A 57,074-nucleotide genomic window follows, 5' to 3' on the forward strand; every position below is an offset into this window, starting at 1 on the left:
TAGGCAATGACGCTGGAGGCCTGGTCACTCTGCACGCTTCTGAAACTCAGGCGGCCCAGAGCGTCGTACTGATACTGTTGCCCGCCGCCGTTCTGCGCGCCGCGCAGGGTCAGGTGATCGAGCTGGCCGAGGTTCGTATAGCCGCGCTCTATAATCAGCGGCTGAGTCTGGTTGTTGCTGTCCAGGGTCAGGCGGCGCTGTGTCTCCCGGTGCAGGGCGTCGGGCGTGAGGTCGATTTCCAGGTTCAGCTCAGGCGCGCTTACCCCGTGCAGGTGGCCGCTGCCGTAGCTGTGCCAGTTGAGCGCGGGCAGCTCGCCGAACTGGAACTGGCTCGCGCAGGGCTGCTGGCTTTGGGATGCTGACACAGAGTTTTGAACACCCTCCTCAAAAGCCTTCAAGCGCAAGATCCTGGAATGGTTGCCACATCGCGCACACCTGATTTACCTTTCTGCTTATTCGCCAGAGCTTAATTTAATTGAGATTCTTTGGCGGCAGATTAAATACTACTGGCTGCCCATGAGAGCCTATCTTTCGTTCGAGCGTCTATGCGATGAGGTTCAATGATTGCTTAAAGCCTACGGCACAGAACGCACGATTAATTATGCATAATAACTTATTTATCGGCTTTTCTTAAAGATATAAGCACTGGTTTTGCTGTTGATTTTGAATAGGTGATATGAACTCGATAATCAGCAACTCTATCCCACCGTTCCGCAGCAACAGAACCATCGCTACGTTTTCTGTCCCAAGATGAATTCCCTAGCATCGTTTTAATGTCTTCCTGGCTTGTGGAAAAAGACAAACTAGTTGGTAGTTCCCCTTTGAACTGGGAGTAACTATCTTTACCTTCACCATATAGAAACACTCCGCTTAAATAGAGTAGTCCTTTGCCTATCGGCTGATTGGTTCTACCTAAAAATACAGCCTCATCTGTGAACACTAAAGAATAACCTTTACTGGGTCGTTCAATATAGGCTCTATATTCGCTATCAGGCAAAATTAGCTCGCTAGATAAATCAATGCCCTCTTGTTGTAGAATCCTAGCCAGTTGTCGACTTGATGCCGGCTCTCCAAGACATTTGAGTAAACTTTCAATTTCCATGTTAATATTTTCTCTAGTAAAAGTTAGTCAGCGTCTATTTGGTTTAGTAAAAATTGGTTATATTCTGCATTTGTTCTTCGCTTAACTACAGTAGCAGCTTCATCAAGAGCCTGAACATGCTCTGGGGCCAATCGCCGAGCATTTTCTACCATCGCATCTGCTTCCCTTGAGCCCTATCGGGTCCTGGCTGATGTACCTTCCCTGTTGCGGGTCGTAATAGCGATGGCGGTTGTAGTAAAGCCCGCTCTCTTCGTCGTGCCATTGGCCCTGGAACCGGATTGACTGGGTGACGTTGCGCACGGCGCGTTGATTTTTGACGGCTGCCCAGTCATCAGGTTCGGCGAACCAGCGGAGTTGGCCATTGGGGGTGATCAACTGCATCGGTGTGCCCAGGGCATCGGTGATATAGGCGCTGACTAATTGGCCTTCCTGGGTGCCGTCGATGCGCAGCATGGGCACAAAACTCCCCGGCTCGTAGACGATGGTCGAGTGCTGGTTGTCACTTTCTTCGCGCACGATGCGGTCGCCGTCCCAGCCGTAGTGGGTGGTGGCGGTGGTGCCGTTGGTGTGGCGTACGGTCTTGCTGATTCGGCGGCCCAGGCCGTCGTAGCGGTAGGCGGCCTCCGTGGTATGGCCGTAGGCACTGGTGTGGGTGAGGCTCACCAGGCGGTTGGCACCGCCGTAGCCCATGGTCAGGCGTTAACCGTCCGGTTGTTGCCGCTCGATCATGTTGCCCGCGCCGTCATAGCGGTAGCGGGTGCCGTTGAGTTGGCCGAGGCGGTTATCGGAGAGGGCCTGCTGGCCGTCCACGCGGTTACCGGCGGCGTCTACCGCGTAGCGGTGGGCCTGGTCGCCGTGCTGGCTGCCGGTGAGGCGACCGGCGGCATCGTAGCTGTAGGCAATTACGTGCGAGTGATCGCCTTGCAGGGCGCGGAAGCTCATACGGCCCAGGGCGTCATATTGGTACTGCTGGCCGCCGTTGGCTTGCGCGCCGCGCAGGGTGATGTGGGCTAACTGGCCGAGATTGGTATAGCCGCGCTCTAGAATCAGCGGTTGGGTCTGGTCGCCACCGCCGAGGCTGACGCGGCGCTGAGTTTCGCGGTGCAGAGCATCGGGCTCCAGGGCGATGTCCAGGTTCAGGTCCGGCGCGCTCAAGCCGTGCAGGTGGCCGCTGCCGTAGGTATGCCAGTTCAGGGCGGGCAAGTCGCTAAACTGGCTTTGCTGCGGCGCGCCGTTGGCGGTGAGGGTGTGGTGTTGCTGCCACTGCCAGCCGCTGCCACCTTCAAGACCCGCGTGGCGCTGTTGTTCGCCGGTCAGCCGTTGAGCGTGGTCGTACTGGAACGTCACTTCCCCATGGGCGTTGGTCACGCTCGCCAACTGGCCGTTAGTGCTTCAGCGGTACTGCTCGCTGCTTGTCGGGGCATGCTCGGTGGCGAGCAGGTGGCGTGCGGCAAGGCGTCCGCCGGCGTCGTAATCGTAGCGGGTCGCCAGCGGCTGGCCATCGGGGCCTTGCCGGTTGACTTCGATGCGCTCAACCAACTGGCCGGCCGCGTCGTAGCGGTACTGCTGCTCACGGCCGTCCGGGCCGGTCTCGCTGGCCAAGCGGTCCATTTCATCATACGAAAAGCGGTAGACGGCGCCGTTGCCCAAGGTGAGTTCGCTCAGGCGGCCGATGGCGTCATAGGCGGTATATTGGTGGCTGCCGTCGGCCTCGATGCGTTGTACCGGGCGGCCGTGGCCGTCGAAGAAGAACTGTTGACGGAAGCCCTGCGGGCCTTCTACTTCGACCAGACGGCCCTGGGGGTCATAGTGCTGGTGCCAGTAGAGCCCGTCGGGCTGCTGGGTGGCGGTTCGCCGCCCCAGTTCATCGTGCTGGGTGCGGGTGGTCTCGCCCAGGGCGTTGGTGGCACTGGCCAGAAAGCCGTGACGGTCGTAGGCGTACTCGGTGCGCTGCTCGGAGCAGTCGATTTGGGCGGTGGCCTGACCCAGGGCGTTCCACTCGCGCTGGTGGGTGGCGCCCACCGGGTCGGTGACCGTGGTAGCGCGGTCGGGCAGGCGCTCGTCGGCGTAGGCGAACGTGGTGGTGCCTTCCGGGGCGGTGACCTCGACGGGCTGGCCGCGCTCGATCAGCATTTCGCGGCCCAACGGGTCGAATGTGGCGATCCGGCGCCCGGCACGATCATGGCTGAATAGGATACGTGAGCCGTCGGCGCGGGTGTGGGCGATCCAGCGCCTGCAGGGCCTGAAACTTGACGCTGTCACGATTGCCATTCATTTTCCAGGACGCCTAGAACACCACCTCAGCCTATGAGGCTGGCTGACACAGAGTTTTGAACACCCTCAGCCCAGCTCGATGGCTGGGCTTTTTACTATTCAGCGAATGGGTCAATCAAATTGGAATTTGCACTCTGATAATAAAACCTCATTATCATCACTAAGTACGAGTTTTTCTTGGGAGATTTTTGCCACTAACAATCCCAGTGCAGCCGCTCCTTGCTCAACTTGCTGACGCCATCCCTCAATATCTCCCTTGTAAGAAATAGCAAAGTAGCACTCACCTGAAGGCAAGGTTACTTTACACCCCTCGTTCACCGCACCACCACTTGTTGCTAATGGCGGGTTAATCTCTCGTATGACCTTTTTAAATAACGCAGCTATATCAGCGTGATTACTGCAACTGACATATCTATACTCCCTTCCCTCTGTAACAGTTGCGCCAGGTATTTTTCGTTCATTATCAATAGAGCCGAGCCCTAAGATATCTTCCATTTTATTGGACATGTACAAACCTCACTATCTTGTTGCTGGGGTAATAACAAATTCAAAGTTGTTGATGCCCGAATCAGTAAATACTTTTGAATAGTATGTAGCGAGGTCGGCACTATTCGTGTGATAGACAACATTGTCAAAGGCAGCATTATATTTCGTTGCTTGATTGAGCATTTTTTGCTGCTCAGCTAACGCCCAAGGCTTTGAGCCATTCTGACTGGCAGGATTTCTTAGAGACTTAGCCCAATCATCAACGAATTTAGCTTCAATCGCAGTATTTTTGCCGCCAATAGTGACAACATTATCTGCAACACCAGAGACCCACTCACCATCTACAAGAGCTTCATATTGACGCTGGCTAAAGGGAACATCTCCGTACAACCCTCTAACCCCAACTTCATAACTCTGCCCAAGATCAATAGCTCGCGAACCACTAACAGGCACAGCATCTGTTGTTGAGAAGGTCAGACGTGCGTTGTTTGGAACAACACTGCTTCCCTCACTAAACACCGCCCCGCCAATCATATCCGTTCCGGCAGGCTGATAGCCACCCCCGATCGTGTTGTCACCCGGCAACGGCGAAGCAATGGGTAGTCCACTGGCCCAGCCACTCTGATCAAAGATAGGTAATTCACTGGGACAGCTAATCTGTTCGCCAATAGGCTGTTCACTGCGGCAGCCACCTGGCTGAAGGCTTGGTCGCTCAGTGGTCCAGCCATGCTGGTCAACGATAGGCGTGTCATAACGCCCCGGGCGGTCGGTAGGCGTATCAGGGCGGCCCTCGCGGTCAATAGGGTTGTTATCGTCTTCCAGGCGATCAGTAGGCGAAAATACGGTTCCCGTGTACCAGGGGCCTGCTTTCGTTCCGTCGCCCATTCGTGCGGGCCACATGCCTGAAATAAATGCCCCCACCGGGTTTAGGTAGGGTATTCGTCCGCCAAGAGCAGGGGCACGGCCCGCTACCGCTGAGCCCCCAGCCGCACTTGTTGCTGCAGCCGCGCCTGCCAAACCCAACGGATCCACCATCCCCGTCGGGTTAGTCACGTAGCCGTACAGGTTCGTGCCTCCCTTGAGCCCTATCGGGTCCTGGCTGATGTACCTTCCCTGTTGCGGGTCGTAATAGCGATGGCGGTTGTAGTAAAGCCCGCTCTCTTCGTCGTGCCATTGGCCCTGGAACCGGATTGACTGGGTGACGTTGCGCACGGCGCGTTGATTTTTGACGGCTGCCCAGTCATCAGGTTCGGCGAACCAGCGGAGTTGGCCGTTGGGGGTGATCAACTGCATCGGTGTGCCCAGGGCATCGGTGATATAGGCGCTGACTAATTGGCCTTCCTGGGTGCCGTCGATGCGCAGCATGGGCACGAAGCTACCCGGCTCGTAAACGATGGTCGAGCGCTGGCTCTCGCTTTCTTCGCGCACGATGCGGTCGCCGTCCCAGCCGTAGTGGGTGGTGGCGGTGGTGCCGTTTTCGTGGCGCACGGTCTTATTGATCCGGCGGCCCAGGCCGTCGTAGCAATAGGTGGCATCGACCGTACGGCCCCGCTCGCTTGCGCGGGTGAGCTGGACCAGCCGGTTGGCACCATCGTAACCGAGCGTCAGGCGGTCGCCGTTGGCAGCCTGCTTTTCGATCATGTTACCCGCGCCGTCGAAGCGGTGGCGGGCGCCGTCCAGGTGGTCGAGGCGGTTGTCGGTCAGCGCCTGTTGGCCGTCCAGGCGGTTACCGGCGGCATCGAGGGCGTAGCGGTGGGCCTGGTCGCCGTGCTGGCTGCCGGTCAGGCGGCCGGCGGCATCAAAACTGTAGGCAATCACGCTGGAGGCCTGATCACTCTGCACGCTTCTGAAACTCATGCGGCCCAGAGCGTCGTACTGATACTGCTGCCCCCCGCCGTTCTGCGCACCGCGCAGGGTCAGGTGATCGAGCTGGCCGAGGTTCGTATAGCCGCGCTCCAGAATCAGGGGCTGCACCTGGTCGCCCGCTGCCAGGGTCAGGCGGCGCCGGGTCTCCCGGTGCAGAGCGTCCGGCTCCAGGTCGATCTCCAGGTTCAGCCCCGGGGCGCTCAGCCCGTGCAGGTGGCCGCTGCCGTAGGTGTGCCAGTTGAGCGCGGGTAGCTCGCCGAACTGGCTCGCTTGCGGGGCGCCGTTGGCGGTGAGGGTATGCTGCTGCTGCCACTGCCAGCCGCTACCGCCTTCGATACCGGCGTGGCGCTGCTGCTCGCCGACCAGCCGTTGGGCGTCATCATATTGAAACGCGACGTCGCCGTGCTCGTTGGTGACGCTCATGAGCTGGCCGTTGGCGCCCCAGCGGTACTGCTCCTGGCTTGCCGGGGCGTGCTCGGTGGCGGGTAAATGGCGCGCCGCAAGGCGTCCGGCGGCGTCGTACTCATAGCGCGTGGCCAGCGGCTGGCCGTCCGGGCCGGGGCGGCTGGCTTCGATGCGCTCGACCAGTTGGCCCGCCTCATCGTAGCGATACTGCTGTTCGCGGCCGTCCGGGCCGGTCTCGCTGGCCAGGCGGTCCATGTCGTCATAAGCGAAGCGATAGACCGCGCCGTTGCCCAGGGTCAGCTCACTCAGGCGGCCCACGTCGTCGAAGGCGGTGAACTGCTGGCTGCCGTCGGCCTCGGTGCGCTGCGCCGGGCGGCCGTGTTCGTCGAAGAAGAACTGCTGGCGGAAACCCTGGGGGCCTTCCACTTCGACCAGCCGCCCTTGCGGATCAAAATGCTGGTGCCAGTAAAGGCCGTTGGGCAGTTGAGTGGCGGTGCGCCGCCCCAGCTCGTCGTGCTGGGTGCGCGTGGTCTCGCCCAGGGCGTTGGTGGCACTGGCCAGATACCCGCGGCGGTCGTACTCAAACTCGGTGCGCTGCTCGGAGCAGTCGATCTCGGCGGTGACCAGGCCCTGGGCGTTCCACTCGCGCTGATGGGTAGCGCCCACCGGGTCGGCGACCGTGGTAGCGCGGTCGGGCAGGCGCTCGTCGTCGTAAGCAAACGCCGTGGTGCCTGTCGGCCCCGCCACTTCCACCGGCTGACCACGTTCGTTACGGGTGATCTGCCAGTGCTGGCTCTCCGGCCCTTCGATGCTCACCGTGTCACCCAACGCATCGCGTTCGATGCGCCAGCGCTGGCCGTCCGGCGTTACCTGGCCGATGACCTGACCACTTTCGTTACGCTCGATCTTTGTTTCCCGGCCCAGCGGGTCGGCCGTGGCAATTTTTTGCCCGGCGCGGTCATAGCGAAATTCGATACGCGAGCCGTCGGGGCGGGTGTGCGCCGTCCAGCGCTTGCCAGGGCCGCTACCCACGAAGTGGTAACGCTCTTCGCGGCCCAGGTGGTCGGTGACCTGGGTGTGATCGACATGATACTCAAAACGCCGCGCCAGGCCGCCGGCTTCCTGCTGGCCTACTACGCGGCCGTCCGGCGCGTGGCGGTCCCAGGTATAGTGGGCCTCCATACCGCCGGGTACCCGGTGGGCGGTCAGCATGTGATCCTGCCACTCGAACTCACGCACCACCTCGCCGTGGCGCTGGCGCGCATTGTGGGCTTTTGAACTGGGTAGCGCGCCATAGATTTCAAACCGCATGGCGTTGCTCGTGCTTACTGCGAACCATTAGCTCATGGCAGTATCATTAAAGCAGATATCGCTATCACGCAGCCTTTCACACGTACTCAGGCCCCTTCTGGATACCAGGTAATATTGATTACTTTCGCCTGCAGCTCAACAATGGCGTTGCGGTCGCCCGCCCGAAAACGTAATCGCCAAGGGTCGCCGCGCTCGATTATTTCCAGCGTGTGGAGATAAGGAATCAGTTTTTCCTGCGCTACAGCAGGGTCGACCAGAGGCCAGCGCCCTCCTTCCTGGATATGTACGAACGTATCGCCTTCAACCTCAAACACCATGGTGCCCGGTCCCCAGAAGGGAGTAATATCCGACTGTATCGACCAGTCGCCATCGCTGCACACGATGCGGATTGCCTGCTCGTTAACGTCCACCCGCTCCAGCTCGATGTCGGGAAATAGCTGCATTGGCATCCACGTCAGATCGAAAACTTCACCGTTCGTTGGCTCACTCATTGCTCCCCCCCTTGAAGGCTGAAGCGTGCCAGCCAGGCTTGGTATTCAGCTTCATTAAAATAGGGCTCATTTCTATTGCGAGGCAGAAGCGGGGAGTGAATGCCTGGATGATCCTTGATACGGATAGGCTCAATGATCCCGGCTACGCGGCGATAATCCACTAACGCGTCATTAACTTCTGGGTTTTCGTTATCACCCAACTGCGGCATGGAACCTGCGCGCAAAATGGCACCTCCACTGTATTCGAGCACTGACAAATCATCCATTTGCGCTTTGAGATGCTCAACACCGCCGAGTCGAGCAAGCCAGTCATTTGACAGAATCGTTAACCAATCAACCCCTTTTGGACCTCGATGTAGATTGAGTGAGTGGGTGGTGAACTTATTGATTTGAAGGCCTGGAAAGCGCTGCCCAAATTTATATTCCAGTATTTTGGCCTCATCTTCTCGTTCATAACCATACGACTGCCCTAACCAAAACCCAGAGTATCCGTGTTCAGGCTTGAGCTTCTCACACCACCGCTGTACTAGCTCAGGCAGTTTTTGATCACGCTCCATAAAGAAATCGATAGGAAAATAACAGTATAGCCTGCTTATTCGTTCATCTTGCCCTTTTCCAAGCACAACGATACCGCAAGCATCTGCATCACTACGCCGCTGACCGCCGTGATAAACAAATTCCCACTCTCCGGGGCCATAGCTAGGCAACCAGTCAAATGGGGTTATATAACTATCGAATCCCTTAAGCTTCTTCCAACGACCAGTCGTAGGATTCGTGGTCCACGTCAGTCGATCACCAACCAAGTCGCGGTAGTCAGCGAGGATATCCAACACAGCCTGGCGCTTTTCTTCCTGCTGAGAGCCAGTAAAAAAAAACGCCACCCCCAAACATATTTTAAACAGTACGCCGTTATCGGTTTCGACGGTCAGCAGGTTATCAAAATCTTGCGATGCATCCACTACCACTCTCCTTAACAGCTAAAATATTATTGCAATTTATGAGCACGTTTTTAACACTATCAATCATACTCTCAGTTATGTACCGCCAATGGCAGTGACTACTCCCACGGCAGCTCTGAAAGCGAATCCGCCCACCCTTGTGGCGATAAGCCCCCAATTTATCCCTCTTTCATCCAATCGATCTTCGTAAGTTACCGTGGCAGGTTGAATCTCGGGAGCATATTCAGTCTGTCGCGGGCCGTCACAGCCACAACGCCCAGGAGTAAGTAGCCTTAATTTATGATCTGCGCCTGCAATTTGCTCATAAGCCTCTTCTTGCCCCGCTCCCCAATCATCAGGCGGAAACTTTACCTCCACGACTCCCAGCAGATTATCCTGAGTAGGCTTGTCATTGGGATCTCGCAGTACGACCGCATCGGGTATGCGCATATCGCCCCGGGTATAGCCCTCTGCTCGGTTTTTGGCCGATTCCGTCAGCAATATGCCTCGCGCTCTATCGCGTTTGATTTTTATGATACGGTTAATCGCGTGGCCAAAGCCGGGAATCGGATCCGTGGTTTCCTGGCCGTCCTCATCTTTGACCAGCAGCGGTGAAGGGGGCGTATCCCTCATATAGTAGGGCACCTGAACCCGTATTCCCGTATCACAGCTTTCGTTATATTGCTGCAGCCCTCTATCTACGCAGCTCTGTTTCAAGTTGATGCCGTTTCGCCCTTGATTGGGGACGACTTCGCAGGTGCATACAAAGCTACACATGATGGCCAAGCGGCTTTCGATATCATCGCCTAATGGGCATGGCTGGGCGTTGGTTTCGCTCATCCGCTGGTTACCTCCTTGTGGGATTGAATCATCTGGGCTCCATCGGGCAACCATTTGACGTCGTGATGGGCTCGATCAGACAGTTGCCCGTATGCATAGGATTGCCACTGGGCCAATACGCTGGCAATGCCGTGAATAGCCACTTCCCGCTGGAAATCTTCACGTTGTTCCAGATGTGAACAACTGGTCATGACTAACAGACAAAAGCGCTCGGCCATATCGATGCTGGGCAATATACCGCCGTTAAGCGCTGTCAAGCGGTCCATGGCTTCGCCGATACGTGCGTCCAGCGTCGACGCTTCCAGGTGCATCAACCAGGACCAAGCCGCGAGCAATAATCGCTGACGCGTATCGGCAATCAACTCCTTGCGAAGTAGCGGGCGAAGTCGATACAGGTGCGGTTGGGTAATACGCCACCAGGGCGCTTTCGGTAGACTGGGAGTCGGCCCCTCAACCGCTTTATCGATGCCGCGGCACCAGCTCTTTCCGTGCGTCCAACAATGTACAGTGGTACAGGGGCCAAACCACTGTCGGCGCTCTTCTTCACTGAATGCCTCGAGAAAATAGGGCAGTACTTCAGGATCATAAAAACGCCATAGCACCTCATCGCCGTGGTCGTTATAGATCGTTAACCAGTGCCGAAAATGCCTTACCAACGCATGGCTGCTTTCCTTGCTTTCCAGAAGTATTCCCCAACGCAGATGGGGGCGCCGAGTGCTGACCCACTGCAGGAAAGGATCCGCTGCCGAGGTCGGCGCGACAATAGGCGACACCTCGGTCAAGTGACCAAAAGGGGTATCGACGTAGAGTAGTTCCGCCTCGCTGCTGTAGGCCGAGCGCCGATACCACTGCTCGCGTAGCTCGGGCTGAGCAGTATCCAGAATGAGATGCGTGCAGGTTGGCAAGGCGCTATCCATCGATCGCTCCTTGAGAATGCTTCAACGTATCGGCACAAATATCGCATAGTGCCTTGCCACTGCTCGCGGCCCTTTTCAAAGCGATTACTTGGCCCTGCGTTTCTGCGAAGACCGTGGGCTGGTGCTGAACCGGAGAGATTCTGGAATGCTCTTCACTTTCGGCCTCGCCGGGAAGCCGAGCGCTTAGAGCCGCCTGCCCGGTTCCATTACCGGGGCTGCCCCCTGAATTGATCCTCACTTGTGGTCCGACGATGGTCACACCGCTGGGGTCGATCTTGATAAAGCTGCCGCCGGCTTTGAGGGTGATCTCGGCACCAGCTTCGATCACCACCTTCATGCCCGCCTTGTGATGTACTTCCTGGCCTGCCTCGAGGAGTTGAGCCTGGCCGACCTTTTCGTGGCGGGTGCCATCCACAGTAAGGTGGTCGTCACCGTCTACCTTCCCGTAGCGGTTGCCGCGCACCGTGTGGTGATCGTCGTTATCGATCTCGCTGATGCGGTCGTTGTGCACCTTGAGGTGACTGTCGTTGCGAATCTCCTCGGTCCGGTCGTTGAGCGTCAAAAGCTCCAGGTCTTTTTGGGCGTGGACCCAGATCTGCTCCTCCCCCGCTTCGTCCTCGAAGCGCAGCTCGTTGAAGCCTTCGGCCTTGTGGCTTTGCGTGCGCAGCACCGTGCGGGTCTTGTTCGCCGGTAAATCGTAGGGCGGCTGGTTGACCGCGTGGTACGTACGCCCGGTGACCAGCGGCTGGTCCGGGTCGCCTTCCAGGAAGGAAACGATCACTTCGTGGCCGATGCGTGGCAGGGCAATGCTGCCGTAGCCGCCACCGGCCCAGCCCTGGGAGACGCGCACCCAGCAGCTGGCGGTGTCATCAGGTTCGGCGTAGCGGTCCCAGGGGAACTGCACCTTGACCCGGCCGTGCTCGTCGCAGTGAATCTCTTCGCCTTCCGGGCCGACCACGAAAGCCACCTGGGGGCCATCGACTCTAGGCTTGGGGTTGGGCGTGGCGCGCCAGGCGGCGTCGCCGGGCATCAGCGTGACCTGGTTGACGTAGCGGGTCATGCCGCCGGTGTCGCTGGCGCTGATGCTGTCCTCTTCCAGCGCCTGGGGCTGCTCGCCGGCGTGGTGCACCGCGACCACCTGCCAGTCCCGGTTGAGGCTCTCGGTGTCGTGATCAACAAGCGTGAAGCGCGCGCCGGGGGCGAACTCGGGCAGATCGCTTTGGGCGCTGGCCGTGGTGGCGTTGCGGCGCAGGTGCTCCAGGCGGATGCGGGTGAAGGGCTTGCCGGAGGCGTCTTCCTTGTAGCGGCCGGGGTAATCAAAGTGTTCGTAGTCGGTCTGCTGGCCGTGCTCGGCGACGTCATCGCCCATGTGATCGTGAAGCTGGGCGTAGGCCGGGTTCTTGAAGCTGTAGTCCTTGAGCTGGGCGCTGGCGGCAGCGACCCGGGCGGTGTGGCTCAGCTTGCGCACGTGGCGGGTAGGCGGCGTGCCGCCGGCGCGGCTGTGATAGGTGCGCTCGCCCAGATTCGTCAGCACCTGGGGGTCGTCGGAGAATACCAGCCGATGAGCACCGCCCTCGCTGTCCTCGAACTCATGAAAATAGAACAGCCCTTCCTCGGCGGCGAGGCGCTCGATGAAGGTGAGATCCGTCTCGCGGTACTGCACGCAGTATTCCCGCTCGAGGGGTTCGCGGCTGACGGCGAAGGCCACGTCGGTAATACCGCGCTCGTCCAGCAGGGTGTTGATGATGGTGAGCGGGTCGACCTTCTGGAAGATGCGCGAGTTCTGGCGCAGCGAGGTGCGCCAGAGCGCCGGGCGCAGTGTCAGCGAGTAGAAGGTGCGCCGGTGGCCGCGATCCCCCCGGCCGAACTCGCTGATGATGCCGTGGACCCGGCGCAGCGGCTCGCCGTCCTGCCAGACGGTCAGCGTGGCTTCGCGGTCAAGAAGCTCGGAAGCGTCCAGGTCGCCTTCGCGGCTGGCGACGTTCAGCGTCAGCTCGAAGGGCTCGGAGAGCGCCTCGCGGTGGGTGAAGTCGATGACCGCGACGTCATCCACGCCGGGCAGCATTAAAGTGAACTGTAGGCCGGTGGCTGGCATGTTAACTTCCCTCTCCTGGACCTGAACCGATCACCACGCCGCCGCAATCAACGTCGTGGCTGGTGAGTGCAACGGGCGTGCCGTCGACGAAAATAGTGCCGGAACCCTGAGCGATACTGCGCGGGTGGGGCGAGTGGCTGGGCTTTTGGTGCGCCTCCAAGGGGTCGCCTTTACGGGCCACCGGCTTGCCGTCCATGATGACCGTGGGGCTACCCGAGATGACCGGCGAGGGCACATAGCCGTTGTGCTCGGTGCCGATATCCCCTACCAGTACGAATTTTTGGCCCATTGCTCGACTCCTTCTCTGCGTCAGCGTGTGCGTGCGCTTATTCATGTTGCTCGTGGGTGGCGCTTGCGTATCCTGGCTATTCAGCCCGCTCGTACGTCCCGCTCATTCATCCCACTTAGCGGGCGCCTCGAAACTGGCGATTTCCTGGGCATCCACGTGCTGGCGGCTAAAGCCTGCGGTTTCCAGGCTATTGACCGCCGAGTGGCAGTTGAGCGGCAGCCGCGTTTGTAGCGGCACGCCGCTCAAGCTTCGCCGTAGCGCGCGCAGTAGCCTCGTACCGTGGCCGCTGCCCTTCCACTCTTTGCTGATATAAAAGAACTTGAGCTGCCAGGCCGACTCGTCGTCGGGCCGACAGGCCAACACCATGCCCAGCGGCGGCCCATCGCCGTGGCGTAGCGCCAAAAGCTGCCCCTGCCAGTGCGCCACCTGCCCGTCATCACGCTGTAGCCATACCTGGCGGTGCACGGTGAACTCCAACGCGCGGCGCAGCGTATCGAGGGCGCTTTTGTCGCGCAGCAGCCAGGGCGAATAGCCCCGGCCATCGGCCTGGTACACCGCTTCGATGAAGTTGTCGATGTCCTCTTCCCGGGCAGCCTCCAGGGGCCGGGCGCGCCGACCCTTGGCGCGCTTATGGCGCGAGGCCGGCTTGTCCGCCCCGCTAAAGAGCTTTTTAAGTTGCGTCAGCATGGCCACCTCGCTCGGCGTAAAGGGCGGAGGGAAGCTGGAACCCTGCGGCCAGCGGCCGGGTGAACGGGTTGGGTGCGCCGCCGGCAAACAGCCGGTAGCGCATGGTGCCGCCATCCACGTTGAAACGAAGCTCTAGCTCGCGCTCGCTCACGCTGGTGACCTCGGCCTGTTCCAGCAGCCTGAACCAGGCCCAGGCGCCATCCTGACTGACGCTTCGCGGCGAACGGTTCACTTCGCTTGGCACCATGGTGAGGCGGCTTTCGGTGCCGCCGCGCAGGGCGTTGGGCCAGATCATCGATACCCGCTGGCTAACGCTGTGGGCGTACTCGATTAGCTGACCATCGACACTGATGACGCTGCGGCGCTTGTTGGCGCTCAAGCTGACCGGCTCCAGGGCGAACTCGACATCGAGCGCGCCGTCGCGGCTGAAGTAGGCGCGGCGAATCTGCTCGGCCTGGTCCACCGCCGTGTAGAGGCTTTCGCGCAGCAGCGAGTTGCCCTGGGCGTCGGTCAGGTACTCCGGCGCGCCTTCGATAAAGGGCTGCAGGCTGTCCTGATAGAACGTATCCAGGATACCGCCGGGGGCGAAGAAGTCCTCGAAGTCGTTGAGCGCGACCTCCTGGGTGGCGTTGGGCGCGATGGGATAGCGTCCGGCCAGGCGTTCCTGGTACGGCGCGACCACTTCGTCGAGCCACAGGCTTTCCAGGTGGCGCGTGGCGCTGACCATCAAAAGCTCCCAGCTTTGGTCCGCCAGGCGGTGGAGCATGCTGGCGACCGGCTCCGGGGTGTTGTCGGCGATGCGCTTGAGGTTTTCGATCGGGTCGTTACCGCGCAGCGAGAGCCGGTCGCGGGCGCTCAGGAAGGCGGCGCGGCCGCTGTCGCTCGACTCTTCGATCTCCATCAGGTAATCGCGCAGCGACGTCACCGCGGTCTTGATCTCGTTCAGCGACGAGGGGTTGCCGTTGTCGGCCTGGCTTAACCGGTTAAGATCGGTGAAGGGCTGCTCGATGGCCAGCGCCAACTGGTAGCGCTGAGACTGGCGCAGCGCCTCGCGGGCCTGGTCGTCGTCCTCGGGAAGCTCCGGGTAGAGGCTGGTATTGCGCTCTACCGCGTCCAACAGGCGGTCCAGCGGGCGCTGGGCGCCGACCAGCGCATCCGCCACCACGATCGCCTGGCGGATATCCGGCAGCGGTACCAGCTGCGTATTGGCCAGCGCGTCGCGCCAGCTCACCTGGTAGTCGCTCACGTAGTACTCGCGCAGCGCGGTTTGAAGCTGCTCTTTATCCGCCTCGCTAAAGTTGATGTCGTCGCGCTGGCCGAGCACCCAGATGTCGATCAGGGCCAGCTCCACTGCGCGGTCGAGCTCCTGCAGGAAGTAGCTTTCGAAACCGTCACGGGTGACCAGGTAAGGCAGCGTCACGTGCTCCGGGTCGTCGTTGCGCGCCATGAACACGGTGTTGAAGAGCGTGCCCACGCTGCGACGCAGATCCAGCGCCTGGCCCTGGCGGCTACCGGCGGCCTTGAGCGCGGCGTAGACCCGCTCGTCGATCGGCTGACGGGAGAGATCCTGCTGAGCGGAGGCGATGCTGCCTTGAAGCGGCGCCATGGCCTGCTCGGCGTTCGGGCTGCCCGCCTCGACACGCCCCTGAAGGTCGCTGTGCTGCATGGCGTAATCCAGATGCATCATCAGGCGCTGCTGCACCTCGCCCTGCTGGGGGAAGTAGCTCTGCCAGCGATTCGCCATGTAGCGCTCAACGCGCTCGGTCTGGCGCCCGCTTTGATCCGACATCATGCGCAGTACGCGAAGCAAGGCGAGTTTTTCGTTACTACCCTCTTCGGCGCGGTTCATGTCGTCCATGATGCCGATCATCAGTGCGGGCAGGAATTGATGCTCCAGCATGGCCAGATACGCCCGCTCGACCTGGGCGCCAATTACGTGGCCCTGGTAAAGCCCCATGTCCGCCAGGTACGGCGTATGGGTACGGTACTCGCCGAAGGTTTCCATGGCGTAGCGCAGCCGGTCCAGCGGGTCCAGAAGCTCGCGACCGCTGGGGTCGTCGCTTTGGAAGGCCTCCGGCTGGGTGGCCAAAAAGGTTTCCGCGCGCTCTTCCACCGCGGAAAGTGAGACGCTGTTTTTCTGGTAGAAGTGGGACCAGCCGCCGACCAGCCCCAGCCCCAGAATGGCGCAGGCGGCCAGGCTTGCGTTGCGCATGCGCTGGCGCCGCTGGGCGACGCGCGCGTTGTCGGAGGCAAGGCCCGCCTCGGGGTAGATCACCTTCTCGAACAGCTCTTCGGTGAAGTAGAGCGCGCTGCGTGCTGCCCGGTGAGCGGGTTGCACGCTGTCGTCCATGCCGTAGCGCCGCGCCGCGGCGTCAACGAAGGGGTCCTCGGGCACGCCCTGCTGGTAGACTGAGGTAAAGTAGGTGCCGCGCACCATCGCCGCGGTCGAGAAGCGGTCGCTGGAGAGCGCCTCGGTCAAAAAGCCCAGCAGCACGTCGCGAAGCCCAGCCAGTTGGCGCACGAAGCGGAACACCGATTCGCGCTCCTCGCGGTCGCGGCACTCCGAGAGCATGGCGGGCATCATGTGGTTGAGCCGCGTGAGCATGGTGTCGAAATCGGCCTCGAACTCCGCCTCCCACTGCCCGGGGGTATCGATGGAGTCCGGGGTGAAGGTGAAGCCCAGCGGCGCCTTGCGCGCGGCGCGAGAGTAATGGCGGAAGAAGTCGTCGAAGCCGTGGAGCAGGTCCATCTTGCTAAAGGTGACATACACGGGAAGCCGGGCGCCGTGGCGCTCCATCAGCTCGCGCAGGCGGCTGCGCAAAAGCGTGGCGTAGGCTTTACGCACCGCCACCTGGGCGTGGCTCAGCCGCGCCAGGTCGAGCACCAGCACGATGCCATCCAGCGGGCGCCGGGCGCGGTTACGCTCCAGCCACTCCACGAAGTGATCCCAAAGCCTGCGCTGGAGCTCCTGGGGTTCGCCGCCTTCCATGGCGCCCTGGGTCAAGAGTTCGCCGTCCGGGTCGATCAACACCGCCTTGTCGCCGATCCACCAGTCAAAGCCGAGCTGGCCTTGTTTGCTGCTCTGCCCGGTGGCCTTCATCACGTGGGTCAGGGCGAAGTTCTGGCCGGAGCGGTTGATCAAACTGGTCTTGCCCGCGTTTTCCACGCCCATGACCAGATACCAGGGCAGCCGGTAGCGACCGTTGCCGCCACCCAGGCTCTCGATGATCTCGTCGAGCACGCCGTTGAGCGACTCTTCCTGGCGCTCGACCTGGGACATGATCGGGTCGTGCTGGCGCGCCTGTTCCTGCTCGCGCTCGGTGTCCATGTCGCGCAGCCGCCGGGCCAGGCGAACGCCCCACACCACGGCCACGACCGTGACGATGATGAGCGTGGCCGCCAGGCGGTTGATGAAGGGGGCAAGCGGCGTCACCCCGCGCACTTCCCAGCTCGGCCCGAACCACCAGATCGCCACCAGCAGCAACGCCACCAGCACGGCCCACAAGAGCATGGAAAGCCGCGAGAGTCCTTTGACTTTATTGACGTGGGCGTTGGCCCGGTTTTTCGCCGTTTGCGCCCGGGAGAAGCCCGGCACGTAGCGGCTCAGCTTTGATTTCAAGGTTGACCACATTAGCCTTTATCCCTCGTCCCTATTGATGATGACCATCGGTTTACCCTGGTGGTACGGTTGGCGTTCACCCCGAGGGGGTCTCCGGCAGCGCGGCTTTCAAACGTGCGATCAGCGAAGGCTCCCACTGCTCCAGCGCCAGCTCGCTGACCGTTTGGTGGAGCGTGACGTAGTGCTGCTGCGCCAGGCTCGAAAGCCCCGCCTCTTCCAAAAGCTCCGCGCTTGCCAGCCGCCAGTAGGCGCTCTCTCTGGGCGAGCGCGCCGCGCCCAGGCCCTGGTCCAGCACTTTCAGCGCCGCGCCGGTGTCGTTTTGCGCCAGCGCTTCGCGCGCCTCTTCGAGCCCCTGGTGCCAGGCCTCGCCCCCGCTTTCCGGGGCCGCGCCCCCCTGTTGGGCGCTTTGCAGCCAGCGCGTGGTTTCCTCGTCGACAAACGCGGCGCCGTTATTGAAGGTGAGCGCCTCGATCCCCGGCAGGCGCTGTACGAAGCGCTGGGTTTCATCGCGAATCGCCTCGGCGCAGCGCGGGTGGCCCAGCTGTTTGGCAAGCCCGGCACTCAGCCGGTGGCCTTCCAACCAATAAGGGCTCACCGCGAGGCTTTTTTCGATGCGCTGCCAAAGGCTTGAATCGCCGCCCTTGGCCAGCGCCTCGCGGTACTCGGCGGTACGGTCCGCCGAGACCGGCGCCAGTTCGGTCTTGCCGTTCTCCCGGGCGCCCGGCAGCGCCTGGATCGTGCTCCAGATCGCGTAGCGGCGAAGGCGATAGACCAGCGGCTCGCCCAGCGACTGCTCGGCCATGAACTCCGCCATGTTGAGCAGGGCCTGGCGGTTGCCGCGCTCGTTGCCGGATTCCAGACGAAGCTCCGGCGCCTTCGCCGCCGGAGCCGCGGTCTCGGGCTGCGCCTGGGCCTGGCCCTGAGATCGAGCGGCGGATGTCGAACCCCCTTCGCCACCTGGCGAGGCGGGCGTATCGCTGGCCGCCGTGTTCGTTTCCTGGCTCGGGCGCAGGGCGTTCAGTTGGCGAGTCAGCTCGTCCAGCGCCTGGTGGGGCAGGGATTTCTGCGCCACCTGCTGGGCAAGTTCGGCAAGCGATGTTTCACAGGCCTCGAACTCGTCCTGGGCGTTGTGGAAATCCAGCGTCGCCAGCAGTTTTATACTGCGCTGGATGAACTGCTGAAAAAGCCGGGGGCGCAGTTTGTCGCCGCGCTTGCCGGCGAAGGGGTAGGCGCTTTCCCACCAGGGCGCTTTGATGCTGCGGGCCAGCAGGCGAAGCGAGAGCGCAAAGCGCACGCCGCTGCCGCCATGCTGCATGCAGTGCATCAAGTGCCCCAGTACTTTCAAGTCCTTGCCCTGTTCGCTCAGCATGCGAATCGCCAACGTCTCGGCGTTTTCCCAGTCGATGCTGGCGTGCTGGAGCGAGCCGATCTTCATCATCTCCTCGTCCAGGGTCAGGTAGTGGTTGCTGTCCTCGACCGGCACGCCCACCGGCGCGCCCTCGGCGTTCTCGGGAAGCGGCGCCAGCAAGGGCTCGAGCTGTGATTCTGCGGTAATTTGCATGAACCTCCCCTTACCAGCCGCACGCGTCGCGCAGCGGGTCGATGACCTCGCGCAGACCAGAGACATCGAAGCGCAGCCCATCGAGTTCGGCCAGGTCGCTTTGCAGCGTGACGGCGCCGGTACCCAACAACTGGCGAAGCGTCTCGATGGCGGGCAGCCCGCGCCCGCCGCTGACCACGCGGCCGCCGTCGCGCACGCGCCACTGCTGAGGGATGGAGCCATTGTCGCCGACCAGCCGTACATCCACCCGCGCCTGGCTAAGCGGTGCGGGCAGGTGCAGCTGGAAACGCGTGATCCACTTTTCACAGGCCAGTACCATCACCGGCCGCGGCGGCGTGGTGCCCAGCGCCGGCACGCTGATCAAGATAGTGTCCGCGGTGGTGTTGGCGATCAGCCCCATGTCGTCGTCACCGCGGCCCGCTTCCTGGCGTTCGACCGCGTACCAGAGCGCGGGCAGCTCGCCCTGCTCCTGGGTGGTCGTCGCCTCCAAAAACAGCGCGTCGTAGCAGTTGAGCCGCTCGAGGCGCGACGCCTCCTCAGTGCACGCCTGGGCGCTATCCAGTAGCGCCTCGGGCGCCTGGGCCTTCGCGCCGGCGCTTGCCAATAAGCCCAGCAGCAGCAAGGCGCTGCCCGGCCATCGGCGTTTTAACAGCATCACGTTCATTTGGTATCCAGCTCCAGTAGCTGACATTTGTGCGCCAGGGTTCGCTTGGGTAGCCCCAGACTTTCCGCCGCCTGCGCCCGGTTGCCGCCGAAGCGTTGCAGCCGCTTGCGAATGATCGTCGACTCGATTTCACGCAGCGCCTGGCGCAGATCGTCGATTTCGCTTTCCAGCACGGCGTCGCCGGAAGGGGCCTGGGTGGCCTCTTGGGTTGGCAGCGCGGGCGTATCGTCCGGCGCTTGCTCGCCGGGCAGCATGGCGGCGTCGATATCCGCCCCCTGGGTGGTCATGGCGCAGGCGTAGTCGATCACGTTTTTAAGCTCGCGCACGTTGCCCGGGTAGGCGCGGCGGTGTAAAAGCCGCAGCGCCGCCGGGGTGATGCCCATCTCTTCGCGCGCCTCGCGGCTGCAGAAGTCGCGAATGAACGAGCGGGCCAGGGTTTCGATATCGTCGCGGCGGCTGGCCAGCGGCACCAGGGTGATCGGAAACTGCCCCAGTCGGTAGTAAAGGTCCGCGCGAAAGCGCTGCTCCTTGATCTGCTCGCGCAGCGGCTGATGCGTGGCCGCCACCAGGCGCAAATCGGCGCAGCGCTCGTCGGTCGAACCCAGCGGCCGGTAGCGCCCGCTCTCCAGCACGCGTAAAAGCTTGGCCTGTAGCGCCAGCGGCATGTCGCCGATCTCATCGAGAAACAGCGTGCCACCGTGGGCCTTGGCGATCAGCCCTTCGCGGGGTTGGTCGGCGCCGGAGAACGCGCCCTTGACGTGGCCAAAGAGCTCGGACTCCAGCAGCGTTTCGGGGATCGCCGCGCAGTTGATCGCCATGAAGGATTCGCGGGCCCGGCCGGAAAGCTCGTGAATGGCCTGGGCAACGCGGTCCTTGCCGGTGCCGGTTTCACCTTGTAGCAGCACTGCCAGGTTGGTTTCCGCGGCGCGCACCACTTGGCTTCTCAGCGCCTGCATGGCGGCGGACTGACCGAGAATCTGCTCGCCGAGGCGATTGGCAAGGCTTTGCCGGCGGGCGCCGTCGTTGAGCTTGGCCAGCGAATCCTGCAGTACTCGGGAGCGTTGGCGCTCGCCGTGCTCCCGCGCCAGGCGTGCCCACAAACGACATAAAAGCGCCTCGAACGCGGCCATACCGGCTTCATCAAAAAGCGCGTCCAGCGCCTCGGGCTCGCCGGCCAGGAGCAGCACGCCCAGCCATTCGCGCCGGCCATCCAACGCCCGGAGCGGGCGAAGGCGTAGCTGGCGGCGGGTGGCAAGTGACGCGATCTGGCCCTGAAAGCCCGGGTGGTCCAAGCGCAGGCGGGCGTCGCTGACGCTCAGGCTGAGCGCGCTGTCGTTACGCACGACGTGGGCGTAGGGGTGGCTGAAATCTCCGCAGTCGAACTGCGTGTCGAGGCCGTCGCGGCCCAGCCAGCGCCCGCTGCCGTCGATATACAGACACTCCGCCGCGTCCACGCCCGGGCAGTCGCGCAAAAGCCTGGCCGCTTGCTTACGCAGCGCGGAAAGCGACGCGCTCTCCACCAGTGTCAACGCCAGCGGCATGGCCGCAAGCGCTGCACTGGGCAGGCCGGTTAACGAGCGAGCGGGAAGCGTCATGGCGTCAGGCGACCTCGGCGGTAAAGCGGTCGTGTTCACTATCGACCCCCAGCACCACGCTCGACACCGCTTCGCGGCGTGCCATGCGCTCCAAAAGCGCCCGGGAGAGCGGCGGCAGCAGTTCGCCGTCGATCACCGACTCGAGCATGCGCGCGCCGTTTTCGCTGCGCGTGGCGCGAATGCAGATCGCCTCCAGTAGCGCGTCGTCCAGCACCACCTCGGCCTGGCGGTGGCGGGCCCGAATGCGCCCGGCCAAGGTGTCGAGCTTGGCGCGCACGATCTCGCGCAGCGTCTCGCCCTCCAATGGCAGGTAGGGCACCACCTCCATGCGTGCAAGCAGTGCCGGTTTGAAAAACGCCGCCAGCACCGGATAAAGCGCCTGGTCGAGGGCGGCCGGGTCGCGGCGGTGCTCGTTGATCGCTTCATAGCCCAGGTTGGACGTGAGGAAGAACAGCACGTTCTTGCAGTCGATCAACCGCCCTTCGCCGTCGGCCAGCTCGCCCTTATCGAACGCCTGGTAGAACAGGTTCAGCACGTCCGGGTGGGCTTTTTCGACTTCGTCGAGCAGTACCACCGAGTAAGGCCGTTTGCGGATCGCCTCGGTCAACAGACCGCCTTCGCCGAAGCCGACGTAGCCCGGCGGCGAGCCGATCAGCCGCGAGACCGTGTGCTTTTCCTGGTACTCGGACATGTTGATGGTGGTGAGAAATTCGCGACCGCCGTAGAGCTGCTCGGCGATCTGCACCACGGTTTCGGTTTTGCCCACGCCGCTGGGCCCGGCGAGCAAAAACGCGCCCAGCGGCCGCCCCGGGCGGCGAAGGTCCGCCCGGGCGGTCAGCAGATGACGATGGATACGCTCGATCGCGCTGTCCTGGCCCTTGATCAGCTCGCCCAGATGCTCGGGGAGCTCGGTCAGGCGGGTGAGCTCGTCACTGGTCATGCGCTCGACGGGCACGCCGGTCCAGTCGCCGATGACCTGGGCGATCTGCGCCTCTTCGACACTGGGATTGACCAGCGCAAAGGTTTGCTGGAGCTCTCTGAGCGTTGCCTCGCGCTCGGCAAGCTCGGCGTGTAGCGCCGAGGCTTCACCGTTTTCGTCGGCGTCGAGCAGCTGGCGGTGGAGCGACACGATAGCGTCCACGCATTCGCGCTGGGCCTGCCAGGCCGCTTCCAGGGTGGCAAGCTCCTCTTCGAGCCCGGCCAACTGCTCGGCCAACGCCTCGCTCTGGGCGCTGTCCGGGGTGCGGCCCAAAAGCGTCTCCCGAGCTAGCTGGTCGCGCTCGCGAAGCGCCGCGGTATGCGCGCTTTTCAGGTGGCTTAGCTGGCGCGGCGGTGTGTCCAGCGCCTGGGCCAGCCGCGTGCAGGCGGTATCCAGCACGTCGATCGCTTTGTCCGGCAGTTGGCGCCCGGCCAGGTAGCGTGCCGAGAGCGCGGCGGCGGCGCGCAGGCCGCTGTCGCCGATCAGCACGTTATGGGCGCGCTCGTAGACATCGCGCAGGCCACGCAGTATCACCAGCGCCTGCTCGACGCTGGGCTCGCTCAGCGCCACGGGCTGGAAACGCCGCGACAGCGCCGGGTCTTTCTCGAAATACTTCTTGTACTCGCGCCAGGTGGTGGCGGCGATAGTGCGCAGCTCCCCGCGGGCCAGCGCCGGTTTGAGCAGGTTGGCCGCATCGCCGCCGCCCTCCTGATTGCCGGCGCCGATCAGCGTGTGGGCTTCGTCGATGAACAAAAGCGTGGGGCGCGCGGCATTTTTGACTTCGTCGATCACCGCCTTGAGGCGTTTTTCGAACTCGCCCTTGACCGCCGCGCCGGCCTGCAGCGCCCCCAGGTCGAGGGTCAAGAGTTCGACCCCGCTGAGCGCGGAAGGCACCTGCCCGGCCACGATACGCGCGGCCAGGCCTTCGACCACCGCGCTTTTGCCCACCCCGGCGTCGCCGATCACGATGGGGTTGTTCTTACGCCGCCGCCCCAGAATATCGAGCATTTGGTCGATTTCCGGGTCGCGGCCAAGCACCGGGTCGAGCTCGCCGTTGCGCGCCTGCTCGGTGAGCGAGGTGGCAAAGCGCGCCAGCGCGCTATCGTCGCCGGCGGGCGCCGCTTTCGAAGGCTCTTGAGAGGCGTCCTTGGGGGCTTCGGCGGAATCCGCGGTGAGCGTATCAAGCCCCCGGCGCAGGCTCTCCCGGTTGATCTCTGCCAGCAGCCGCCTCGAGCCCTGGCCCAGATAGCGCTCCGGGGTATGTAAAAGCGCGGTGAAGATCGCGCCGCTTCGCAGCGTGCGGTGCTGGTACTCGGTGGCGGCCAGAAGCCAGGCGTCCTGCAAAAGCTCGATCAAAAGCGGCGAGAAGCTGGGCGTGGCGACCTCGGTGCTGCGCGGCGGCCGTGTCTCTTCGCCGAGCAACGCGCGCAGCGCGTCGCTGTCTACCTCGAGGCGCTCGCAGAGCACGCGCACATCACAAAGTGGCTGGTCGAGCAGCGCCTGGAGAAGATGGCCGACGCTCACTTCCGGGGCCTGCTGCTGGGCGCACAGCACCGCGGCCTGCTCGAGTCCCTGGCGGGCGATGGTATTGAGGCGGTCGATGAGCGCGGGTAGCTCTACCCTGAGCATGGTGTTCTCCTAGCGGTACAGTTGGTTGAGAAGCGTGGTGATCTGCTCGGCCTGCTGGTCAAGCGACCAGGCAAAGCCCAGATACACCGCCACCATGGCCGCGCCGAACAGCGCGAAAATACCCCAGATGGGAAAGTTGGCGCCGCGGTGGCGCTGATGGCCCTGCACCACGTTGTCCAGCGGCTGGGTCAGGGTGTCCTCGACGGCAGGCTCTAACGCCGACAGCTGGTCGCCCAGCGCGCGCACGATCTGTTCGTACTCGTCGCGCCCGTGGGACATGACCCGGTAGCGCCCCTCGAACCCCAAACAGAGGCAGAGATAGATAAAGGCGAGCATGTCCCGGTAGCGCTTGGGCTCCTGTTGAAGCCGCGCCAAAATGGAGAAGACCTTCTCGCCGCCCCAGGTTTCGTTGTGAAAGCGGGTCAAAAGCGAGTGCTCCGCCCACTTGCTTTGGCGCCCCCAGGGCATACCCATCACCGCCTCGTCGATGAACGAGCAGAGCACATAGCGGTAGGCTAAAAGCGTGGCGCGGTCGTAGCCCTGCTCGGTGAGCTCGATCTCGATGGCGGCAATCTCGTCAACGACCTGGCGGTAGAGGCGCTCGACATCGGACACGTTGTCGAGCTGGCGCACCCGGACCACCATGCCCAAAAGGCTGCCCGCGGCGTCGACCAGCGGGTTGAGGTTATGGCCGCGCAGCTTGAACCAGTAGTCTTCGTCGGCGTCGAGCTGACCGGCGTGGCTATGGATGAGATGCTCCAGGCCACGCTCGTTGATCAGGTCCTCGTGGCGGCCTTTGGACGCCTCCCGTCGACCCCCGGGGTGCTGCTCTTCAGTGACAAGCTGTTGCATGGCTTAACTCCTGATCGCCCAGAACTGCATTTCCAGACCGGGGAAATCGCCGGCCACGTGGAACGCAAAACCGCTGGCACCTTCGAGCATGCCCCAGGCCTCGCTTTGGCGGTCCAGCTGGAAGTAGGTGTAGCCTGCGTGGTAGGGAAGCTCCCGCGGGGCCACCGGCAGCGGCTCCAGCGGAATGCCGGGCAGCTGCAGGCTGATGAGATCGCGAATGCGCTCGACGCTGGCCACCTTGGTCTGCTGCAAGAAGAGCTTGCGCAGCCGCTCGCCGGGCATGTCCGCGCGCACCGCGAGAATGAACTCGGCGGTTTCGATCAGGCTGGTATCGGAAAGCGGCGCCACCAGCAGGCCAAAACGGCGCGCCTGGAGCTGGATGGCCACCGCGCGCGGCTCCAGCACCGTCGAGAGCGCCTGGCGCAGCATCTTCATCAGCGGGCGGAAGGCGCGATCCGGGTGGTCGTGGTCGTAGGCCGGGCACTCCGGCGGCAGGCGCGACTCGTCGGTAAACGTCACCAGCTCGCAGGACACTTCGTGCATGGTGTCGTAGAGGCGCTCCGGGTGAAGCTGGCCAAGCCTGGCCAGGTGTTGAAAGCGCGGCTGGGCGCGGTTCAAAAGCTGCAGCAGCATGAAGTCCGACACGTCCGCCACCCCGGCCTGATGCGGCGTAGAGAGGCGCTGGGCGATATTGCGCGCCCGCTCGCGCATCAAGCCCGCCATCTCACCGACGAAGCGCTGCAGGCTGGGCGCGGCCTGAACGTTCATCAAGGTGGGCAGGAAATGCTCGTCCAGCACCAGGCTTCCGTCCGGGCGGCGCTCGACGATGCGCGCCACCGCCAAACAGGCGTAGCCGCTGCGGTCGTCGCGCTCCAGCAGCAGCCGCGGCGACACCCGGGCCACGTCCAGGTCCGCCGTGGCGCCCTCCTGGGAGTGCAGGTCGCGCACGCTGCGCGTGGTCATGCGATAGCGTGCCGGCAGGTCGTCTTCGGGCCAGCGCACCTCGCCCACGCCGTCGGTGGCCAGCGGAATCCCTAAATAGACGACCTGGTTGGTGATGCTCGAGTCACTGATCTCCAGGGGCGCGGGTTCGGTATCGTCGCTTGGCAAATGAAACGCCACGCCGTCGGGCATGACGCCGGCAGCCCGGCTGATGGCGACCCGGCCAAAGCTCAAGAACTCGTTGTTCAGCTCCAGGCTGAGAAAGCCATACAGGTAGTGGCTAACGCCTTGCAGGCGCGTATCCAAAAGCCCTTCCAGGCTTCGCTGCTGCTGCTGGAAATGCTGGGGCTTGATAAACAGCCCTTCGCTCCATACCACACGATTTCGGCTGGCCATTAGTCCTCCTTCCTTAGTTCTACTTCGCTCTCCCGAAGGTGAACCAGCAGGTGGTAGTGTTCGGCGCGGCTTCTCACCTTCACGACCTTTTTCCACTCGGCCTCGTTGGGCGTGGCGTAAAAGGCGATGAGGCCGATGTAGCGCGTCTCTTCGTCGATCTCGAACGGCTCATAGAACTTCCACTGCCCGGGGAGCAGGGTGAAGTCATCGTGGGTGAGGTAATTGGTACCCAGCGCCTCCTCCATGTCCTCGCTTAGCTGGATAATGTCGGCGGCCATGAGCATCGAGTCGTCTTTCAACTGGAGCACCTGAAAGCGCAGCGGCGTGCCTTCGCCTTCCACGTTGGGGTTCACGTTGGCCTCGGCGATCATGCTCAGATCGACAAGCGTCGGGCGGTCTTCCGGGTAACCCACGGGCGTCGACGGGTCGCGCATGATCTCCCAGGTCTTGCCAGCGGCCTCCCGCGTAGAGGCGCAGCCGGCAAACAGCAGGCAAAGCGCCAGCACGCCGATCAGCCGCGCAAGGTTCACGGTGGCCGCCGGGGCGGGAAAGTGGGGGGCTGCGCTCATGGCTGCTCCCGCTGCTGCTGACGGACGGACTGGTCGTAGGCCTGCTCGAATACTTCCCAGAAAAGCTTTTGAAAGCCCTGCTGGCGCCCGGAATTGAGCTCGCGGTAGTAGTGCTGGTACATCTCCCAGGCCCAGCCGTCTTCGTCTTCGATCCGGTTACCCGCGCCGCGGTAGGCGTGAAAGCGCTTCAACAGCGCCTCGGGCGAGAACGCATCGAGAATGGCGCCAAGGGCCTGGCCGATCGCCTCTTCCACGGCGTGCTGGTGCTGGCCCTGATGGCGCAGGCTTTCGGCGACCGCTTCGGGGGCGGAGAGGTGCACGTAGCTACGCTGGGCCGAGAACATGGTTTCGGCGGTCTCTTCGAACGAGAGCCCCAGGCGCAGCGGGTTGTCTTCGATCGGCTGCAGGCGGCGGTCGCGCAGCGGGTACTTGCTGTCGTTTTGTGACTGCTGCAGGGTACGCAGGCCATCGATGGTGGCGCGCAGGGTTTGGCCGGCCTCTTCCAAAAACGCCTGCTGTTCGCCGCTATCGCGAAAAGGCAGGTCGAAGCCCAGCCCTCGAAGCAGCGGGTCGGCGCCTACGTGGCTCAGCGACTGGGGCGTCGGTTTTTGCCAGCGATCCTCCAACTGCTCGCCTACAGAGCGCTCCAGGTCGTCCAGTTGCCGCTCATCCATGTCACTGCTCCTCTGCTTGTTCGTGCCGGTCAAGGGTTTGATATCGGGAAGGCGTACCGCTTCTTCGCGGGGCTCGCGCTGCCCGTTGCTGTTGTGCTGGCTATAGTGCTGGCGCTGGGCGAAGGGCATCGCCTCCAGCGGTTCGATGTCCCGGGCGCTGGGTTCGCCTTCGTCCAGCGCCGCCATGGGGTCGTGCTTGAGCGAGCCGGGAATCACGCCGCCCAGCGCCTCGATCGGGTCTTCGCGCTGATCAAAGCGCTCGGGCTGGGCGGGTTGTTCGCTTCGCCGGGGCCCCGTGCCGCCGTCTCGGGTGACGTCTTCCTGCTCTTCGTCGACCAGGGTGGTCAGCGAGTGCACGCCGGGCTGCCAGGCGTGGCGATTCCCCATGTGGATCTTGAGCCGGTAAACACCCACGGTCAGCTCGTCGCCGTCGCGCAGGGCCACCTTACGATTACGCCCTACCGGCAGTGTGGCGCGGTTGATGAAGGTCTGGCCGCTGGCATCCACCAGGCAGAACTTGCCGTCGATTTTGGTAATCTCGGCGTGGCGGGGCTGGATCTCGCGCGCCTGGTCCTGCAGCAGCCAGTCGTCCTGGCCGCCGCTGCCAAGCGTCCCTCCATCGCTATGAAAGACATGGCTGCTGGAGGAGCGGCCTTCGAGCTGTTCACTGTTCAAAACCACCAGCGTTATGGCGTCAAACGGGTCGGCTTGCATGATTTAACTCGTCATTTGAATGCGTACGCGGCGGCGCGTGCTTTCTTCGCCGCCCTCGGGGTCAACGAACGTGGTCCAGCCCAGCTGGCACGAGCCAGCATCACCAAGGCGCATGGGCTTTACCGCGCTCTCCAACAGTTCGAGCTCCAGGTCGTAGGCCAGCGGCTCGCGCAGCACGAAACTTACCAGGGTTTTCAGCGGGTCGTGCTCCTGGCCGTCGGGCAAAAAGTCGCGAAATCGCTCGAGACTCAAGCCGCGCAGGCAGAGCGCAAACTTACCCTGCACGTCGGCCACACGCTCGCCGGCCACGACATCCTCACCCAGTGTCATGCCGCTCATTCCGGTACGGCTTCGCTGATCCAGCGGGATCTCGACCCAGCGCTTGACCCACTGTTCGATCTCGACCTGCTCCAGATCGAAGCAGTGGCTGACGATGCCGCACACCACCTCCGGCGAGCGCGAGCGCCCGGCCAAAAGCCCGGCGTAGGCGAGCATCTTGCTCCAGTTGATCGGCGTTTCGCCGCGCAGGTTGGCGTCGGCCAACCCCACCAGCGCAAACACCGAGGCCGAGAAGCCATCTTCGGCGTTATCCTGGTAGCGCACGTAGTGGCGGTACTTGCGCCAGTTACGGTGCATCAACGTCAATAGACGATGATTGAAGAAATCCAAAAACGCCCCGGCGTTGCCCTCCTGGTGGGCCGACTCGTGGGCCAGCGCCTCCAGGTAGTAGCTCGGCAGCGGCGACTGCGAACCCTGCAGGCCCAGAAAGCTCACTTCCATGGCGTACTGGCCGTGCTCATCAAGGCCCAGCGCGAGTACGTCGCTGCCCGGGAAGCCGAGCGACGCCGAGCTCTTGTAGCGCACCCGCGAAAACACGGGCACGCTACCGCCAGGCCGCTGCTCCAGGTCGTCGCCGTGACGGTGGTGCAGAAGCTCTACCAATTGAAAAAAATCAAAGCGCCGCGCCCGGTTCAAAAGCGGCGCCAGCGCTACATCAGGGGCTGCTGCCCCGCTTGTGAGCTCCATACGTAACGCTCTTGGTTATGCCGGTTGATGACCTGCAACTCGTGAAAGGAGTTGATGCTGGCGTAAAGCGATAAAAAGCGCGCGAGGACACTGCCGAACAGGTACAGGCTGCCTTCATCGCCAAACGCGTCCTGGTCCAGGGTCATCACCGAGCGCAAACCGCGCACGGGCATGCCCCGGCGCAGCCGGTCCACCGGCTGCGTATCGATCTCGATAATGCCGTCCAGGCGTTTTTGCGCGACGCGCTCGGCCTGGCGGTCCACCAAAGCGCGAAAATCGTAGGCCTTGAGGACCGAGCAGAGCGCGTCGCGGCTGAGTAGCGACAGGTAGTTGAGCGACAAGTTGGAAATCAATGTCCAAAGCAGCCCGTCGTCGATCGCCGGGCGCAACACCGGGGTCGGCCGGGTCACGTTGCGAAAGCTTGCGAAGGTGGGGCTATTCTGGGTTTCCACGCAGATATCGCCCACGGTCAGCTGCTCGGGCAGCTCGCGGTTGCTGCAGGTCAGGCCCAGCGATATCGTCTCGCGCCGCCCAAGGCAGAGCGCTTCGTCGCCGCGTACCAGCGAGATATCGTGATCGAACCCGTCGCCGCGCATGCTGGTGCGCACCCGCGTCCGGAAATAGAGCGAGTCGCGCCCACGGTCGCGCTCGATCTGGTGCTGGAAGCTCTCGAAGGGGACATAGCGGCGCTGACCGTTTTGGGCACCGCTTCCCGCCCCTTCCAACCGCCCAACCACGTCGTCCACGCTGAACACCTCGAAGTGCGACGGCGCCTTACTGCTTGGGCGAATACGGTACTCGCTGCGCTCGCCGGTCAAATCGACCGGCTCGGCATCGTGCTCGAACAGGTTGATGGCCGGGGCGCAGTAGAGCGCCAGGTGTTCATCCTGAAGGCGCGCATCGGTGGGCAGCGGGCGCGAGAATACGAAGCGTAGCGTCACCTTCTCGGCGGTTTTCGCAGGTAGCGCGCCGCCCAGGCCATGCACATCGAAAAAGTGAAATGCCTCGGGAAAGCACAGGTACTCCTGCAAAATGCGATAGCCCTGGTGCACGTTGCGCGGGTAGGGCAAAAGCGCCTGGTCGGGCTCGAAGCCCACCGGGCGCAGGGCACTTGCCGGAAGCGTCTGGCGCTGGCCGTCGATCTCGAGCTCCAACCGGCCCAGGTAGTGGCTCATCCACAGATAGAGCGTGCGCGCGGTGTAGCCGTCGCCGCCCAGATAAAGACGCAGCGCCTCTACGCCGAGCTCGTTCATGGGCTGGTCGCTGTGCACGTCCATGGCAAGCTCGACGATCGAGGATTCGCGGGTATGGCGAGCGGTGACGCCCGCGTGGGCCAGCGGGTAGAGCGCAACATCGTGGCAGGTACGAAACAGGCAGGCGGTGCCTTCGACCGGTGTGCTCGAAAGCTCGGTACCGCGGGCCACGCTTTGCTGCTGACTGAGCACGTGCCAGACCGGAGTGAACTGTACCACCGCCATGCTCGGCACCGGACGCAGGTAGTTGGGCCATAGCATGCTGATCAGCGAGTGCGTCAGCTCCGGGAATTCGTCTTCCACCTTTTCGCGCATTCGCCCGGTCAAAAAGGCAAACCCTTCCAGCAGCCGCTCGACGTCCGGGTCGGTGCTTCGCTCGGACAGAAACCGGCTAAGGCCCGGGTTCGCCTCGGCAAACTCACGGCCCTGACGCTTGAGGAAGTTAAGTTCGTCGCGGTAGTAGCGGTTGAGCATGAATGACTTCCCGCGCGATCAGTTCATACACTGATAGCGCTTGTTGTTGAGCAGCAGATCGATCGTGGCCTGGGCGCTATCGTGGCCAAGCGCGACGGTGGCGTGCACTTGAAAACGCAGCTGCAAGGGGTCGCCGCCGTTAGGCAGCGACTCCACTTCCACCCGCTTTACCCGGGGCTCGAAGCGTTCGATGCATTGGCGGATCGCCTGCTTGATATTGAGCTCCAAATCCAACACGCCGATGGTGGCGTCGTTGAAATCCAAAAGCCCCAATTCCGGTGCACAGGCGCTGTTGCCGGGGTGGCTGTTGAGAAGCTCTACCAGGTGGCGTTTGATCGACTCCACCACCTCACCGAGCCGGGTCTCTTCCGAGCGCTGATCCGGCTGGTGAGGGGCCGCCAAGCGCTCGAACAATCGGCTGCCTAAACGCCCATTGCTTTGCGTGGCCATAGCGCGTTACTTCCCTTATTCCTTGTCGAGACGCCCGACCAGGGAGAGTTCGAAGTTCGCGCCCATGTACTTGAAGTGCGGACGTACCGACATCGATACCTGGTACCAGCCCGGCTCGCCTTCGACATCCGAGACCTGGATCGAGGCGGCGCGCAGCGGGCGGCGGCTACGTACATCGGAAGGCGGATTTTCCTGGTCGGCTACGTACTGGCGAATCCAGGCGTTGAGCTCGCGCTCCAGGTCCTGGCGCTCTTTCCAGGAACCGATCTGCTCGCGCTGAAGCACCTTCACGTAGTGCGCCAGGCGGTTGATGATGAACATATAAGGCAGTTGGGTGCCCAGTTTGAAGTTGGTCTCCGCGGCCTTGCCTTCGGTAGTGTTCGGGAACACCTTGGGCTTTTGCACCGAGTTGGCCGAGAAGAACGCGGCGTTGTCGCTGCCCTTGCGCATGGTCAGCGAGATGAAGCCCTCTTCGGCCATCTCGAACTCGCGCCGGTCGGTGATCAACACCTCGGTCGGAATTTTTGCCTGAAGCTGGCCGAAGGCCTCGTAGGTATGCACCGGCAGGTTTTCCACCGCGCCGCCGCTTTGCGGGCCGATGATGTTCGGGCACCAACGGTACTTGGCGAAGCTGTCGGTCAAACGCTCGGCGAGCAGGTAAGCGGTGTTACCCCAAAGGTAGTGCTCGTGGTTCTCGCTGACCGTTTCGCGGTAGTTGAAGGTCTTGACCGGGTTTTCGATCGGATCATAGGGCGTGCGCAGCAAAAAGCGCGGCGCGGTCAGGCCCAGATAGCGCGCATCTTCGGACTCGCGCAGACTGCGCCAGCGGGCGTATTTCGGCCCTTCGAAGATCGCTTTGAGATCCTTGATGTTGGGCAGCTCTTCGAAGCTGTCGACGCCGAAGAACGAAGGCGCCACCGACGACATGAAGGGCGCGTGCGCCATCGCGCCGACCGCCGAGGTGTACTGCAAAAGCTTCATGTCCGGCGTGGAAGGCGAGAAGTCGTAGTGGCCGATGATCCCGGCAACGGGCTCACCGCCGAACTGGCCATACCCGGCGTTATAGACGTGATGATAAAGACCGCTCTGGCTGACTTCCGGGGCGAATTCGAAATCTTCCAGAAGCTCCTGCTTGGTGGCGTGCAGCACATCGAGCTTGATGTTTTCGCGAAAGTCGGTGCGGTCGACCAGAAGCTTCAAACCTCGCCACGCGGACTCGAGCTGCTGAAACTCCTGGTTATGCAGCACTTCGTCCACTTGATGGCTGATCTTGCGATCGAGCTCGACGATCATGTTGTCCACGATCGACTTGTTCACCTTGGGCGCTGCGTTGTCATCCGCCAACAGCTGGGAAATAAAGGCGGCAACCCCTTGCTTGGCCACATCGTAGCCTTCATCGGCCGGGGCCATGCGGGTTTGCGCCATGACCTGGTCCAGCAGCGACGCCTCTTCTGTCTCTGTCTGAACCGTTTGGGACTGATCTTTAACCGTCTTGCTCATCGTTTCGTCTCGCACTATTGGGGTTAGCAAATTGATACACGGGCCGGGGTTACTCGTTAGGGCGCTCGGTATCCATTAACTCCAATTCATTGAGAAGCTGCTGGCGCGCTTCGTCGTTTTCCAGCAGTTTTTGCAAACGATCCCGGAAAGCGGGTACGTTGCCCAGCGGGCCTTTCAGCGCTACCAGCGCTTCGCGCAGCTCGACCAGCTTGCGAAGCTCCGGCACCTGTTTGGCGAGCGAGTCCGGCGAGAAGTCTTCAAGAGACTTAAAGGAAAGATTAACGGCCATATCGCCGGCGTCCTCGCCCTCTTCGAGGCGATTGGCCACCGAGGTTTGCAGGGACAAATCGGCTTCGCGCATGACCGACTGAAAGTTGTTCTTGTCCACCGATACGGATTGGCGCTCTTCGATGGGCGTCTCTTCTTCGCCGCCCTTGAAGTCGCCTACTACCAGCAGTTTGAGCGGAAGCTCGGTATCCGCCTGCTGGTCGCCGGTGGCCGGAACGTATTTGATATTGATGCGCTCTTTCGGCGCGACGGTGCCTTGTTTAGCCATTGGATGCGTCCTGAAAGCGAGAAAATCGAACGTTTACGTTAATAATTCTCAATTAACGCAAGTTAACGAATTCGCTTGAACGGTGCCAATGCGCCATTTTTAAACACTCAGGAAGTGGCGTCGTAAAGGAAACTTTTTCACTCTGAATTTGCGCGACAATTGGCACAATTTTGTAGAATTTAGCCGACCATCTAATATAAATTAATTTATAAAAAATCAATGTAAGATATCTCTTACACAACAAGACGATAATGTCTTACAAATAAAATCCTGATTTTCTCAACCTAAAATCTCAATCCGGGTGGCCTTGGTGCCAAGTGATGGTTAGGCTGGCCACTTTTTCACCCCCGAAGCCTCACTTCAATGAGCCTTTTCGCCGCTGTGGAGCGCTTCTTTGCCTGGCTTTGACTAATTAAACGTTATAATCAACTCGGCCTGCTGAATTTCAAGCAACTTGTTGCCCCGCAGGCAAGTGCTTGCCTGCTTTCGGGCAAGTCTCGGCCCAGGCACACTTTCATAAAATTTTAATATTTTTATAAGAGCTTGATTAGAAGGGCGATTTTTTAGATGGCATACGGCTTGCCTTAGTAAATAGTGTTCACCGGGTATTCGTACCCTTATCGCAACGCTTGATCGAGGAGCTATTTATGCCAACTCCATGTTATATCAGCATCGAAGGCCAGACTCAGGGCAACATCACAGCCGGCGCCTTCACACCGGACTCCGTCGGCAACATCTATGTCGAAGGTCACGAAGATGAAATGCTGGTCCAGGAATTCAAGCACGTCGTCACGGTGCCCACCGACCCGCAGTCCGGTCAGCCCTCCGGCCAGCGCGCCCACAAGCCGTTCGTATTCACCGTCGCGCTGAACAAAGCCGTGCCGCTGATGTACAACGCCTTGGCCTCCGGCGAAATGCTGCCCACCGTAGAGCTTAAGTGGTACCGCACCTCGGTCGAAGGTAAGCAGGAGCACTTCTTCACCACCTCGCTGACCGATGCCACCATCGTCGATATCAACCTGCGTATGCCCCACGCCCAGGACATCCAGAAGTCCGAGTTCACTCAGCTGATGGACGTGTCACTGGCATATCGTAAAATCGATTGGGAACACACCGTTGCCGGCACCTCGGGTTCCGACGACTGGCGTGCGCCGATCGAAGGCTAAGCATTGCCTCAATGCTTGCCGCATAAAAAAACCCCTTCCTTGTGAAGGGGTTTTTTTATGGGCGCGCAATTTGTCTCTCCCTACTACTCCCAACGCCTCTGCCCCGCTCCTTCGTCCCCTTCCACGCGCACAAAAACCGGCTCGCTGTGCGCGATCAGTGACGCGCGGGCGTCGTCGTGTGCGTAGACCACGCCTAGCGCCATCACCCAGTGCTCGTCGTTGCGAATAACGGGAAGATAAACACAGCTGCGGGCGCGGCAGCGGTGAACGGCGCCAGGCTTTTGGGAGAAAACGGGGAAGCGTAGGCGCTGGTCGGGGGCGAGAGTTGGGGCGTTCTCCCAGTCAAGCGTATCGAACGTGGAGAGTGCTTCGACGGCGGCGGTTTCTGCGCGCATTTGCGCCTTTAGCGCGGCGCGGTAGTTGGCCGCCTGGCGCTGGTCGATGAGCGCCGACTGCACCCCGACGATGCCGAGCATCAAAGCGCTTGCCAGCACCACCATGACCACGGCCAGCGCCGCCCCTTGCTGGCGGGCCGGCCGTTCGGGGGAGACCTCAGGGTGCCAAATCATCGCGGGCTAACACACGTTGGCGCGGGGTAATGTGAAAGGCGATGTCTTGGCCCTTGGGCCCCAGCGGCAGCGCAATGCGAAGCGCGCCGTCGCCCACCGGTTCGCCCAAGGGCTCGTCCCGCGGGCAGGCGCTTTCGCCGAGCCTTTCGAACGACACCAGCGGCTGGGCCTCGGTGGTGTCCTGTACCGTGCAGCGGCACTCGCTGGACGTTGCGCGGCAGGTCAGGTGAAATAGCGCCTCTGCCTGGCCGTTAACGCCACCCTCGCGCCTTAGCCGGCTGGCGAGTGTCGTTGCGGTATACACCAGCGTCTCCTGTTGGCGGCCCAGTCGGTCGACCTGCTCGAAGGTATGAAAGCTTGAGAGGAGCAGTTGCCCGGCACCGATCACCAAAAGACTGCCCAGGGTCAGGGCGACCAAAAGCTCGCTAAGTGTGAAGCCCCGCTGTCTGCCCATCGTGCCCTCCTATAGCTCGCCCGGCAGCAAAAACCGGTACTTCGCGTTAGCCAAAGACGCGTGCGTGACGGTGATGACGAACCCACAGCCTTGGCGCTGAATATCGCCGGACGCCTGTTCAAGCACTGCCCCGCTATCCGTAAACCAGTGGCGCTGCCAGGCGCGCTCGACGCCTTCGAGTTTGCGACCGGCGCAGCGCGGGCTGGCCTGATACGCCGCCCAAAGCCGCTCCTGGGCATCCAACACGGCAACGCTTGCCAGCGTACGCTGGTAGCCCTCGCTTGCGCTTTGCAGCGCCTTTAGCTGTAGCGCCCCCATGCCGATCAAGCCGATCGATAGAATCAGCAGCGCGACCAGCGCCTCCACCAGGGAGAAGCCGCGCTGGTCAACCATTACCAGCACTCCTCGGGGCGGCGCTCGCCGAGCGCATTCAGGGTAAGCGGGTTATCGCAGCCGTCATCGCGTGAGGTGTTGGCCGAGATTAAAAAGCCGCCTTGCTCCTCGTTGGGTTCGAACGTCAGCGCATAGTGGCCATCCGGCGAGGACTCGGTAATGGAGCAGCCGTTTTCATAGCTGTAGTTACGTGAGTAGCAGCGCTCGAGCTCGGCGGCGGCGTTGAGTAAACCCGCCTTACCGTCGGTACGTACCGCGTTTTCGACGTAGCGCTGGTAGCCCGGGTAGGCGATGCCCGCCAGCAGGCCAATGATGGCCGCGACGATGAGCATTTCGATGAGAGTGAAGCCGCGCTGGTGCGTCGATGCACCCGCGCGGTGATCCAGGAAGTTAGCCACTCGGTACGCCTCGTTTTAATTAGCCCATACCCTGAGTATGGCGAAACTGCGTACCGATTGCATTAGCTGCTTGCGATGACCTGGTCGCGAAGCTCTTTAGGCATGGAAAAAGTAATGTTCTCTTCGCGCCCGGCAAGTTCGCTTGGGTCGGTCGCGCCCAGGGATTTGAGCCGGTCGATGACCCCTTTGACCAGCACTTCCGGGGCGCTGGCGCCGGCGGTCACGCCGATGCGTGAAACGTTATCGAGCCAGTGGCTTTCGATCTGCTCGGCGTTATCGATGAGATACGCCGGCGTGCCGATGCGCTCGGAGAGCTCGCGCAGGCGGTTGGAGTTGGAGCTATTGGGGCTTCCGACCACGAGGATCAGATCGTTTTCGGCGGCCAGGTCCCGCACCGCATCCTGGCGGTTTTGGGTGGCGTAGCAGATGTCGTTTTTGCGCGGGCCCTGAATCTCGGGGAATTTATCCCGCAGGGCGTCGATCACCTTGGCCGTATCGTCCATCGAGAGCGTGGTTTGCGTCACGAAGGAGAGCGTCGCCGGGTCGCTCACTTCGAGATTGGCTACGTCTTCTTCATCCTCGACCAGATAGATACGCCCGCCAAAGGAGGTGTCGTAGCGGCCCATGGTGCCCTCGACTTCCGGATGGCCTTCGTGGCCGATCAGGATGCACTCCTGGCCGCGCTTGGCGTAGCGCAGCACTTCCATATGCACCTTGGTCACCAGCGGGCAGGTCGCGTCGAACACCTTGAGCCCGCGCTGGTCGGCGTCTTCCTGCACGGCCTGGGAAACCCCGTGGGCGGAAAAGATCACGATGACGTCGTCCGGCACCTCGTCGAGCTCTTCGACGAACACCGCGCCGCGCTCACGAAGCGAATCCACGACGAATTTATTGTGGACCACTTCGTGGCGCACGTAGACCGGCGGGCCGAAAACGTCCAGGGCGCGGTTGACGATATCGATGGCGCGGTCCACTCCGGCACAAAAGCCGCGGGGGTTGGCCAGTTGAATCGTGACCGGCTGCGTCGGTTCTGAAAGCTCGGTTTGGGGTGCGTTCATAATAGCGCCTTGATGCGTGAGCGCATCGCTAGTGAATAAAAGCCCGGGTGCTCGAAAGGTGACGCCAAGGGCATGCCCTTACGGACAGCGCCGCGCCCGGCTTGTTCTATTGACGGGCGTTTCCCGCTTTTCGATTAAAGCGTTAAACCGTGTCAGTTGTATAACAAGCCCGGCGCAAGCGCACTTTAGTGCGTGGTCATCGGCTTGACGTCGAGCACCTCGACCTCGAAGGTCAGTGTACGCCCGGCGAGGGGGTGATTGAAGTCCACCTCGATCCGGTCGCCGTCAATGGTCTTGACCACGCCGGGAAGCTCGGTGCCCGCCTTGTCGGCAAAGGACATCACCATGCCGATTTCCGGCTCTTCGTCGCCGAAGTCCGCGCGCTTGAGCGTTTGAATGTTTTGCTCGTTGTGCTGGCCGAAGGCGTGCTCCGGGGTGATATCGAACGTACCCTGCTGGCCCGGCGCCAATCCCTTGATGGGATACTCGAAACCCGGCGGCAGGTTGCCGTCGCCAAAGGTGAAACTCGCCGGCGCTTTCTCTTTGGTCGAGTCCACCACCGTACCGTCTTCGAGTTTCAGGGTGAAATGCAGGGTAATGTCCATACCCTCGTCGATGACATAGTCCATACGCTTCTCGCTATTGGCTGCTTTCGTGTAACGCGGCTTTCTTGCGTCGCCGATCGCCCATGATTGATTCCCAGATTAGCAGGGCGGCGCCGATCACGATGCCCATATCCGCCACGTTGAACGCCGGGTAGTACCAGCCCGCCACGTGAAAGGACAAAAAGTCCACCACGTAACCGTGGATCAGGCGATCATACAGATTGCCCAGCGCCCCGCCGATGATCAAGGGAAGCGCTACGGCCAAAAGCCTCTCGTCCCGGCGGATGCGCGAAAGCCAGATCGTCAGCCCCACACTCGCACCCACGGCGATAAGGGCAAAGAACCAGCGCTGCCAGCCAGGGTGGTTGGCCAAAAAACTGAAGGCCGCCCCAAAGTTATGCATCAAACGCAAATCGAAAAAGGGCAGCACGCGTAACGGCTGATTATAGTCGAGCAGATGACTCATCGCGTACTTGCTCGCCAGGTCCAGCGCGATGACCGCCACCGCCAGCCACAGCCAGCGTAGCGGGCGGTGCATGGGCGGTGGGCTTGCAAGCGGCGCCTTCGGCGCGGCCTCAGGCATAGCGGCGGACCTCGCCCGGGCCATCCGGCAGGTTCAGAATCGAGCGCTCGCAAAGGGTCGGGTGCTCTGGATGGCTGCCTACGTCCGGGCGGCGCTCCCAGCTACGCTCGCACTTCTCATACGGGCTCGGTATCACAGCGACTTTCAGCCCATCGAGCTCGCTGTGGGCGCTGGCGTCGGCTTCCTCCAGCGGTTTGAGCGTGGCCTCGGAGGTGATCAGCACGAAGCGCAGCTCGTCGCCCAGGCTTTCCAGCAGCGTACGGAATTCGTCGCTGACATAAAGCGTCGCTTCGCTATCCAGCGACCCCTTGATGGTGCCTTCGCCCCGCGCCTCTTCCAGACGCTTGTTGACCGCGTGCTTGACCTCCATGACCTGCTCCCAGAACGCCCGGCCCATCGGCGCGTCGTCGTTAAGCGCCGCCAGTCCTTCGTAATAGGTCTCGAGCAGCACGCTATCGCCGCGCTCGCCGGGGATGTGCTCGAAAATTTCTTCGGCGGTGAAGGAGAGAATCGGCGCGACCCAGCGGGCGAGCGCTTCGATTACGTGATAAAGCGCGCTCTGGCAGCTACGCCGGGCCAGCGAATCCGCCTGGGTGGTGTACTGGCGGTCCTTGATGATATCCAAGTAGAAGCCGCCCAAGTCCCGGGCGCAGAAGTCGTGCACCTGCTGGTAAACGTCGCGGAAACGGTACTCATCAAACGCCGTCTGGATACGCCCCTGAAGCTGCGCGGTGCGATCCACGATCCAACGATCCAACGCAATCATGTCGTCAAAGGCGACCATGTCGCGGTTTGGCTCGAAGCCGGTCAGGTTGCCCAGCAAAAAGCGTGCGGTATTACGTATACGCCGGTAGACATCGGCGGTGCGCTTCAATATCTCATCAGACACCGCCATTTCGCCGGAGTAGTCCGTCGAGGCGGTCCACAGGCGCAGAATGTCGGCGCCGAGCTTGTCCATCACCGTTTGCGGGGCAACCACGTTGCCGATCGACTTGGACATCTTGCGCCCTTGGGCGTCCACGGTGAAGCCGTGGGTCAGAAGCTGGCGGTACGGCGGGTGGCCGTCGATCGCCGAGCCGGTCAAGAGCGACGAGTGGAACCAACCGCGGTGCTGATCCGAGCCTTCCAGGTACAGATCCGCCCGCGGGCCGGACTCGTGGCCGTGGGGGTGCGAGCCCCGGAGCACGTGGCGGTGAGTGGTGCCGGAGTCGAACCACACATCCAGGGTGTCGGAGATCTTGTCATAGTCGCCGGCCTCACTACCCAGAAGCTCGGCGGCCTCGAGGCTGAACCAGGCGTCGATGCCGCCCTCTTCCACGCGCTTGGCGGCTTCTTCCATCAGCTCGACGGTGCGCGGGTGCAGCTCGCCGGTCTGCTTGTGCAGGAAAAACGGAATCGGCACGCCCCAGTTACGCTGGCGCGAGATGCACCAGTCCGGGCGGTTGGCGATCATGCTGTGCAGTCGCGCCTGGCCCCAGCTGGGAGTGAAGGCGGTAGCATCGATCCCCTCGAGGGCTTTCTGGCGAAGGGTCTTGCCGTCACGGCCTTCGATATCCATGCCCACGAACCACTGGGCCGTGGCGCGGTAGATCACCGGCGTCTTGTGGCGCCAGCAGTGCATGTAGCTGTGGGTGATCGGCTTGTGCGCCATCAGCGCGCCGGCCTCATCGAGTGCGGCGACGATGTTCGGGTTCGCTTTCCAGATCATCTGCCCGCCGAACATCTCGAGGGCATCGACGTAGACGCCGTTGCTCTGCACCGGGTTAAGCATATCGTCAAAACTCATGCCGTAATCGCGGCAGGTGTTGAAGTCATCCACGCCGTAAGACGGCGCGGAGTGAACGATACCGGTGCTGCCGACTTCACTCTCGACGTAGTCCGCCAGATACACCGGCGACAGGCGATCATAAAGCGGATGGCGGAAGTTGATCAGCTCAAGCGACGCCCCTTTCGCGGTGGCGATGACTTCGCCTTGCAGGCCGAAACGCTCCAGACAGCTCTCGACCAGCTCTTCGGCGAGCAGCAAAAGCCGCTCGCCGGTGTCGACCAGCGCGTAGGTGAACTCGGGGTGGACGTTCAGCGCTTGGTTGGCCGGGATGGTCCAGGGCGTGGTGGTCCAGATGACCACGGCGGCGGGCTTTGAAAGCGAATCCAAACCGAAGGCCGTGGCCAGCTTGTCGGCGTCTTCGACCGGGAAGGCGACGTCGATGGCGTCGGACTTCTTGTCCTGGTACTCCACTTCGGCCTCGGCCAAGGCGGAGGCGCAGTCGAAGCACCAGTTGACCGGCTTCAGCCCCTTGAAGACGTACCCCGCGTCGACCATGTCGGCCAGCGCCCGGATCTCGCCGGCCTCATTGACGAAATCCATCGAGCGGTAAGGATGGTGCCAGTCGCCGATCACGCCCAGGCGCACGAAATCGGTGAGCTGGGTTTCGATCTGGGCACCGGCGTACTCGCGGCAGAGTTCGCGAGCTTTTTCCGGCGACAGGTGTTTGCCGTGGGTGGTTTCCACCTTGTGCTCGATCGGCAGGCCATGGCAGTCCCAGCCCGGCACGTAAGGGGCGTCGAACCCGGCCAGGTTCTTGGACTTGACGATGATGTCCTTGAGGATCTTATTGACGGCGTGACCGATATGGATGCTGCCGTTGGCGTAGGGAGGGCCATCGTGCAGCACGAAAATCGGCGCGCCGGCGCGGGCATCGCGCAGGCGCTGGTAAAGGTCCATATCCTGCCATTTGGAAACCCGACCCGGCTCCTGCTTGGGCAGCATGCCGCGCATGGGGAAGTCGGTTTCAGGCAGATTGAGCGTTTGCTTGTAGTCCATAGGTCCGGTCAGCCGTCGTTAGCATCGGCGTCGTCCGCCGAAGAGAAATCAGAAGAAGCGGCTTCTCGCCCAAGCGGGGCCGAAGCCAGCCAAACATCCAGCGCGTCGCCTTCAAAGGCCGCTCTGGATGCGTGTGATGTGAAATCCGGTAAGACGGAATCCGTTGAAGCAAACTCCGTCGGGGTGTCCGTCGTCGAGGCAGTCTCTGTAAGGCCTGCCTGGGACGGGGCAAAATAGTACCGGCCCCGCTCCTGGTCGCGCTGAATCTGCGCTTTGAGTGCTGCGAAGTCGTCGAACTTTACCTCCCCGCGTAGCCGCACGCAGGGGTACACCGAAAGCCGCTGGCCATAAAGGTCGCCGCTAAAATCATAAAGGTGCACCTCGAGGGTCGGCCGCTTGGCGCCCACCGTTGGACGAAAGCCGACGTTGGCCACCCCCGGGTAGCAGGTGCCGTCCTCGAGCTCGGCCACCACCGCGAACACGCCGCGAAGCGTCAGCGGCTGGGGCAGAAGCGGCAAATTCGCCGTCGGCGCGCCGATGGTGCGCCCCAGCTGCTGGTCGCGCACCACCCGCCCGGACACCGAGTAGGGCCGGCCCAGCAAACGCCGCGCGGCGGCGAAATTACCGCTGGCAAGCATGGTGCGCACCCGCGAACTCGACACACGCTCGTCTTCCAGCGTGAAGGTGCGCGTGTGCTCCACGGCGAAGCCTTCTTCGTCACCCACGACTTTTAAAAGCTCGAAGTCACCGCGCCGGTCGCAGCCAAAGCGAAAGTCGTCGCCCACCACCAGGTGTTTGACGCCCAGGCCCTCGATCAACACCTGGTCGATGAACTCGCGCCCGGTCAGGCTTCTAAGGGTGTCGTTGAACGCCAGACAAAGCACGCGCTCGGCGCCGTGCTGCCCAAGTAAGCGCACCTTTTCACGCAGCCTTGTCAAGCGCGGCGGGGCCTGCTCGCCGGCAAAATACTCCCGGGGCTGAGGCTCGAAGACCACGACCGTCAGCGGTACGCCTAGGCGCGCCGCGTGCTCGCGGCACTGCTGCATGATCGCCTGATGGCCGCGGTGCACGCCGTCGAAGTTACCGATGGTGGCAACGCAGCCGCGCTCATCCGCGGTTAAATTGTGCAGACCTCGTATAACGTGCATGGCCCCTCTAGCGTTAAGCGTGGGTAAAGGCTGGATCAATACAAGAAAGCCTTTGATTATAACGAACGCGCCGGGAAGCTGCAGTCAAGATTACGCGCGCGGGCCCAAGGCGAAATCAGCTCGTCAGTTTGAAGTGGCGAAGCCTAAGCCCCCAGGCGCCCAGCCAGGCAAAGTAGAGCCCGCCACCCAGAGCGATCAGCCCGAACACCCAGCCGATTCGCTGCCAAAGGCCAACGTCCAGCCACTCTTGCCAAGGCGGTGTCACCAGATAAAGTGCCGTACCCATCAGAGCGCTTCCGCCAATGAGCTGCACCGCGTAGCGCCCCCAGCCGGGCTGGAACACCAGCACTTTCTCACGGTAGAGCAAATAGCCCAAAAGCCCGGCGTTCAAAAACGCCGAGAGCGCCGTGGCCAGCGCCAGCCCCGCGTGAGCCAGCGGCCAGATCAGCATAAGATTGAAGACCATATTGGCGAGCATGGCGAAAATGCCCACCTTGACCGGCGTTTTGGTGTCCTGACGAGCAAAAAAGCCCGGCGCCAGCACCTTGATCAGCATGAAGGCCACCAGCCCTACGGCGTAAGCGCGCAGGCTCATCGAGGCCATCTGGATGTCGTTGTCGGTCATCGCGCCGTAGTGAAACAGGGTAATCAAAAAAGGCTCGGCGAGCACCACCAGCGCAAGGGCTGCTGGCACCCCCAAAAGCAACACGACGCGAATCGCCCAGTCGAGCATTTTGGCGAAGTGTTCGCTGGACTGCTCGGCGTGGCGCTTGGAGAGCGCAGGCAAAATCACCGTGCCAATCGCCACGCCGAATACCCCCAGCGGAAGCTCCACCAAACGGTCCGAATAGTAGAGCCAGGAGACGCTGCCCGCGGCCAAAAGCGAGGCCAGCACCGTATCCAGCAGCAGGTTGATCTGCGACACCGACACGCCAAAAAGCGCCGGGCCCATCAGTTTCAGAATACGTTTGACGCCCTCGTGGGCGAAGTTTGGCCAGGGCGTGGGCAAAAGCCCGAGCCGGTAGAGAAACGGCACCTGAAACGCGAGCTGGGCGGCGCCTGCGATCAGTACCCCCCAGGCCAGCGCCATGGCGGGCTCTTCCATCAACGGCATCAGAAAAAGCGCCGCGCCAATCAGCGACAAATTCAACAGCACCGGCGTAAAGGCGGGCACGGCGAACCGGTTCCAGGTATTGAGCACGCTTCCGGAAAACGCGGTCAGCGAAATCAGTAGCAGATACGGAAAGGTAAGGCGCAGCATGTCCGCGGTGAGCGCGAGCTTTTCCGGGTCATCGCGGCCAAAACCCGGCGCGAAGAGCCAGACGAGCCAGGGCGCGCTCAGCATGGCGAGTGCTGTAATCAGCGCCAAAATGGCGGTCAAACTGCCCGCCACGGCATTCAAGAGCTCGCGGATCTCCTCGCGGGTGCGTTGGGTGGAGTACTCCGAGAGCACCGGCACGAAGGCCTGGTTAAAGGCGCCTTCGGCAAACAGCCTGCGTAGAAAATTGGGGATCTTGAAGGCAACGAAAAACGCATCCGCGCCGTTACCCGCACCCAGGAAGGTCGCGACCACGACGTCCCGCGCAAGCCCCATAACGCGTGAAAGCATGGTCATGGCGCTGACCACCAGCCCCGAGCGCATTAGCCCGCGTTTGGCCACCGCTGTGTGTTGGGGGGAGGTCTGTGTCATCGCGTCATCCGTCGGGCTCGAGCATTTATCCAGGCACAAAAAAACCGGCCGCAGCCGGTTTTTTCAAGACGCTGCCGGCTTACGCTGCCAGCGCTTTAATCCGCTTGTTCAAGCGGCTTTTCAGGCGCGCGGCCTTTTTCTTGGACAGCGCGTCCTTGTCGGCGATGCGGTCAACGACCGGCTGCATCACCTTGAACTCTTCCATTGCCTTGCCATGGTCGCCGGTGTTGATCGCTTTGATCACACGCTTGACGTAGGTGCGGACCATGCTGCGCTGGCTGGATTTCAGGACGCGACGTGACTCGGCCTGGCGGGCGCGCTTGCGAGCTTGCTTGCTGTTCGCCACTGGTATCTCCTTGGAGAATAAAGGTTGCCTTTAGGGCAACGAATTAACTATGTAATTTCGCGGGGCATGAGCCCAATCGCGACATTTCCTTAACAACCAATTGATTTGGCTAAACTTTGCGCTTTGCCAAAACGTGTAACGCGCAGCTCAAAAACTGCCCGTTCAACGCTCTTGTCTGAGAGGATGGCGTAGTCTATCACGCGTGGGCGGGGCTTGCTAGCGCTTGTCAAGCGGGGCGCCCCAGACAAAAAAGCTCGGATTCAATACCTGCTCGGGGGTGTGGTAACCAAGCGGCTCCCCCGCCTGGTCGACCACGCAGCCACCGGCCTCTTCGACCAGGACTTGAGCGGCGGCGGTGTCCCAAAGGCTGGTCGGCCCGAAGCGCGGGTAAACGTCGGCACGCCCCTCGGCAATCAGGCACGCTTTTAGCGAGCTTCCCAACGGAGTTATGCGGTGCGCGCCCAGGCTCTCGAGCCAAGCACTCAGTCGCGGGTCCTGATGCGAGCGGCTGCCGAGTACGCGATAGCCCTGCGCTGGCACGGCGGCGCAGCTGCGAATGGGCTGCCAGGTGCCCGCTTGCTGCGCCTTGAAGGCGCCAAGCCCGCGCGCCGCCAGGTAGCTTACGTTCAGCGCCGGGGCCACGACCACGCCGAGCACCGGCGCGCCACGGTGAATCAGCGCGATATTCACCGTAAACTCGTCGTTACGCTTGATGAACTCTTTAGTGCCATCCAGTGGGTCGACCAGCCAGTAAGTGCACTCCGGCGCCGGGCCTTCGAAATGCGCCACGCTCTCCTCGGAGAGCACCGGCACCTCTGGAGTAAGGTGCTCGAGTGCTTCGACGATGGCAGCGTTGGCGCGGGTATCGGCCTCGGTGACCGGGCTCTGGTCGGCTTTTAACGCCACCGTGATCTCCTGGCGATACACCGTCAGAATGATATCCGAAGCGCTTAGCGCAATCTGCCACACCGCCTCCAACAGCGGCTTGTCCACGTTGGGCACGCGGCTCTCCCTTTTAGTTGGCCTTGCGCCAGCCGCCCAGCACGCGGCTGTCCGGGCCAAAGAACACGACCCGGTCGTGGTCGATCAGATAGCGGTAGGCGGTTTCGAGCATGTCGGTCACGCGCAGAGCGTCCTCAAGCTCGTCGCAGCCCATCCGCGTCGTGGAAAGATCGCCCACTTCGATGCGCTGGCTTTCGCCAAGGCTTACGCCGCCTTTGAAATCATTGCAGCCGTCGTTGCCCGAGATACGCCCATCCGGGTGAATCTGGAAAAACGCCGTTTGCGGCAGGGAGAGGCGCTCGTCGGTGCCCACCAGCAGCAGATTCCAGCGCGGGCCGACGATCGCCCCGGAGAGCTCGGCGCCGCCTTGCGAAACGGGCTTTTGGGTCTGCGGTGGCGGGCTGCTGGCGCAACCGCCCAGTAGCAGCGCCGTGCCCAGGGCCAGCGCACCAATAAGGTATTTTTTCACCAATCGCTCCCTGTGTTACCAGCTGCCGCTGTTTTCCATTGAAGCCCAGGGCTCTTCAGGCTCGAAGGCGTCGCCTTTTTGGAGCAGCTCGACGGAAATGCCATCTGGTGACTTCACGAACGCCATGTTGCCATCCCGCGGTGGGCGGTTGATGGTCACGCCGGCGTTCTGGAGCTTTTCGCACAGCGCGTAGATGTCGTCGACCCGGTAGGCCAGGTGGCCGAAGTTGCGCCCGCCCTCATACTCTTCCGGATCCCAATTGTAGGTCAGCTCGAGCTCCGGGGCGTTCAAGCGCTCGGCGCGAGGCGTATCGTCCGGCGCGGCCAAAAAAATCAGCGTAAAGCGGCCCTTTTCGCTCTCCTTGCGGCGCACTTCTTCCATGCCCAGAAGATCGCAGTAGAAGTGCAGCGAAGCGTCGATATCGCTGATACGCACCATGGTATGTAAAAACCGCATAAAATCCCCTTTTTTGAAAGCACTCGGCGTCACAGAACGTTAACGCAAATAGAATAGACCCGATTGAGTCATTGATGAAGGGTCAGGGACAGCAATCCTTACGCTTTTTGTACAACCCCAATACAGCCAGTCAACGCGAAAACAAAAACGTATAATGCTACGCTTACGAAGATTTTAACACCCGTTAAGGAAACGTTGTGGATTCGATTACGCAAGCGGCCCTGGGCGCCGCTGTCGGCGGGGCGGTGCTGGGCCGCCGCCTTGGCCGCAAGGCCGTTTTGGTGGGCGCGCTTTTGGGCACCCTGCCCGATCTGGACGTTGCCCTTGACTACGGCGACGCCATTCTCAACGTGACCGAACACCGCGGCTTTAGCCATTCGCTGTTCGTGCTAACCGGGCTTGGCAGCCTGCTGGCGCTACTAAGCTGGCGCTTTCTGCCAGGGCGAGCATCGCTTGGTCGCTGGTGGCTTTTTTTCACGCTCGCGCTCATTACCCATCCGCTGCTCGATGCGCTGACTACCTACGGCACCCAATTGCTCTGGCCGCTGGAGGTAGCCCCCGCCGCCTGGCCGATCGTGTTCATTATCGACCCTCTCTATAGTCTGGCGCTGTTGGGCGGGCTTTTTGCGGCATGCCTCACCCGCCGGGTCACCCACTACTGCGCCCTGGGGCTGCTGCTTTCGAGTCTCTACTTGCTGATAGCCGCGGGTATGAAGTGGTCCGTCGAGGCGCGCCTGGCACCGGAACTCGAGGCGCGGGGCCTGGAAAACGCCGCGCTGATGATTCAGCCCACGCCGTTCAACATTTTGCTGTGGCGGGCCACGGCCGTAGAGGGGGATCGCTACTACGAGGGGCTGGTCAGCGTTTTCGATGACGATCAGCCGCCGATGATCGAGACCTTTCAACGCCAGCGGCAGCCGCTCGAAAACGCGGCGCTTTCAAGCGTGCTGGGCCAGCGTCTGGCCTGGTTCAGCGGGCCCTTTCTACGCTACGAGGTTGAGTCGATCGAAGGTGACGAGACCCTGATCGCCACCGACCTACGCCTGGGCTTTCCAGGCTTCCACCCGTTCAACTTCACCCTGGCCACCCTTCAGGGTGACGAGTGGGTGCCGGTGGCGGTCAGCGAGCAGCGCCCCACCGAGCGGGGCCTGAGTGCTGGGGCGCTCACACGCCTGGCCCGCCGCGTGGCGGGCGACAAGAATGCGCTTTGTGCAAGTGACTTCATCACCCCCGAATGGCATGTCGAAGGCGAAACCCAGGCGTGTCGTCGCTAGATCAGCGCCGATAACGTAAGGCCCGCGTCAGTTGGGCGCGATGCCCTGGCCGCACCCGCTATACTGCTCGCCCTGGTAGGTGAGCGTTACCCGGGCCGGAAAGGGTTCGTCACTGACGCGATCAAAGCAGGCGCCGGCGTCGATGCGCACTCTGAAGAAAGGTTCGACATCGGCGCTTTCAAGCACCACCCGGCCGGCCTCGTTATCCAGCACGCTAATCATATAAGGGAAGCGCTCGACGGGCTGGTCGGGCCGAGTCGCCAGGCTAATGACCGGTTCGTCGTGGGCAAGCGAGACGCGCCAGGCAGGCTTTTGGCCCTGGCCGAGAAACATCACCCCCGGGTGCTCGGCGCGGGTAAACGCCTGGCGCTGCCCGGCTTTCTGGCACTGGAGCTGGCCGCGCGGGGTTTCGACCAGCGCCTTTTCGCCGCGGTCCCAAACGCTTATGTCGCCATCCTGATAACGTGCGCCGCTGGCAACGACGGCCCGGGGCAGCTGCCAGGCGCCGTGGAGCGACCATAGCCGCAGCGCCTGGTCGTTATCGGCGGCCACCAGATGCTGGTTGGCCGGTTGGCAGTACCAGGCGGTGAAGCGCTCGGCGCTGCCGGGAAAAAGCGACGATGGTAGTAGCGGCGCGGCGTTTTGCGTTGTCGCCCCTGGCGGCTGACCGCCGGACGGCGCCGCACAGCCGGCAAGCCAAAGGCCCAAACAAGCGGCGCCGAGCGCCTTGAGCGGTTTCGAATCGAGCATGAATGTTCCCTGTAACGCTTTTTTTAGTGGAGTTGAGTGAGTATTAGTCGCGCGTAAAAGCGCCCAGATCATGAGGATCAAAAACCGTCACGCGATCCGGCAGGCCAAGCGCCTGACGGCGCTCGACCACGCGCTCTTTTTGCTGCAAACGCGCGGGATCCGGCTGTTTGTCGTTAAGCGCGGCTACCTGATCCACCCCTTCGTGATAGAAGCTCAAAATATCGAGCGCAGCGCGGTTGTCCTCGTCGGCGGCGCGGGTAAGCGAGTCCTGGTAGCCCTGGATGCGCGAAAGATGGTTTTTGAGCTGCCAAACGTAGCTGATCTCGCCCATCCAGGGGCGCTCCTTGAGCCCGGCAAAGAGCGCGCTGGTCGCCAAAAGCCCGAGCAGGATACCTAAACCGTGGGTCCAGATACTGCTGCCCAGCGCCGAGCTCAGCAGCAGTGAAAACAGCATGCCAAAGATGATCAGTTGACCCACCATCACGACGCTGATCATGCGCGCCTTGCGCCGGTAGCGCTTGGGTTCTTGCTCTTGCAGGGTAAAGGCCATCGCCACCTCCGATTAAATAGCCTCTATCATACGGGGGTGGTCAGGCCTGGCAAGCGCTGGCTGTAAACGCCCGGGGATGCGCAACGCCCTGGATTATTGGCCGGCCAAACGCTGTGCCGCGGTTTTGAGCAGGTGCTCGGTGGTGTCCCAGCCGACACAGGCATCGGTTATTGATACACCGTAGCGCATGGCGCCGGGCTTCAACGCCTGCTTGCCTTCGAACAGGTGGCTTTCGAGCATCAACGCCACCAAATTGGCATCCCCTGCCTGGCGCTGATCGAGCACGTCGAGCATGACCTCGCTCTGGCGGCGGTGGTCCTTGCGCGCGTTGGCGTGGCTGCAGTCGACCATGAGCCGCGGGTTCTGCCCTGCTTCCAACAGCCGGGCACTCGCCTGGCGGACGTGGTGGGCCTGGTAGTTGGGCTCGCCGTGGCCGCCGCGCAGCACGACATGGGTATGGGGGTTGCCCGCGCTTTGCTGCATGACCGGGCGGCCTTTACCGTCCTGGGCGAAGCGCTGATGGGAGTGGGCGGCCGCCTGCATGGCGTCGATGGCCACCTGCAAGTCACCGCTGGTGGCGTTCTTGAAGCCCACCGCGGCGCGCAGATCACTGGCAAGCTCGCGGTGAAGTTGGGATTCGGTCGTGCGCGCGCCGATCGCCACCCAGCTCAACAGGTCTTCCAGGTAGGGGGCGAGCATCGGCTGCAAGAGCTCGGTGGCCACGGGTAGCCCGCGACTAGCCACCGCGTGCATCAGCTCGCGGGAGCGGGTCACGCCCAAGGCCATATCGCCGGTACCGTTCAAATCCGGGTCGTAGGCCAGGCCTTTCCAGCCGACGGTGGTGCGGGGTTTTTCGACGTAAACGCGCATCACCGGCAGAATCTGCTCGCTGACCTCCTCGCTCAGCGCCGCGAGGCGGTCGGCGTACTCCAGCGCCGCGTCCGGGTCATGGATCGAGCAGGGCCCCACTACGACCAGAAGGCGTGAGTCCTCGCCAGTCAGAATGCGCTGGACGGCCTGGCGTTGGCCATCGAGCTGGCGGCTCAGGGCGGCATCGACGTGCACCCGGCTTAAAAGCTCATCAGGCAGGGGGAGCGGCTGCGGATTCTGGGGCTCGGCGCTGCTTAGGGGCTGGGCAGAGCGGGTCGCACTCATCAAAGCACTCATGGCGTTAACTCTCATTCATCAAAGGACATCGGATACTCGTCGTGCCACCCACTGTGGCCCGGCCGGAGGTGGCTACCTGTACCGACCGCGCGCCGCTAAATCGCCAGCTATAGCCGTAACCCATCAACGAGGCAGCAAAAGCGTTGGCATAAGCGGTCATGGTCGGACTCCTTGATGAACGTGTCGTGAATTCCACATCGGGTGGTGGGTAAAACGCGCTTCAAAACGCAAAAACCCCGGCGGGGTGACCAGCCGGGGTTTCAAACGTCGGCAGGCAACCCAAGAGGTATGCCTGCGGGGTTGGCCTAAGCGCCAGCCCGAGGCATACCGGGGCTAAACCAATAAACGCCATAACCAAACGCGCAGGCGAAAGCCGCCGCCAGGGGCGTGGCCAGTGTCGCTTTGCTGTTTCGTAAATGGATCATGGGTTTATCCGGTTGCCGATAAGCGTTATAGGCTTATCCTGCCTGCATTGCGTAAAAATAACAACTCTACCGCTCGCCCCTCAAAGGCGGGCCACACAAGGTGGCTATTTGGCCGGGCGCGGCGCGTAGGCGAAGACGTCCGAGTAGAGCCGGTCCGGCGCTGCGCCGTGGGCTTCCAACACGTCCACGCAGGCGTAGACCATGCCAGGTGATCCGGACAGATACACATCGCACTCGCCCACCGCCACGGGCTTGCCTTCGATGGCAAGCGTGGGCAAGGCGCGCTCCAACACGTCGGTGATGCGCCCCTGGTAGTGGGCGATGCGCGGGCTGTCCGCCAGCGGCTGATCCAATTCGAGCTCGGTAACCGCGTGAAAGTGCACGTTGTCAAAGCGTGCGGCCCACTCGCTTGCCAGATACTCGGCGTAGAGATCGCGATGCTCCCGCGCCGCCCACCAGATGAACACGGGCCGGGCCGGCTGCTCCTCGAGCACCGCTTCGACGATCGCCTTCATCTGAGCAAAGCCGGTGCCGGCGGCGATCAACAAAAGCGGACGGTGGCTTTGACTATCCAGCACGCTCTCGCCGCCGGGCATGCGAATGGTGAGCTCGCCGGAAAGCGTGAGAAGCTCGCGCAGCCTGGCGGAATTATCGCGCTCCGGGCGGTGCTGAATGTGTAGCTCGATGACGCCGTCGCCGCGCCCATGGCTTGCGATGGAAAACGGCACCCAGGTCGTGTCGTCGAGCTTGAGCTCGAGATACTGGCCGGGCAGGTGATTGATCGCCTGGGGGTCGCCTTTGAGCGTCACCCCGAGCACGTCAGAACTCAACTCTTTGATATCGGTAATCCGACAGGTAATCGTCTGACGCCCTGGCGTTTGATGTAGCGCCCTTGTGCTCATGAAAGCCTCTTTAAAAAAACTGCGTACTTGGCTAGCCGTGGCGCGAAGCCGGACGTTCGATACCGATGCCCAGCGATTCCCAGCGCTCGTCGACCCGGGCTTTCACCGCCTCATCCATGACGATGGGCGTGCCCCACTCACGATCGGTTTCGCCAGGCCACTTGTTGGTGGCATCGAGCCCCATTTTGGAGCCAAGCCCCGAGACCGGCGAAGCGAAATCCAGGTAGTCGATCGGCGTATTTTCCACCATCACGGTGTCCCTGGCCGGGTCCATGCGCGTGGTGATCGCCCACATCACGTCTTCCCAGTTGCGCGCGTCCACGTCGTCGTCGAGCACGATCACGAACTTGGTGTACATGAACTGGCGCAAAAAGCTCCATACCCCCATCATCACGCGCTTGGCGTGGCCGGGGTACTGCTTTTTCATGGTCACCACGGCCATCCGGTAAGAGCACCCTTCCGGCGGCAGGTAGAAGTCGACGATTTCGGGAAACTGCTTGTGCAGAATGGGCACGAAGACTTCGTTGAGCGCCACACCGAGAATCGCCGGTTCGTCCGGCGGACGACCCGTATAGGTCGAGTGATAGATCGCATCGCGCCGCTGCGTCATGCGCGTCACGGTAAACACCGGGAAGTGATCCACCTCGTTGTAGTAGCCGGTGTGATCCCCATAAGGGCCTTCCGGGGCCATGTCATCCGGGTAGATGAAGCCTTCCAGAATGATCTCCGCGGACGCCGGCACTTCTAAATCCGCGTGATGACAAGCCACGAGCTCGGTACGCGAGCCTCTCAAGAGCCCGGCGAAGGCGTACTCGGAGAGTGAGTCCGGAATAGGGGTCACCGCGCCCAAAATGGTCGCCGGGTCGGCGCCGAGGGCCACGGCCACGGGAAAAGGCTCGCCGGGGTGTTCTTTCTGGAACTCCTGAAAGTCCAGCGCCCCGCCGCGGTGAGAGAGCCAGCGCATGATCAGCCGGTTCTTGCCGATTTTTTGCTGGCGGTAAATCCCCAGGTTCTGGCGCTTTTTGTGCGGGCCTTTCGTGATGACCAGCGGCCAGGTCACGAGCGGAGCGGCGTCACCGGGCCAACAGTGCTGAATCGGAAGCGCGTCGAGGTTGACGTCCTCGCCTTCGAACACGACTTCCTGCACCGGGGCGCGCTTGACGGTTTTCGGCCCCATGCTCAGCACCTGCTTGAAGATCGGCAGCTTCTCCCAGGCGTCTCTTAAGCCCTTGGGCGGGTCCGGCTCTTTCAAAAACGCGAGGAGCTTACCGACTTCGCGAAGCGCCTCGACGGACTCCTGGCCCATACCCAGCGCCACCCGCTCGGGCGTGCCGAACAGGTTGCCCAGAAGCGGCATGTCGTGGCCCTTCACGTTCTCGAACAGTAGTGCCGGGCCGCCGGCGCGCAGGGTGCGATCGCAAATCTCGGTGATCTCGAGGTAAGGGTCTACCTCCGCCTGGATTCGCTTCAGCTCACCGCGCTCCTCGAGGGCTTTGATGAAATCGCGCAAGTCGTTATATTTCAAAAACCTTTCCCCGTGGTCGTGATCGCCCGCCGTCTTAACGGCGCTTCATCGCCTCGAAAAACTCAAGATTGGTCTTGGTATCTTTCAAGCGATCGATCAAAAATTCCGTGGCGGCGGTATCTTCCATCGGGTTCAAGAGCTTGCGCAAAATCCACATACGCTGCATTTCGTCTTCCGAGGCCAAAAGGTCCTCGCGGCGGGTGCCGCTGCGGCGGATGTTGATCGCCGGGAAAACGCGCTTTTCCGCCAGCTTGCGGTCCAGGTGCGCTTCCATGTTGCCGGTACCCTTGAACTCCTCGAAGATCACCTCGTCCATTTTGGAGCCGGTGTCGACCAGCGCCGTGGCGATGATCGTAAGGCTTCCGCCCTCTTCGATGTTACGCGCCGCGCCGAAGAAGCGCTTGGGCTTTTCAAGGGCGTGGGCATCGACACCACCGGTCAGTACCTTGCCGGAGCTGGGTACGACGGTGTTGTAGGCGCGCGCCAGGCGGGTGATGGAGTCGAGCAGAATCACCACATCCTTTTTGTGCTCGACCAGGCGCTTGGCCTTTTCGATGACCATCTCGGCGACCTGCACGTGGCGGGCCGGCGGCTCATCGAAGGTTGAGGCGACCACTTCGCCGCGCACGGTGCGCGACATTTCGGTCACTTCCTCCGGGCGCTCGTCGATCAGCAGCACGATCAGATGACACTCGGGGCTGTTGCGCGTAATGGACGTCGCGATGTTTTGCAGCATCAACGTCTTACCCGCCTTGGGCGGCGACACCAAAAGCCCCCGCTGGCCCTTACCGATCGGCGCGGTCAAATCGAGGATACGCGCGGTCAGATCTTCCGTGGAGCCGTTGCCGATCTCCAGAGGGAGCCGGTCATTGGGAAACAGCGGCGTCAGATTCTCGAAGAGAATCTTGTGCTTGGCGTTTTCCGGACGGTCGAAGTTGATCTGGCTGACCTTCAACAGCGCGAAGTAGCGCTCACCCTCTTTCGGCGGACGAATTTTGCCGGAGATCGAGTCGCCCTTGCGCAGATTGAAACGACGAATCTGTGACGGCGACACGTAGATGTCGTCCGGCCCGGCGAGATACGAGCTGTCGGCGCTGCGCAGAAAGCCAAAGCCATCCTGGAGAATTTCCAGCACACCGTCGCCGTAGATATCCTCACCGCTTTTAGCGTGCTTTTTGAGGATAGCGAAGATGATGTCCTGCTTGCGCGAACGAGCCAGGTTGTCGATCCCCATTTCGCGGGCGATTTCGAGCAGCTCGGGAACGGATTTTTGCTTGAGTTCAGTGAGATTCATCGGAGTGTTAGAAAATTGCTCATGAAAGCCAGGCGCCGAGCGCCGGGAATAAGACAGGAGGCGTTTTGAGTCCGCCCAGTGGTGCGTTCAGGTCCCGCTAGACGAGTTGAGCGATGCCGCCCCGCCATACTGAAAGCGCAGGTGCTGCTCGACTCGAAGGTGCTTGGAATCTGCTTATTTTGATCTACTCAAGGAGTGAGCAGAATCAACGGGTTCTGACGACTTGGAATCAGGCCAGTTAGACGTTCAAGGCTGACGTTTCGAAACAACGGCTTCTGCGTCAATGTCCGTTAGGTCAATGTCCGTTAGAAATTGCCAACGAACCACCCTGAATCAGGCCAGTAGCTCGATGGTAGTCAAGCGGCGGGCTAAACGCAAGCCCCTGACAATTGACAACGGCCTATTGGCGACGCAACCTTGGCGTAGCCCACTGGAAGGAACGCTCATGCTCAAGGATCTCTCGCTCTCGGACGCCGACCCGGCCCCGGCCTCGGACAGCACCGAACCGGCGCGCTTGGCCGCCATCGACCTGGGGTCGAACAGCTTCCACCTTCTAGTGGCCAACTACGCCAACGAGCGTCTTCAGGTGGTCGCGCGCTTGGGTGAAAAGGTGCAGCTAGCCGCCGGGCTCGATGAGAGCGGCTATCTAAGCGAACCTGCCATGCAGCGCGCCCTCGAGTGCCTGGCGCGCTTTGCACCGTTTTTGAACGACATCGCCCCGGCCAATATGCGGGTGGTGGGGACCAACGCCCTGCGCGATGCCCACAACAGCCAGGATTTCATCGAACAGGCCGAAGCCCAACTGGGCCACCCTATCGAGATCATCGCCGGGCGCGAAGAAGCGCGGTTGATCTATCTGGGCGCCGCCCACGCGCTGGCCGAAAATGGCCGACGATTGATCGTCGATATCGGCGGCGGCTCGACGGAGCTGATTATCGGCGAGGCCTTCGAGTCCAAAGCACTCGAAAGCCTGCGCATGGGCTGCGTGACCTACTCGAGCCGCTACTTTCCCGATGGCGAGCTCAGTGAGAAGCGCATGCGCCGCGCCGAGCTTGCCGCGCTTTCCGAGCTTGCCAACATCCAGCGCCCTTACCAGCGCCTGGGCTGGGCCGATCCGGTAGGCTCCAGCGGCACCATAAAGGCCGCCGCCAGCGTGCTCTTTGCCTACGGCGATACGCCTCAGGAAGGCCTGATTACCCGGGCGGGGCTCAAGAAGCTGCGCGAGCGGCTGATCAAGTGCAAAAGCCTCGACAAGGTCGCCCTGGACGGCCTCAAGGAGGACCGCGCCCGGGTGTTCCCGGCGGGCGTGGCGATTTTGGGCGCGATCTTCGAGGCATTCGACCTCAAGGAGATGCGCTTTGCCGACGGGGCGCTTCGCGAAGGCGTGCTGTTCGACATGGCCGGGCGCAACGACGCCGAGGATACCCGCGCCAAAACCCTGACCAATCTGCAGCGCATTTACGATGTGGATACCCGCCAGGCCGGCAACGTGGCGTTGACCGCCAAACGGCTGTTCGACCAGGTCAAGCGCGCCTGGCGGCTCTCCGATGAGCAGGGCCACTTTTTGCAGTGGGCGTGCCTGGTGCACGAAATAGGGCTTGCGATCTCGCACAGCCAGTTTCACCGCCACGGCGCCTACTTGCTGGAGCACTCGGATTTGGCCGGCTTCTCGCGCCCGGAGCAGCAACTTCTGGCTCACCTGGTGCGCGCCCACCGGCGCAAGTTTCCGGTCAAGGAGTGGCAAAACCTGCCCGCGGCCCAGCGCGATGCTAACGCCAAGCTGGCGCGGCTTCTGCGCTTGGCGGTGCTGATCAACCACTCCCGCCCGGAAGAGGTGCCCACCACGCCGAACCTGAGCGCCAGCGAACAGACGCTGACGCTCACCCTGCCGGCAAGCGACGAGCCGACGCTTTTGAGCACCGATTTAGAGCAGGAGCAGGCCTACATGCAGGCGGCGGGGTTTGCGCTGAAGCTGGTGTAAAAGCGCTCAAATGCCGCGAAACGCGGCGTCCCGGGCTTCGAACAGCACCTGGTCTGGCCCGCTCAAAGCGCCCAGGCAGCGCCCGCCGCTCATCACCACGATCACCCGGGGGCGCTGCCAGGGTGGCACCCCCGCCTCCTGCAGTAGCCGCTTGAGATCGCGCCGCCCACGCCGGGCCAGATCGATCACCTCACCGCCCTGACGAAAGCGCAGCGTCACCGCCTGTAACGGGTTTAGCGCCACGCTCAATGGCCCCAGAGGTGTCGCAACGCCCGCCTCGCCGTTCCAGTCCACCTGCCACTCGGGCAGCGCGCCCAGCGGCGCCATGAGATAAAGCCGCCCCCGCCATAACCGCGCCTCGGCCCCGGGCCAGCTCACCTGCACGCGGGCATCCGCCGCCGCCTTTAGCTGGCTCAAAAGGCTCATCAAACGCGCCCTGGGCGGGGTGGGAAGCTCGAGCGAATGACAGAGCGTGCGGATCAAAAGACGCTGGCGGGCCGGCGAATAGGCGGCGAGCGCGGAGGTGTCGATGCATCCGGGCCCGCAGGTGATACGGGCCAGATCCTCGGCGGCGTACTCGCTTAACAGCGTGTCGGCCTCGGCGGCCAGCGCCGCGCTTTGGGCAAGTACGGCTGGCGCTTGCCAACGCTGCGCCAGGGCGGGCATTACGGTGTGGCGCAGCCGGTTACGGTCCAGCGCGATATCCTCGTTGGACGGGTCATCGCACCACTGAAGGCCAAGCGCCTGGGCAGCCGTCTCAAAATCGCTGCGCGCCATGCCAAGCCAGGGACGTAAAAGCGTGCGCCCCTGCCACTGACGCAGGTAAGGCATACCCGCCAGACCGCGCACGCCGCTGCCGCGAAGCGCGGCCAGCAGAAACGTTTCGGCCTG

The 57,074-nt window shown here is 62.2% G+C and carries 51 protein-coding genes and 1 pseudogene (1 of these 52 cut by a window edge); 4 read left to right on the plus strand and 48 right to left on the minus strand.

Annotated features, from left to right (window positions below):
* Positions 1–384: 384 nt before the first annotated feature.
* Positions 385–564: pseudogene (locus tag ACWFVE_RS14115) on the plus strand (transposase); the annotation flags it as partial.
* A 49-nt stretch (positions 565–613) separates the two neighbouring features.
* Here ACWFVE_RS14115 and ACWFVE_RS14120 read toward each other — a convergent pair.
* The 27 genes from ACWFVE_RS14120 to tssB all read right to left on the minus strand — a co-directional run bounded on the left by ACWFVE_RS14120 (position 614) and on the right by tssB (position 33,154).
* Positions 614–1,102, minus strand: a complete 489-nt coding sequence (locus tag ACWFVE_RS14120; RefSeq protein WP_447529897.1) for a hypothetical protein — start codon at positions 1,100–1,102, stop codon at positions 614–616.
* Positions 1,103–1,204: 102 nt separating this feature from the next.
* Positions 1,205–1,792 carry an RHS repeat-associated core domain-containing protein gene (locus ACWFVE_RS14125; protein WP_447529898.1) on the minus strand — a complete coding sequence of 196 codons (588 nt, stop codon included), beginning with the start codon at positions 1,790–1,792 and terminating at the stop codon, positions 1,205–1,207.
* A 9-nt stretch (positions 1,793–1,801) separates the two neighbouring features.
* Entirely contained in the window at positions 1,802–2,470 is a 669-nt protein-coding gene (locus tag ACWFVE_RS14130) for a hypothetical protein (RefSeq protein ID WP_447529899.1), read from the minus strand.
* Positions 2,471–2,494: 24 nt separating this feature from the next.
* A complete protein-coding gene (locus ACWFVE_RS14135; protein WP_447529900.1) occupies positions 2,495–3,373 on the minus strand; it encodes a hypothetical protein in 879 nt (292 codons plus the stop codon).
* A 114-nt stretch (positions 3,374–3,487) separates the two neighbouring features.
* Complete coding sequence (locus ACWFVE_RS14140) at positions 3,488–3,883, minus strand: hypothetical protein (protein WP_447529901.1); 396 nt, start codon at positions 3,881–3,883, stop codon at positions 3,488–3,490.
* A gap of 12 nt (positions 3,884–3,895) precedes the next feature.
* Positions 3,896–7,444 carry an RHS repeat-associated core domain-containing protein gene (locus ACWFVE_RS14145; protein WP_447529902.1) on the minus strand — a complete coding sequence of 1,183 codons (3,549 nt, stop codon included), beginning with the start codon at positions 7,442–7,444 and terminating at the stop codon, positions 3,896–3,898.
* Between the two features lie 86 nt (positions 7,445–7,530).
* A complete protein-coding gene (locus ACWFVE_RS14150; RefSeq protein ID WP_447529903.1) occupies positions 7,531–7,935 on the minus strand; it encodes a hypothetical protein in 405 nt (134 codons plus the stop codon).
* On the minus strand, positions 7,932–8,894 hold the full coding sequence (locus ACWFVE_RS14155) for a type VI immunity family protein (RefSeq protein ID WP_447529904.1): 963 nt from the start codon (positions 8,892–8,894) through the stop codon (positions 7,932–7,934). The genes ACWFVE_RS14150 and ACWFVE_RS14155 overlap by 4 nt, the downstream gene beginning before the upstream one ends.
* Before the next feature lie 75 nt (positions 8,895–8,969).
* Positions 8,970–9,713 (minus strand): hypothetical protein, encoded by a 744-nt coding sequence (locus ACWFVE_RS14160; RefSeq protein WP_447529905.1) that lies wholly within the window; start codon positions 9,711–9,713, stop codon positions 8,970–8,972.
* Positions 9,710–10,630 (minus strand): DUF4123 domain-containing protein, encoded by a 921-nt coding sequence (locus ACWFVE_RS14165; protein WP_447529906.1) that lies wholly within the window; start codon positions 10,628–10,630, stop codon positions 9,710–9,712. The genes ACWFVE_RS14160 and ACWFVE_RS14165 overlap by 4 nt, the downstream gene beginning before the upstream one ends.
* Positions 10,623–12,725, minus strand: a complete 2,103-nt coding sequence (locus ACWFVE_RS14170) for a type VI secretion system Vgr family protein (protein ID WP_447529907.1) — start codon at positions 12,723–12,725, stop codon at positions 10,623–10,625. The genes ACWFVE_RS14165 and ACWFVE_RS14170 overlap by 8 nt, the downstream gene beginning before the upstream one ends.
* A 1-nt stretch (position 12,726) precedes the next feature.
* Complete coding sequence (locus ACWFVE_RS14175; RefSeq protein ID WP_447529908.1) at positions 12,727–13,014, minus strand: type VI secretion system PAAR protein; 288 nt, start codon at positions 13,012–13,014, stop codon at positions 12,727–12,729.
* A gap of 102 nt (positions 13,015–13,116) precedes the next feature.
* Complete coding sequence (locus ACWFVE_RS14180; RefSeq protein WP_447529909.1) at positions 13,117–13,701, minus strand: GNAT family N-acetyltransferase; 585 nt, start codon at positions 13,699–13,701, stop codon at positions 13,117–13,119.
* Positions 13,685–17,320: a type VI secretion system membrane subunit TssM gene (tssM, locus tag ACWFVE_RS14185; protein ID WP_447529910.1), complete on the minus strand. Its 3,636-nt coding sequence runs from the start codon at positions 17,318–17,320 to the stop codon at positions 13,685–13,687. Before tssM ends, ACWFVE_RS14180 begins: the two co-directional genes overlap by 17 nt.
* A 76-nt stretch (positions 17,321–17,396) precedes the next feature.
* Complete coding sequence (tssA, locus tag ACWFVE_RS14190; protein ID WP_447529911.1) at positions 17,397–18,881, minus strand: type VI secretion system protein TssA; 1,485 nt, start codon at positions 18,879–18,881, stop codon at positions 17,397–17,399.
* A gap of 10 nt (positions 18,882–18,891) precedes the next feature.
* Complete coding sequence (vasI, locus tag ACWFVE_RS14195) at positions 18,892–19,545, minus strand: type VI secretion system-associated protein VasI (RefSeq protein WP_447529912.1); 654 nt, start codon at positions 19,543–19,545, stop codon at positions 18,892–18,894.
* Positions 19,542–21,140 carry a sigma-54 interaction domain-containing protein gene (locus ACWFVE_RS14200; protein ID WP_447529913.1) on the minus strand — a complete coding sequence of 533 codons (1,599 nt, stop codon included), beginning with the start codon at positions 21,138–21,140 and terminating at the stop codon, positions 19,542–19,544. Before ACWFVE_RS14200 ends, vasI begins: the two co-directional genes overlap by 4 nt.
* Before the next feature lie 4 nt (positions 21,141–21,144).
* On the minus strand, positions 21,145–23,748 hold the full coding sequence (gene tssH, locus ACWFVE_RS14205) for a type VI secretion system ATPase TssH (RefSeq protein ID WP_447529914.1): 2,604 nt from the start codon (positions 23,746–23,748) through the stop codon (positions 21,145–21,147).
* Positions 23,749–23,757: 9 nt separating this feature from the next.
* Positions 23,758–24,600, minus strand: a complete 843-nt coding sequence (gene icmH, locus ACWFVE_RS14210; protein WP_447529915.1) for a type IVB secretion system protein IcmH/DotU — start codon at positions 24,598–24,600, stop codon at positions 23,758–23,760.
* Positions 24,601–24,603: 3 nt separating this feature from the next.
* Positions 24,604–25,938, minus strand: a complete 1,335-nt coding sequence (gene tssK / locus ACWFVE_RS14215) for a type VI secretion system baseplate subunit TssK (protein ID WP_447529916.1) — start codon at positions 25,936–25,938, stop codon at positions 24,604–24,606.
* Positions 25,938–26,507: a type VI secretion system lipoprotein TssJ gene (gene tssJ / locus ACWFVE_RS14220; RefSeq protein ID WP_447529917.1), complete on the minus strand. Its 570-nt coding sequence runs from the start codon at positions 26,505–26,507 to the stop codon at positions 25,938–25,940. Before tssJ ends, tssK begins: the two co-directional genes overlap by 1 nt.
* Positions 26,504–27,895, minus strand: a complete 1,392-nt coding sequence (tagH, locus tag ACWFVE_RS14225; RefSeq protein ID WP_447529918.1) for a type VI secretion system-associated FHA domain protein TagH — start codon at positions 27,893–27,895, stop codon at positions 26,504–26,506. Before tagH ends, tssJ begins: the two co-directional genes overlap by 4 nt.
* Before the next feature lie 3 nt (positions 27,896–27,898).
* Positions 27,899–28,921, minus strand: coding sequence for a type VI secretion system baseplate subunit TssG (tssG, locus tag ACWFVE_RS14230; protein WP_447529919.1), 1,023 nt, complete (start codon positions 28,919–28,921; stop codon positions 27,899–27,901).
* Entirely contained in the window at positions 28,885–30,648 is a 1,764-nt protein-coding gene (gene tssF, locus ACWFVE_RS14235) for a type VI secretion system baseplate subunit TssF (RefSeq protein ID WP_447529920.1), read from the minus strand. Before tssF ends, tssG begins: the two co-directional genes overlap by 37 nt.
* An 18-nt stretch (positions 30,649–30,666) precedes the next feature.
* Positions 30,667–31,098, minus strand: coding sequence for a type VI secretion system baseplate subunit TssE (gene tssE, locus ACWFVE_RS14240; RefSeq protein WP_447529921.1), 432 nt, complete (start codon positions 31,096–31,098; stop codon positions 30,667–30,669).
* 15 nt (positions 31,099–31,113) lie between these two features.
* On the minus strand, positions 31,114–32,598 hold the full coding sequence (gene tssC / locus ACWFVE_RS14245; protein ID WP_447529922.1) for a type VI secretion system contractile sheath large subunit: 1,485 nt from the start codon (positions 32,596–32,598) through the stop codon (positions 31,114–31,116).
* Between the two features lie 49 nt (positions 32,599–32,647).
* Positions 32,648–33,154, minus strand: coding sequence for a type VI secretion system contractile sheath small subunit (tssB, locus tag ACWFVE_RS14250; RefSeq protein WP_447529923.1), 507 nt, complete (start codon positions 33,152–33,154; stop codon positions 32,648–32,650).
* Positions 33,155–33,801: 647 nt separating this feature from the next.
* On the opposite strand from tssB, the gene ACWFVE_RS14255 reads away from it, so the two are divergent.
* A complete protein-coding gene (locus ACWFVE_RS14255) occupies positions 33,802–34,320 on the plus strand; it encodes an Hcp family type VI secretion system effector (protein WP_447529924.1) in 519 nt (172 codons plus the stop codon).
* 83 nt (positions 34,321–34,403) lie between these two features.
* Here the strand turns inward: ACWFVE_RS14255 and ACWFVE_RS14260 are convergent, their stop codons facing one another.
* The 14 genes from ACWFVE_RS14260 to gloA form a co-directional block, all read right to left on the minus strand.
* Positions 34,404–34,889, minus strand: a complete 486-nt coding sequence (locus ACWFVE_RS14260) for a pilus assembly PilX family protein (protein ID WP_447529925.1) — start codon at positions 34,887–34,889, stop codon at positions 34,404–34,406.
* Positions 34,873–35,343 carry a PilW family protein gene (locus ACWFVE_RS14265; RefSeq protein ID WP_447529926.1) on the minus strand — a complete coding sequence of 157 codons (471 nt, stop codon included), beginning with the start codon at positions 35,341–35,343 and terminating at the stop codon, positions 34,873–34,875. The genes ACWFVE_RS14260 and ACWFVE_RS14265 overlap by 17 nt, the downstream gene beginning before the upstream one ends.
* 9 nt (positions 35,344–35,352) lie before the next feature.
* The gene (pilV, locus tag ACWFVE_RS14270) at positions 35,353–35,736 is read right to left on the minus strand and encodes a type IV pilus modification protein PilV (protein WP_447529927.1); all 384 of its coding nucleotides are present in this window, start codon (positions 35,734–35,736) and stop codon (positions 35,353–35,355) included.
* The gene (locus tag ACWFVE_RS14275) at positions 35,736–36,134 is read right to left on the minus strand and encodes a type IV pilin protein (RefSeq protein ID WP_447529928.1); all 399 of its coding nucleotides are present in this window, start codon (positions 36,132–36,134) and stop codon (positions 35,736–35,738) included. The genes pilV and ACWFVE_RS14275 overlap by 1 nt, the downstream gene beginning before the upstream one ends.
* 62 nt (positions 36,135–36,196) lie before the next feature.
* A complete protein-coding gene (gene ispH, locus ACWFVE_RS14280) occupies positions 36,197–37,192 on the minus strand; it encodes a 4-hydroxy-3-methylbut-2-enyl diphosphate reductase (RefSeq protein WP_447529929.1) in 996 nt (331 codons plus the stop codon).
* Positions 37,193–37,377: 185 nt separating this feature from the next.
* On the minus strand, positions 37,378–37,821 hold the full coding sequence (gene fkpB, locus ACWFVE_RS14285) for an FKBP-type peptidyl-prolyl cis-trans isomerase (RefSeq protein ID WP_447529930.1): 444 nt from the start codon (positions 37,819–37,821) through the stop codon (positions 37,378–37,380).
* 10 nt (positions 37,822–37,831) lie between these two features.
* Positions 37,832–38,380, minus strand: a complete 549-nt coding sequence (gene lspA, locus ACWFVE_RS14290) for a signal peptidase II (RefSeq protein ID WP_447529931.1) — start codon at positions 38,378–38,380, stop codon at positions 37,832–37,834.
* Complete coding sequence (ileS, locus tag ACWFVE_RS14295) at positions 38,373–41,204, minus strand: isoleucine--tRNA ligase (protein ID WP_447529932.1); 2,832 nt, start codon at positions 41,202–41,204, stop codon at positions 38,373–38,375. Before ileS ends, lspA begins: the two co-directional genes overlap by 8 nt.
* Positions 41,205–41,212: 8 nt before the next feature.
* Positions 41,213–42,352 (minus strand): bifunctional riboflavin kinase/FAD synthetase, encoded by a 1,140-nt coding sequence (gene ribF, locus ACWFVE_RS14300; RefSeq protein WP_447529933.1) that lies wholly within the window; start codon positions 42,350–42,352, stop codon positions 41,213–41,215.
* Positions 42,353–42,467: 115 nt separating this feature from the next.
* Positions 42,468–44,042, minus strand: coding sequence for a murein biosynthesis integral membrane protein MurJ (murJ, locus tag ACWFVE_RS14305; RefSeq protein ID WP_447529934.1), 1,575 nt, complete (start codon positions 44,040–44,042; stop codon positions 42,468–42,470).
* A gap of 79 nt (positions 44,043–44,121) precedes the next feature.
* Positions 44,122–44,388, minus strand: a complete 267-nt coding sequence (gene rpsT / locus ACWFVE_RS14310; protein ID WP_447529935.1) for a 30S ribosomal protein S20 — start codon at positions 44,386–44,388, stop codon at positions 44,122–44,124.
* 216 nt (positions 44,389–44,604) lie between these two features.
* On the minus strand, positions 44,605–45,390 hold the full coding sequence (gene cysQ, locus ACWFVE_RS14315) for a 3'(2'),5'-bisphosphate nucleotidase CysQ (protein WP_447529936.1): 786 nt from the start codon (positions 45,388–45,390) through the stop codon (positions 44,605–44,607).
* A gap of 13 nt (positions 45,391–45,403) precedes the next feature.
* A complete protein-coding gene (locus tag ACWFVE_RS14320) occupies positions 45,404–45,859 on the minus strand; it encodes an META domain-containing protein (RefSeq protein WP_447529937.1) in 456 nt (151 codons plus the stop codon).
* A 15-nt stretch (positions 45,860–45,874) separates the two neighbouring features.
* Positions 45,875–46,315, minus strand: a complete 441-nt coding sequence (gene gloA / locus ACWFVE_RS14325; protein WP_447529938.1) for a lactoylglutathione lyase — start codon at positions 46,313–46,315, stop codon at positions 45,875–45,877.
* Positions 46,316–46,512: 197 nt separating this feature from the next.
* On the opposite strand from gloA, the gene ACWFVE_RS14330 reads away from it, so the two are divergent.
* Positions 46,513–47,589, plus strand: a complete 1,077-nt coding sequence (locus ACWFVE_RS14330) for a metal-dependent hydrolase (RefSeq protein ID WP_447529939.1) — start codon at positions 46,513–46,515, stop codon at positions 47,587–47,589.
* A 27-nt stretch (positions 47,590–47,616) separates the two neighbouring features.
* Here the strand turns inward: ACWFVE_RS14330 and ACWFVE_RS14335 are convergent, their stop codons facing one another.
* The 6 genes from ACWFVE_RS14335 to rho form a co-directional block, all read right to left on the minus strand.
* On the minus strand, positions 47,617–48,339 hold the full coding sequence (locus tag ACWFVE_RS14335) for an MliC family protein (protein ID WP_447529940.1): 723 nt from the start codon (positions 48,337–48,339) through the stop codon (positions 47,617–47,619).
* 43 nt (positions 48,340–48,382) lie between these two features.
* The gene (locus tag ACWFVE_RS14340; protein ID WP_447529941.1) at positions 48,383–48,889 is read right to left on the minus strand and encodes a DUF3087 family protein; all 507 of its coding nucleotides are present in this window, start codon (positions 48,887–48,889) and stop codon (positions 48,383–48,385) included.
* Positions 48,890–48,982: 93 nt separating this feature from the next.
* Positions 48,983–50,044, minus strand: coding sequence for a 3-deoxy-7-phosphoheptulonate synthase (locus ACWFVE_RS14345; RefSeq protein ID WP_447529942.1), 1,062 nt, complete (start codon positions 50,042–50,044; stop codon positions 48,983–48,985).
* 541 nt (positions 50,045–50,585) lie between these two features.
* On the minus strand, positions 50,586–51,383 hold the full coding sequence (locus ACWFVE_RS14350; protein ID WP_447529943.1) for an FAD-binding oxidoreductase: 798 nt from the start codon (positions 51,381–51,383) through the stop codon (positions 50,586–50,588).
* Positions 51,384–51,414: 31 nt separating this feature from the next.
* The gene (gene ubiD / locus ACWFVE_RS14355; RefSeq protein ID WP_447529944.1) at positions 51,415–52,908 is read right to left on the minus strand and encodes a 4-hydroxy-3-polyprenylbenzoate decarboxylase; all 1,494 of its coding nucleotides are present in this window, start codon (positions 52,906–52,908) and stop codon (positions 51,415–51,417) included.
* Between the two features lie 34 nt (positions 52,909–52,942).
* Positions 52,943–54,202, minus strand: a complete 1,260-nt coding sequence (rho, locus tag ACWFVE_RS14360; protein ID WP_447529945.1) for a transcription termination factor Rho — start codon at positions 54,200–54,202, stop codon at positions 52,943–52,945.
* Positions 54,203–54,647: 445 nt separating this feature from the next.
* On the opposite strand from rho, the gene ppx reads away from it, so the two are divergent.
* Entirely contained in the window at positions 54,648–56,183 is a 1,536-nt protein-coding gene (gene ppx, locus ACWFVE_RS14365; RefSeq protein WP_447529946.1) for an exopolyphosphatase, read from the plus strand.
* A gap of 6 nt (positions 56,184–56,189) precedes the next feature.
* On the opposite strand, the gene tilS is transcribed toward ppx, so the two are convergent.
* A protein-coding gene (gene tilS / locus ACWFVE_RS14370) for a tRNA lysidine(34) synthetase TilS (RefSeq protein ID WP_447529947.1) crosses the window boundary here: on the minus strand, positions 56,190–57,074 show its 3' portion. The gene runs 396 nt beyond the window's last position; only the last 885 of its 1,281 coding nucleotides appear in the window; its start codon lies off the right edge, out of view; it ends in the stop codon at positions 56,190–56,192.

It is taken from the genome of Vreelandella mediterranea (assembly GCF_970647075.1).

What these genes read in the sequence shown, in the direction of transcription:
- fkpB (WP_447529930.1), bottom strand. Translation starts at nt 37,821, where the DNA reads ATGGACTATGTCATCGACGAGGGTATGGACATTACCCTGCATTTCACC.
- tssC (WP_447529922.1), bottom strand. Translation starts at nt 32,598, where the DNA reads ATGAGCAAGACGGTTAAAGATCAGTCCCAAACGGTTCAGACAGAGACA.
- tssE (WP_447529921.1), bottom strand. Translation starts at nt 31,098, where the DNA reads ATGGCCACGCAAAGCAATGGGCGTTTAGGCAGCCGATTGTTCGAGCGC.
- ACWFVE_RS14160 (WP_447529905.1), bottom strand. Translation starts at nt 9,713, where the DNA reads ATGAGCGAAACCAACGCCCAGCCATGCCCATTAGGCGATGATATCGAA.
- ACWFVE_RS14260 (WP_447529925.1), bottom strand. Translation starts at nt 34,889, where the DNA reads ATGATTTGGCACCCTGAGGTCTCCCCCGAACGGCCGGCCCGCCAGCAA.
- tssH (WP_447529914.1), bottom strand. Translation starts at nt 23,748, where the DNA reads ATGCTCAGGGTAGAGCTACCCGCGCTCATCGACCGCCTCAATACCATC.
- ACWFVE_RS14165 (WP_447529906.1), bottom strand. Translation starts at nt 10,630, where the DNA reads ATGGATAGCGCCTTGCCAACCTGCACGCATCTCATTCTGGATACTGCT.
- ACWFVE_RS14135 (WP_447529900.1), bottom strand. Translation starts at nt 3,373, where the DNA reads ATGGCAATCGTGACAGCGTCAAGTTTCAGGCCCTGCAGGCGCTGGATC.
- ACWFVE_RS14200 (WP_447529913.1), bottom strand. Translation starts at nt 21,140, where the DNA reads ATGACGCTTCCCGCTCGCTCGTTAACCGGCCTGCCCAGTGCAGCGCTT.
- ispH (WP_447529929.1), bottom strand. Translation starts at nt 37,192, where the DNA reads ATGAACGCACCCCAAACCGAGCTTTCAGAACCGACGCAGCCGGTCACG.
- ACWFVE_RS14345 (WP_447529942.1), bottom strand. Translation starts at nt 50,044, where the DNA reads ATGAGTGCGACCCGCTCTGCCCAGCCCCTAAGCAGCGCCGAGCCCCAG.
- ACWFVE_RS14255 (WP_447529924.1), top strand. Translation starts at nt 33,802, where the DNA reads ATGCCAACTCCATGTTATATCAGCATCGAAGGCCAGACTCAGGGCAAC.
- ACWFVE_RS14175 (WP_447529908.1), bottom strand. Translation starts at nt 13,014, where the DNA reads ATGGGCCAAAAATTCGTACTGGTAGGGGATATCGGCACCGAGCACAAC.
- tagH (WP_447529918.1), bottom strand. Translation starts at nt 27,895, where the DNA reads ATGCAAGCCGACCCGTTTGACGCCATAACGCTGGTGGTTTTGAACAGT.
- tssJ (WP_447529917.1), bottom strand. Translation starts at nt 26,507, where the DNA reads ATGAGCGCAGCCCCCCACTTTCCCGCCCCGGCGGCCACCGTGAACCTT.
- ACWFVE_RS14145 (WP_447529902.1), bottom strand. Translation starts at nt 7,444, where the DNA reads ATGCGGTTTGAAATCTATGGCGCGCTACCCAGTTCAAAAGCCCACAAT.
- gloA (WP_447529938.1), bottom strand. Translation starts at nt 46,315, where the DNA reads ATGCGGTTTTTACATACCATGGTGCGTATCAGCGATATCGACGCTTCG.
- tssF (WP_447529920.1), bottom strand. Translation starts at nt 30,648, where the DNA reads ATGCTCAACCGCTACTACCGCGACGAACTTAACTTCCTCAAGCGTCAG.
- tssA (WP_447529911.1), bottom strand. Translation starts at nt 18,881, where the DNA reads ATGCAAATTACCGCAGAATCACAGCTCGAGCCCTTGCTGGCGCCGCTT.
- icmH (WP_447529915.1), bottom strand. Translation starts at nt 24,600, where the DNA reads ATGCAACAGCTTGTCACTGAAGAGCAGCACCCCGGGGGTCGACGGGAG.
- ACWFVE_RS14120 (WP_447529897.1), bottom strand. Translation starts at nt 1,102, where the DNA reads ATGGAAATTGAAAGTTTACTCAAATGTCTTGGAGAGCCGGCATCAAGT.
- ribF (WP_447529933.1), bottom strand. Translation starts at nt 42,352, where the DNA reads ATGCACGTTATACGAGGTCTGCACAATTTAACCGCGGATGAGCGCGGC.
- tssK (WP_447529916.1), bottom strand. Translation starts at nt 25,938, where the DNA reads ATGGCCAGCCGAAATCGTGTGGTATGGAGCGAAGGGCTGTTTATCAAG.
- ACWFVE_RS14125 (WP_447529898.1), bottom strand. Translation starts at nt 1,792, where the DNA reads ATGGGCTACGGCGGTGCCAACCGCCTGGTGAGCCTCACCCACACCAGT.
- ACWFVE_RS14335 (WP_447529940.1), bottom strand. Translation starts at nt 48,339, where the DNA reads ATGCTCGATTCGAAACCGCTCAAGGCGCTCGGCGCCGCTTGTTTGGGC.
- ileS (WP_447529932.1), bottom strand. Translation starts at nt 41,204, where the DNA reads ATGGACTACAAGCAAACGCTCAATCTGCCTGAAACCGACTTCCCCATG.
- ACWFVE_RS14180 (WP_447529909.1), bottom strand. Translation starts at nt 13,701, where the DNA reads ATGCTGACGCAACTTAAAAAGCTCTTTAGCGGGGCGGACAAGCCGGCC.
- ACWFVE_RS14340 (WP_447529941.1), bottom strand. Translation starts at nt 48,889, where the DNA reads ATGGCCTTTACCCTGCAAGAGCAAGAACCCAAGCGCTACCGGCGCAAG.
- ppx (WP_447529946.1), top strand. Translation starts at nt 54,648, where the DNA reads ATGCTCAAGGATCTCTCGCTCTCGGACGCCGACCCGGCCCCGGCCTCG.
- pilV (WP_447529927.1), bottom strand. Translation starts at nt 35,736, where the DNA reads ATGGTTGACCAGCGCGGCTTCTCCCTGGTGGAGGCGCTGGTCGCGCTG.
- tssB (WP_447529923.1), bottom strand. Translation starts at nt 33,154, where the DNA reads ATGGCTAAACAAGGCACCGTCGCGCCGAAAGAGCGCATCAATATCAAA.
- vasI (WP_447529912.1), bottom strand. Translation starts at nt 19,545, where the DNA reads ATGAACGTGATGCTGTTAAAACGCCGATGGCCGGGCAGCGCCTTGCTG.
- rho (WP_447529945.1), bottom strand. Translation starts at nt 54,202, where the DNA reads ATGAATCTCACTGAACTCAAGCAAAAATCCGTTCCCGAGCTGCTCGAA.
- ACWFVE_RS14140 (WP_447529901.1), bottom strand. Translation starts at nt 3,883, where the DNA reads ATGTCCAATAAAATGGAAGATATCTTAGGGCTCGGCTCTATTGATAAT.
- tssG (WP_447529919.1), bottom strand. Translation starts at nt 28,921, where the DNA reads ATGGAGCTCACAAGCGGGGCAGCAGCCCCTGATGTAGCGCTGGCGCCG.
- ACWFVE_RS14150 (WP_447529903.1), bottom strand. Translation starts at nt 7,935, where the DNA reads ATGAGTGAGCCAACGAACGGTGAAGTTTTCGATCTGACGTGGATGCCA.
- murJ (WP_447529934.1), bottom strand. Translation starts at nt 44,042, where the DNA reads ATGACACAGACCTCCCCCCAACACACAGCGGTGGCCAAACGCGGGCTA.
- ACWFVE_RS14170 (WP_447529907.1), bottom strand. Translation starts at nt 12,725, where the DNA reads ATGCCAGCCACCGGCCTACAGTTCACTTTAATGCTGCCCGGCGTGGAT.
- ACWFVE_RS14265 (WP_447529926.1), bottom strand. Translation starts at nt 35,343, where the DNA reads ATGGGCAGACAGCGGGGCTTCACACTTAGCGAGCTTTTGGTCGCCCTG.
- lspA (WP_447529931.1), bottom strand. Translation starts at nt 38,380, where the DNA reads ATGCCTGAGGCCGCGCCGAAGGCGCCGCTTGCAAGCCCACCGCCCATG.
- ACWFVE_RS14350 (WP_447529943.1), bottom strand. Translation starts at nt 51,383, where the DNA reads ATGAGCACAAGGGCGCTACATCAAACGCCAGGGCGTCAGACGATTACC.